The following is a 56,956-nucleotide window of genomic DNA, read 5'->3' as shown; positions in this document are numbered from 1 at the left end:
GTAGGCCAGCGTGAGTGCTTCTCTCTGGGCGTCGGGAAGCGTCGCCAGTGCATCGACGACGCGCCGCCCTTCGATCTTGAGTTCTACTTTCTCAGAGACGTCGTCATATGCGACGTCCACATCCCGGAAGCCCACGCGCACATCTCGATCGACACTCGACTGCGACGACCGCACGCGGTCGACAGCCCGTCGGTGAGCGATCGTGAGAACCCACGATCTTCCTTGACCTTTGTTCGGAGTGAAGCGCGCGGCGGATTGCCAGATCTCCAGGAACACCTCCTGGAGCACCTCTTCGCTCTGCGACCGGTCGACGAGCACCCGCAGGATGAGACCGAACGCACGAGCAGACAGTGTGTCGTAGAGCTCGGCGAAGGCGTTCCGGTCACCCGAGGCGACCTTCTGCAGCAATTCTCCGACGTGGTCGACGTGGTCCGCCCCGTCATCGGGGAGAGAGAAGCCGTCGATCACCATGAATCCCAGCATGCCGTACGAGAAGACTCTCTCCCTTCCCCGTGCGCGCGTGGCGCGCATGAGGTACAGAACCGTGATCGGCCGCCCCCGCGGTGGGCGTCCCGGCGACGCCGAACGGCATCCGGAGAACATTCCGAAGAATATTTACAAGCCTCTGACCAGGCTTTTCCTTCGTCACAGCGTGCGGATCCGCCGCTATCTCGCGACGACTCGCAATCCGAACGGCGCGGTGTCCCGAAGACCCTGTGTACGCCGCAACACGGCGAACCACCCCCCGCACCGGGGTGTCCTAAACGGGTCGCAGCCGCGGTCCGAACGATTTCGGAGGAATGTCATGCTCATCAAGAAGAAGCCTGTCGTCGCCGGTCTCGCCCTCGTTCTGGGTTCGGCCTTCGCTCTCACCGCATGTTCGGGTGGCACCACCTCGGGTGGCTCCATGACCGAGGAGTCCTCGGCTCCCTCGATGGCCGCGTCGCCCTCGGCGTCGTCCAACATGATGGACCCGGCCGCCAACCTCGTCGGCCCCGGCTGCGCCGACTACGCCGCCGCCGTCCCCTCGGGTGCCGGCTCGGTCGAGGGAATGTCCGCTGACCCGGTCGCCGTCGCCGCCTCGAACAACCCGCTGCTGACCACGCTCACCGCGGCCGTCAGCGGCCAGCTCAACCCCAACGTGGACCTGGTCGACACCCTCAACGGTGGCGAGTTCACCGTCTTCGCTCCGGTCGACGACGCGTTCGCGAAGATCGACCCCGCCACGATCGAGACGCTGAAGACCGACACCGACCTGCTCACCAAGATCCTCACGTACCACGTGATCCCCGGCCAGCTGACCCCGGACCAGATCGACGGCGCGCAGGCCACGGTCGAGGGCCAGGAAGTCACCGTCTCGGGTTCGGGCGACGCGATCAAGGTCAACGACGCCAACGTCATCTGCGGAGGCGTCCAGACCGCCAACGCCACCGTGTACCTCATCGACTCGGTGCTGATGCCCCCGATGTGATCCTCGGAGCGTGATCATCACGCATCCGACCGATCGATGAACGATCGGATCTGACGGCGACGGCCGGACCCCAGGCGAGGGGGTCCGGCCGTCGCTCTTTGGTGCACCCCACCTACATCCCGCGCCCCGGCGGCTGCACGACCCATCCCGCACGGGCCGGTAGGCTGGATGCCACGGGCCTCTAGCTCAGTCGGTAGAGCATCGGACTTTTAATCCGCGGGTCGTGGGTTCGAGCCCCACGGGGCCCACCACGTCAACGCATAAGCGCGCCGTCCTCCACACGAACGGCGCCCGCCTCGTGCGCATCGCACCGCGATACCCTGGAACCCGGCGCAGCCGCCCGGTGCGGGCACCGCCCCACGCTATGAACACCTCCTCACACTCCGCCCTCCAGCACGACGCCCCAGTGCTCGTCATCGGCGACGGTCGCATGGGCCGTGCACTCGCCGCCGCCCTCACTGAAGCAGGCGTGCATGTCGTCGGCCCAGCGGGCCGCGGCGAGAACGGCGCGGATGCCGGCATCGTGCTTCTCGCGGTACCGGATGCCGCGATCGCCGACGCCGCGCGGGCCATCGCTCCGGGCCGCCTCGTCGGGCACCTCTCGGGCGCGCTCGACCTTTCGGTTCTCGCACCGCATGAGGCGTTCGGCATCCATCCGCTCATGACGGTCACGGGCGCCGACGCCTCCTTCGCGGGGGTGACGGCGGCCCTCGCCGGCACGACCCCGCACGCCTATGCCGTCGCCGAAGCGCTCGCGGACGTGCTCGGGATGACCGGCGTCACGGTCCGCGACGACGACCGGGCGGCGTACCACGCGGCCGCCTCGATCGCCGCGAACTTCCTCGTCACGTTGGAAGGTATGGCCGAAGACCTGGCCGCGACCGCGGGCGTCGACCGCGACGCTCTCGTTCCGCTCGTGCGCGCCGCCGTCGAGAACTGGGCCGAGCGCGGGGCGGCATCCGCTCTCACCGGCCCCGTCTCGCGCGGCGACACGGCGACCGTCGCACGCCAGCGCGCGGCCATCGCCGAACGACTCCCCGACCGCCTGGCGCTGTTCGACGCCCTCGTCGACGCCACACACGACCTCGCCGCGACGCAGCGTGCGGACCTGGGGGCCTCATGATGCCCCGGATCGTGCGGACGGCCGCCGAACTGCGCGACGTGCTCACCCCGCGCCGCGCCGACGGCGTCGGGTTCGTGCCGACGATGGGCGCTCTCCACGAGGGGCACCTCTCCCTCCTGCGCGCGGCGCGAAACGACAACGGCACGGTCGTCCTGTCGATCTTCGTCAACCCCACGCAGTTCGGCGAGTCCGCCGACCTCGACGCCTACCCGCGCACCGAGGCCGCCGACGTCGCCCTCGCCGCCGAAGCGGGCGTCGATGTCGTCTTCGCTCCGTCGGTGTCCGAGATGTATCCGACGGGGTTCGCCACGACGGTGACGGTCGGCGGCGCGATCACCGGCACACTCGAGGGTGCGGAGCGCGGGCGCTCGCACTTCGACGGCGTCGCCACGGTCGTCGCGAAGCTGCTGCTCGCGGTCCAGCCCGACCGCGCCTACTTCGGAGCGAAGGACGCCCAGCAGGTCGTCGTCGTCCGCCGCATGGTGGCCGATCTCGGCATCCCGGTCGAGATCGTCACGCGACCCATGTCCCGCGACGCGGACGGTCTCGCGCGCTCCAGCCGCAACACGCGCCTCTCCCCCGCCGACCGTGCGCTCGCGACCGCGATCCCACGCGGACTCAGGGCAGCTCAGGATGCCTTCGCCCGTGGCATCCGGGATCCCCGGATACTGAGGGATGCTGTGCGCAACGAACTCACCGCGGCAGGCCTCGACCCCGAGTACGTCGAGATCGTGGATGCCGACAGCCTCGAGCCGATCACGGAGATCGAGCGGCGCGCGCTGCTCGCGCTCGCGGTGCGCGTGGGGCAGGTGCGCCTCATCGACAACGTGGCGCTGGTGCCCGGGGTCGACGATCGCATCGTCCTGAGCCCGGCCGAGAGGAGCCACGCATGACGGGTCCGAAGGTCACGCTGCGGCGGCTCGGCGAGCTCGCCGACGCCGGAACGCCGATCGTCATGGTCACGGCCTACGACTTCGTGTCGGGGCGCGTCGCCGAACGCGCGGGCGTCGACATGGTGTTGGTCGGCGACTCCGGCGCCCAGGTGGTGCTCGGCCTGCCCGACACGACCTCGGTGACGCTCGACGAGATGCTGATGCTCGCCAAGGCCGTCCGCCGGGCGGTGCACACCCCGCTCATCGTGTGCGACCTGCCGTTCGGTACCACCGAGCTGAGCGACGCGCAGGCGATCGCGACGTCGGTGCGGTTCGTGCAGGAAGCCGGCGCCGACGCGGTCAAGCTCGAGGGCGCGAATCCCGCACGGCTCTCGCGACTGCGGGCGATCGTCGACGCCGGCATCCCCGTCGTCGGCCACGTCGGCCTCACTCCGCAGACGGCGACGGCCCTCGGCGGCCTCCGCGCGCAGGGCCGCACGGCCGACGACGCGATCCGAGTGGCGCGCGACGCGATGGCCGTTCAGGATGCCGGAGCGTTCGCGGTCGTCATCGAAGCCGTTCCCGCCGACGTGGTGGAGGAGATCCGGCGGGCCCTTCGCATCCCGGTCATCGGTATCGGCGCGGGCGCGGCGGACGGGCAGGTGCTCGTGCAGCACGACCTCCTCGGGATCACCGAGGGACGGGTGCCCGTGTTCGTGAAGCGCTACGCCACCGTCGGCGACGCAATGGTCGAGGCCGTCGAGGCGTACGCGCGCGACGTGCGTGAGGGCGAGTTCCCCGCGGCCGAGCACGTGTACCCGGCGCCGGCCGAGGTCGCGGTGGCGGTGCGCGAGTTCGTGGCGGGGCAGAGCCGCTAGCTCAGCTCCCGCTCTTCGCCCAGCCCCCGGGCACCGCGATGTTGAACATCCAGGACACACCCCACGGATCGACGACTTCGCCGTACAGATCGCCCCACACCTGCTTCTCGAGGGCCTGGACGACCTCGGACCCACGCTCGACGAAGCGGTCGTAGAAGCCCGTCACGCGGTCGACCTCGTCGCTCATGAATGCCGCCTGGATGCGGTTCCTCCCCCATCCCTCGGCTGGTTCTCCGAAGGCATCCGCCCCCATCACCGTGAATCCCTCGGCGCGGAGCTCCGAGTGCATCACCGCGTCCGCGGGCTGGTCGGCCATTCCGAAGTCGGCGAAGGTCGAGATCGTCAGCTCGCCACCGAAGACGGACTGATAGAAGGTCATCGCCTCGCGGGCGTGACCGGCGAACGACACATAAGCGACGAGCGAGGTGGGCATCACGGCATCCTTCGACGAGAGCGACTGTTCACGCTCACCGTAGACCCCGCCGCCCGCCGGCAGAAGAGGAGGATCCGCTCGGCGCTGGGATCGCAGAGCCCCGCGGAGGACTTCATGAGCGTCCGGCCGGACTGCTGACGTCGTCCCCGCCCCACCGGCATCCCCAGCGGTGGCACAGGGCCGGGCGGTACCCGGCCTAAACTCCCAGGCGTGATGACATGGACCACCGTGCAACTCGTGGCGACGATCATCGTGGGCGCCTCGTTCCTCGTCAGCGGAATCCTGAAGCTTCGCGAGACGGACGGCACCCGGGCGACGCTCTCGGCCCTCCGTCTGCCGTCGTTCCTTCAGCGCGAGTGGATCGCCCGGTCCTATCCGGTCGCCGAGATCGTCCTCGGGGCTGCCCTGCTCGCGCTTCCCGCGCCCCTGTGGTGGGCGGTGGCGGTGGCCGCCCTCGTCCTTATGGTCGTGCTGACGCTCCTCGTCGTCCGTGTCGTGCGATCCGGCGAGGATGTCGCGTGCAACTGCTTCGGCTCCACCCAGCGGATCAGCGGCCGAACCGTGCTCCGCAACGTCGTCCTCACGGTTCTCACGGTGCTCATGGTGGTTTCCGAACCACTCACAGCATCCCCGGTCGCGGAGGCGCTGCGCACCCGTCCGGATGTGCTGTTCGCCGTCGCGCTCGCGGTGGTGACGTCGGCCGCCGTGACGGTCGTGATCACGATGGGTCCTCCGCGACCGCGCGATGTCGACACCTACGAGGACCGGCCGCTCGTCGTCCCGGACGTGACCGTGCGGGACGGCTCCGGCTCGCGCGTGCCGCTTCTCGCGCTCACGGCGGAGAGCGCCGTGCTGTTGATCCACATCAAGTCCGGGTGCAGCCCGTGCGCGACGGTCATCGAGGCCTTCTCCGACGGGGCACTCATCGGCGAGCGCGTGCGCGTGCGTCTGCTCGAGCGTACCCCCGCGGCCGGCGCTCCCCTCGGTCCGGGACGGCTGTGGGACGACGGCGGAGAAGCCGCGCGGGTCTTGGCGATGGCGTCCACACCGTCGGCCCTTCTGCTCGCCGCCGACGGCACGATCCCGGCCGACCCCGTGCGCGGGAGCGAAGCGATCTTCGAGCTCGTCCAGGCCATCGAAGAGGCCGTCGCCGCACTCCGGCCTCGCGGTCTCGGCGATGTCGACCTATGAACTAATCATCGTGTAGACATTCCCCCCACCCGATCCCCCGTCTCCCTAGCGTCTCGTTACCGGCCGACCTCGGCCGCTGGAGACGCATCCCTGGGGGACAACATGGTGAACGAATCGTCCGGCCTCGACCGCCGCACAGTACTGAAGGGCGCCGCGTGGTCGGCACCGGTCCTTGCGATGGCGGTGGCCTCACCGATGGCTTCCGCGTCCGGACCGACATGCCCCCCGTGTCTCACCGCGGGTGTGCTCGGCGGCATCACGACGCAGGCCGTGGTCGTCGGGAACAAGGGCTCGCTGGCCTTCGTCGGCGCTCTCGGATTGGACTCCCGCGGCTGTGACGTCACGCTGTTCCGGCCGCTGTACACGGTGCTCCCGACCGAAGCGACCCTGACGATGAGCGACAACAGCACCCACACCGCGACGGGACTCACCGCCGGCGTCGGCACGTTCGGGCAGCTCGGCGCGCTTCCGGGGACCCTGTTGTTCAACAACATCAACTTCGGGAGCGGCACCTACGTGCTCAACAGCAACCCGGTGCGCCCGACGTCCCTCACCGTGAAGGCCAACGTCGTCCTCATCGGACTTCCGTCGCTGATCGAGATCACGTGCCCGGTGACGCTGACGTACAACTTCAGCGTCTGGGGTGTCGGCGTCGTCACGCCGTCGTTCCTGGGTGGTGCCGGAACGATCAACTTCACGGGGACCGCTACCGCGGCCTGAGTCCGGGGGCCCAGCGGGCACAGGCGGTACTTCGCGTCATCCAATTCGCGCCACAAAGAGGCGCAGGTTGTGCCAAAACGAACATCGGAGACGCACGGGCGCGAAGATTCTCGACACCGGCGAATGCCCCTCGCGCCGACTCGAAGAGTCACGGAGCAGGGGCATTCGCCGTCTATTTCACGTTCCGGGGGCGATGATGAATCTGACGACACGGGAATGCACGACGCGGACGCAGAAGCGACACAATGCGATGAATGGGCGGGGCGGCGAGCTCCCGATTGAACGGGCGTCCGCCGCGGACTGCCGACACGGCGTGCTGGCACCGGCCACCATCGGGTGACCGTGCGTACCCGCACGCATCGCGGTCAGGCGGCCATCCACCCGTCATCGATGAGCCGCGCCCGCAACTCGTCCCGGTTGGCGGCGCCGAGCGCACGGCGCGCGCGCTGCAAGTTCGTCCGGACCGACGTCACCGGCACGCCGAGCGACCGGGCGATCCACTCCGACGACGGCGCGCCGTGTCCCGCGAACAGACAGGCAACCTGCAGCTGTCGGTCCGAGAGGTGGACGTCGCGCAGCCCCGGCGGTCCGGCGAGCCGTCCGGCGTCGTCGGCGCGGACCCCTGCGACCACCGCCAGCAGATCGTCGAGGTCATCGGAGCGGGTGAGAACGGCGGCGGCCCCCGTGTCGATCAGACGCGCACGGTGGACCGGTGCCGGGTCGTCCGCGACGACGACCGGGCGAGCACCGGCAGCCCGTAGCGCGCGCACCTTCAAGACCGTCGGGACGTGGTCGACGAGTTCGGCACGGACGGCGACCACGTGCGCCACCGAATCGATGCGCGCGGCATACTCCGCCCAGGACGGCGCGATCTCACGCAGTTCGATCGACGCACGTCCGAAAGCGACCGCCGCTCGCAGAGCGGGTCCCAGCGCGAGGAGATCGTCGATCACGTCGACGCTCGGTGCTTCTCCCACTTCTGCAGACACCACGGCGCGAGCGTAACAGCGATGTCACGCCTCGACCGTTCCCCCGACGCGACCGTGTGGGCAGCCACCTCGAGCCGCATGGCGGGTTCGCTCATGGCGGAGTACCTGTCCGCCAGCCTGCGGCGCACGGTCGTCACCGGCCCGCCCGAAGAGCTCCGCTCGGCTCGCGTGACCGTGCTGCTGTCCGCGGTGGAGGAGCCGAGCACGCTGCCTCGCGTCTTGCGTTCGCTCACGGCCGGCCGCTCTCGCGTCATCCTGAGCTACGACGGGACTTCCCGTGCCGGCGAGATCCTCGACACGGCGGAGCGCTTCGGCGTCTGGTCCGTGTTCGACGCTCGCGAGGACGTGCGCGGGTTGGTCGACCTCATCCGGCGCGGCCTGTCGACGGCACCCTCCTCGCGACACGCGTCGTCATCCGCTCTCTCCCATTGGCGTCTCCCCGCCCCCACGGACAGGCACGGGCTGACACCGCGAGAGCGCGACGTCATCCGCCTGCTGTGCGCGGAGGAGCCCCTCGACACCGCCCGCGCCGCCCGAAAACTCGGGATCAGCGTCCACACGATCAACGTCCACCTCGGCAACGTGCGACGGAAACTCGAAGGCCGCTACACCGGGAACAGGCGGGCGCTGCGGGACGCATTGATCGACGTCGGGTGGTTGGAGTGCTGACGAGCGGTCCATACCCATCCATCCGCTACAGCACCCAAGGAAACGGGAAGTGCTTTGCAAGCCAAGAATGTCCGGTCACGTACTGTCGAAGCAGGTGACGACATGCTGGATCGAGCGAAACAGACCTTCTACACGGACGACATCGCCATCCGCCGACTGGATGGCGGTGCCCCACACCCGAGCCACCTGACGATCCGTCACACCGAGGTCTACCGGTTGAGGTCAGTACAGTCCGCGTCGGTCACCCACCTCGAACCGCGCCTGGGCGACGTGTTCCTCCTCGGCTCGCTCGCGCATCGGATGGAGATCCGGGCCCGAGGCGAGCACGTCACGATCGACCCCAAAGAGCTCGTCATCGTCCGTGATCCCGACGTCGTGATCTCCGCTGAAATCCCCACCGACCTCGTGCTGGCGGTCTCCCAGTCGACGGTCATCCGCGGCATGGGCCTCATCCCCGATGTCGGCCCGGTCCTCACCCGGATTCCAGTGAACCGAATGCTCGCCGCTCCGCTCAACAGCGCTCTCATCCAAGCGTTCGACCTCGTCGATGCCGGCAGCGGCGCTCTGGATGCGAGAGTCATCGACTTCCTCCACCTCATGTCGCGGGGATTGATCCAGTTGCCGCACGACACACAGACGTCGGAAGGCGCGGGGGTGTCGGTGGCCGGTCGCGCGCGCACGCTGATCGCCGCCGCTCACACCTCCCCCGCGACCACCCCCACCACGATCGCCGATGCCCTCGGCGTGCCGCTGAGAACCCTGCAACGTGCGTTCGCCGCACAGGGGACCTCGGTGGCCCGCGAACTGCGGGCGGCGCGCGGCCGCACCGCGCACGCGTTGCTCACCGCCGGTTCCACCGCGGGACACAGCGCTCCCCTCGTCGCGCGCAACTCCGGATTCGGCAGTACCGCCAGCATGCGACGTGCGCTGAAGGAGCTCGCCGCGTCGACCGGTGAGGATGACGAACCACTCTCGCCCGGCACCGACTGACGCGCGACGGGATCCGTTCGCCCACTCGCTCCGAATATCCTCCGAGGGCGTACCACGTGCGTCGTCGATGACGAGAGGGATGCCATGACCACCGACACCGAGACCCGCACCGACGAGTCCTCCACCGTGCGTCGCCCGCACGGCTGGCTCTGGGCATCCCTGGCCGGCCTGGTGTCGGCCGCGGCCCTGCTGGCGGTCGCCGAGCTGTTCGCGGTCCTCGTCGCGCGGTCGGCGAGTCCGGTGCTCGCGGTCGGATCCGTCATCGTCGACATCGTGCCGCGACCGCTCAAGGAACTCGCGATCACCGTCTTCGGCGAATCGGACAAGATCGCCCTCCTCGTCGGCGTCGGCCTCGGAGCCGCGGTCGCGGCCGCGATCGCCGGCGTGCTGGAGTACCGGTTCCGCTTCGTCGGTGCGGTCATCCTCGGCATCGGCGGGGTCCTGGCCACCGCGGCGATCGTGACCCGCGCCGGAGCCGGCGCGCTCGCCTGGCTCCCCCCGGTGCTCGGCACCGTCGCGGGCGTCGTCCTGCTCCTGACCCTGGCCCGCCGTCTGCGCCGTTGGGTGGCCGCCGCTGCCGCCGACGAGACCACCGCGGCGGGCGTGAACCGGCGTGGGTTCTTCCTCGTGTCCGGCATCGCCGCCGCCACCGCGGTCGTCGTCGGCGTCGGCGCACGCGTCGTCAATGCCGCGACCGCCTCGGTCGCCGCTGCCCGAGATGCTCTGCGCCTCCCCACCGCGCGGACCACCGTCACCATTCCCGACGGTGCCTCGCTCGAGGTGCCCGGCCTCGCTCCGATCATCACGCCCAACGCCGACTTCTACCGCGTCGACACCGCCCTCACCGTCCCCAACGTCGACCCCTCGACGTGGCGGCTGAGCATCGACGGCATGGTCGACCAGCCGATCGAGCTGTCGTTCGACGACCTCGTCAACATGGGTCTCGACGAGTACGGCGTCACCCTCACCTGCGTCTCGAACGAGGTGGGCGGCGGTCTCGTCGGCAACGCCATCTGGACCGGCATCCCCATCCGCGACGTGCTGCGCATGGCCGCTCCGCAGGCCGATGCCGACATGGTGCTGTCCGAGAGCGTCGACGGGTACACGGCATCCACTCCCCTCTCGGCGCTCACCGACGACGGACTGGATGCCATCTTCGCGGTGGCCATGAACGGGGAACCGCTGCCATTCGAGCACGGCTTCCCGGTGCGCATGGTCGTCCCGGGGCTGTACGGCTACGTCTCGGCGACCAAATGGGTCACGAAGTTGACCGTTACGCGTTTCGATCAGGACGAGGCGTACTGGACCCCGCGCGGCTACTCGGCCGAGGCGCCGATCAAGATGTCCTCGCGCGTGGACACTCCCAAGATCGGTACGCCCGTCTCGGCGGGCCGCGTCCCGATCGCGGGAATGGCGTGGGCTCAGCCCGTGGGGATCGAGCGCGTCGAAGTGAGCATCGACGACGGCGACTGGCAGTCGGCGACGCTGTCGACGCCGATCAACGACCAGTCGTGGGTGCAGTGGATGGTGGACTGGGACGCGCAGCCGGGCTCGCACTACATCACGGTCCGTGCCGTCGACAAGCAGGGCAACGTGCAGATCCAGGAGCAGGCAGCGATCGCCCCGAACGGCAGCAGTGGCTGGCAGCGCACTCTCGTAACCGTCCGTTGAGGAGCGGGCATGTGCGCGGTGAACGCCCTCTGTCAAGCTCTGTTTCCGGCAACTGGGAGCAGACATGATCGACTCATGCCTTCAGCAAGCATCCCGATGCGCACCGGCACGCCCGAATGAGCGTCGTCCGGGACGACACGTCGTCGCCGACAGCCGATGAGTCCCTTGCCGACCACGCCCGACCGATCGCGAGCATGCGCCGCGTCCTGCCGCCGGATTGGGATGGGCAGGTCGATCAGTTCGCGATCGTGAAGCTCGACGGGGGCGGCGTCGTGCGCGGGTGGAACCTCGGTGCCGAGCTCATCAAGGGCTACACCGAGGACGAGATCGTGGGTCAGCACTTCTCCCGGTTCTATCGCGCGGAGGACCAGCGCCGCGGACTGCCCGATCAGCTGCTCGCCGCTGCCCAACGCGACGGGCACGTCGAGGACACGGGGTGGCGCGTCCGCAAGGACGGCGGCGAGTTCTGGGCCCGCGTGACGATCTCAGCCATCCGCAGCGACTCCGGTCAAGTACTCGGTTTCGTCAAGATCGTGCGCGACCTCACGAGCGAGAAGCAGGCCGCCGACGAGCAGGCCGCACTGCAGCGCACGTTCGCGCACGACCTGCTCTCGCCGGTGACCGCGCTGCGCGGATACATCGATCTGCTCGCCGACGAGCTCCCCGCCGATCACCGCCTCATCCGGCTGGCCGAAGAGGCCGGCGATCACCTGGTCGCCATGGCGCAAGCGCTCCTGACCGAGTCGAACTCCCCGGTCGAGCGCGGCCGCCGAGGCGTGACGCTCGACCTCGTCGTCCGCGGTGCGGTCGCGCTCGTCCTCCCGGGCGATGCCCCGGATCGCGCCGTCTACGGACGGATGGATGCCGTACCCGTGGTGGGCGACGTGCTCGGACTCCGTCGTGCAGTGGCGAACGTTCTCGAGAACGCGGCGAAGTACTCCGACGATGTCATCCGCATCCAGGTGTACGAGACCGACGAGGGCGCGACCGTGTCGGTGAGCGACCGGGGGCGCGGCATCCATCCGGACGACCTGGGGGCGGTGCTCGACGAGGGCAAGCGCGGGCGTCTCGCCGACCCGAGGGACGGCGGCAGCGGCATCGGACTGGCCAGTGTCCGCCAGATCGTGCAGAACCACGGCGGTACCGTGCGGATCTCCAGCGAACTCGGCGTCGGCACGACCGTGACGCTGACGATCCCCCGTGGCGACGGCGAGGTCAGTTGGACCGAGTGAGACGGGCTCCGGCCGCTTCGATCTCGACGAGCGCCGCGGCGCTGGAGTCCGGGTGGACCCCGGCGACCAGGTCGGTGAGCACGCGCACCGTGCGGCCAGACCCGAGCGCGTCGAGCGCCGACGCCCGGACGCAATAGTCGGTGGCGATGCCGACCACGTCGATGTCACGGATGCCGTGTTCGTCGAGGATGTCGTCGGCGGTGAGGCCGTCGTCGGTCACACCCTCGAACAGCGAATACGCGGGCTTTCCCTGCCCCTTCTTGAGGTGATGCGTGACGCGCCGGGTGTCGAAGACCTCGTCGTAGTCGGCACCGTACGTGCCGCCCACGCAGTGGACGGGCCACGTGTCGACGAAGTCCGGGTCGGTCGAGAAATGTCCGCCGTTGTCGTCGTCGCCGTGGTGCCAGTCGCGCGAGGCGACCACCACGGCGTAGTCGTCGGCGTGCGCATCGAGGTAGCGCGAGATGCGCTCGGCGACCTCGTCGCCGCCGACCACACCGAGCGCCCCGCGCTCGGTGAAGTCGTTCTGAACGTCGACGATGAACAGTGCCCGGCTCATGAGTCGAGCCTACGCGCGGCCGCGGGCCGGGCGGCATCCCTTCTCCACAGCTTCGACGGCCACCAGATCGCCGGCCCGATGTCGTACGCCAGCGCGGGCACGAGGAGGGAGCGGACCACGAAGGTGTCCAGCAGCACGCCGAAGGCGACGATGAACGCGATCTGGGCGAGGAAGAGGATCGGGATGACGCCGAGCGCGGCGAAGGTGGCCGCCAGGACCAACCCCGCCGACGTGATCACGCCGCCGGTCGCGACGAGTCCGCGCAGGATGCCCGACCTCGTGCCGTGGGCGAGGGACTCCTCGCGCACGCGCGACATGAGGAAGATGTTGTAGTCGACCCCGAGCGCGACGAGGAAGACGAACCCGTAGAGCGGCACGGACGGATCGGCGCCGGGGAAGTCGAAGACGCCGTCGAACACGAGCGCGCTCACGCCCAGCGCGGCACCGAACGAGACGATCACCGTGCCGATGAGCAGAAGCGGTGCCACGACCGATCGCAGGAGCGCCATCAGGATCAGCAGGATCACGACGAGCACGATCGGGATGATGAGCGTCCGGTCGCGGATCGAGGTGTCGATCGAATCGATGTCGGTGGCCGTGACCCCGCCCACCAGGGCCGTCCCCGCACCGACCCGGTCGGCGAGGTCGGTGCGGAGCTGACGCACGGCGTCGTCGGCCGCCGCGGAATCGGCGGTCGCGGAGAGTGTGGCCGCGAGCATGACCTGACCGTCCGACACGGTCGGTGCGGGGGCCGGCGTTCCGGGCGGGCCGAACGCGGCCGTCTGCAGCGATCCGTCGGCGGCGGTGACGGGCGCTTGGCCCCCGGGTGCGTCCGAGGCCAGCACGGCGACCGACTCGATACCGGATGCCGCGTCGAGCACCGCGACGGCGTCGGCCGCGGACCCCTCATCGACCAGCACGTAGACCGGGCTCCCCGAACCGCCGGGGAAGTGCTCGGCGAGTACCTGCTGGCCGTCGCGGGCCTCGGAGGCCCCGAGCACGAGATCGCTGGAGGGGACGCCGTCGGCGCGGAGCTGCGTGAGGCCCGCGCACGCGGCGAGCAGTACGACCGTGCACACGATCCAGACCGGCCGCGCGCGACGGGCGACGAGTCGCGCCTGCCGCGGCCACAGGCCCTTCACCGGCTGCGTGAGGTCGTCGGGCAGGGCACCGGCGCCGGGCTTCGGGAAGAACGGCCAGAACGCCGCGCGCCCGACCAGGGCGAGCAGCGCGGGCAAGAAGGTGAGGGCCGACAGAACCGCGAACGCGATGCCGATCGAGGCGATGGGTCCCAGCGCGCGGTTGTTCGCCAGGTCGGACAGCAACAGGCAAAGCAGCCCGGCGATCACGGTGCCGCCCGAGGCGAGGATCGGCTCCACCGCTCCGCGCCACGCCGTGACCGTGGCATCCCACCGTCGACGGCCCTCGCCGATCGCCTCGCGGAAACGCGCGGTGTAGAGAAGGGCGTAGTCGGTCGCGGCGCCGATGACCAGGATGAACAGGATGCCCTGCACCTGGCCGTTGAGCACCACGATCTGGGCGTAGGCCAGCCACCACACCGTCAGCAGCGCGACGCACAGCGCGAACACCGAGGTCAGCAGAACGAGGATCGGCAGCAGCGGCGAGCGGTAGACGACGATGAGGATGACGAACACCGCCGCCAGCGCGACGATGAGCAGAAGCCCGTCGATGCCGAGGAAGCCCTTGACCAGGTCGGCGGTGAAGCCTGCCGGTCCCGTGACCCAGGCGTCGACACCGGCGGGGGCATCGGCGGAGACGAGCTCGCGCACCTTCTCGACGACTTCGCGCACCTCGCCGGACGCGTCGATCGGCACGAAGATCTGCACCGCCTGGCCGTCGTCCGAGACCACGGGCGGGCTCGTCTCACCGCGGATGCCGTCGAGCGCGGCGATGTCGGCGGTGAGTGCCTGCAGGCCGGTGAGCTGCGTCTCGGAGAGCGCGGATCCGTCCGCCGCCTGGGCCACCACGATCGCGGGGATCGCGTCGGCGCCGACGAAGTCGGGGAGCCGTTCGCTCACCCGGGTAGCATCCGCCGACTGCGGGAGGAACGACGACTGGTCGTTGGTGGCGACCTGGTCGACCTTGCCGAAGTACGGTCCGCCGATCGACCCGCCCACGACCCAGATCAGCACGAGCAGGCTCGGGATGCCGATGCGGAGCCACCGCGACACCGGGGGCGAGGGGCGCGTCGCGCCGCGTCGAGAGTGCATCGTGGAGCGGGACACGGGTTCATCGGGCATATCGCTAGATTATCTAGCAATATGCCGGTTGCGCTACCTCAGCCTCGCGCGAACAAGAGCACGATCGACACGGCGAACGCCACGACCCCGAGACCGAGCACGCCGGTCGCCAGCAGAGCGACGAAGCGCACGAGAGGCGACGATCGCGTGAGGCGCATGCGATGCAGCGAGCCCCGCCGATAGAAGACGTCGGTCATGTCAGCGGTACCGACGCGTTCGTCGTCGTGGGGCGAGAGCGGAGCCTCGTTGACTCCCCCGTCCTCGTCGAACCACCGCACGGCGCGATGATCCCCGAGGTCTTCGACGACCGCGCGCACGGGCAGCCACGTGCCGTCGGCGACGTAGAGCAGCAGCGCCACGATCGCGAGCAGTGTGCCCGCGCCGAGGCCCACCCACGTGAAGAGTTCGATGACGACATCGACGACGTTCGACACGGGGGCTCCTGCGGGCGGGGCGGTGATCTCCGCGCCGAGGCGCGACGGGTGGTCCCCCAGCCTACCGGGCGGGCGGGCGCGGACCCGGCGCGATCACTGCGGGCGAGTGTGGCGCCGCGACGGCGCGGTGCCGCGGGAAACGCGAAAGGCCCGGGAGGACCCGGGCCTTTCGTTGTGCTGGAGCCGCCTAAGGGAATCGAACCCTTGACCTATTCATTACGAGTGAATCGCTCTGCCGTCTGAGCTAAGGCGGCGCGCTCCGCTGACGCGTGCACGATCAACGATCTTACATGCTCGGCGGGTCGCCTGACGAATCGGGGCCGGCGCTCAGTAGTCCCCGGTGGCGGAGCGGTCAGCGAGGATGTCGCGGCTGGACGACAGGCCCAGGCGGGTCGCGCCCGCGGCGATCATCTCTTCGGCCGCGGCACGGGTGCGGATGCCGCCGGATGCCTTGACCTCGGCGCGGTCGCCGACGGTGCGCTTCATCAGCGCGACGGCATGGACGCTCGCCCCGCCGGCGGGGTGGAAACCGGTGGAGGTCTTGACGAAGTCGGCACCGGCGGCGACGGCGGCCTCGCACACGGCGACGATCGCGTCGTCGGAGAGTGCTGCCGACTCGATGATGACCTTGAGCACGGTCGGAGCAGGGACCGCGGTGCGCACCGCGCGGATCTCGGCCTCGACGACTTCGTAACGGCCCTCGACGGCGGCACCGATGTCGATGACCATGTCGATCTCGTGGGCACCCTGCGCGACCGACAGGGCTGCTTCGGCGGCCTTGACCTCGGCGTGATGCTTGCCGCTGGGGAATCCGCACACGACGGCGATCTTGAGCCCCGCGGGCACCTCGACCGGGAGGAACGAGGGCGACAGGCACACGCTGTAAGTGCCCAGCTCGGCGGCGTCGGCGATGGTGCGCTCGACGTCGGCGCGAGTGGCCTCGGGCTTGAGCAGCGTGTGGTCGATGTAGGGGGCCAGATCGGCGGTGGTCATGGGTGCTCCTTCGGGCGGGGACGACGACAAGCCTACGTTCCGGGGACGCCGCAGTGCTCGGGGGTCGTCGGGCGACGCGAGCGGATGCGGCGACCGTGGCGCGGCGCGGAGAGGGTCAGCCGCAGCGCAATCCGTTCTCGGGGACGACGCCGTCGACGAGGTAGGCGTCCACGGCATCCGTGACGCACGCGTTGCCCTTGTTGTACCCGAGGTGTCCCTCGCCGACGTTGGTGACGAGGACGCCCTGTGCGAGCTGGGACGCGAGGCTCTGCGCTCCGTCGTACGGGGTCGCGGGGTCGCCGGTCGTTCCGACCACCACGATCGGCGGGGAGCCGGGCGCGGTGATCGGCTCGCGCGTGCCGGTGGGCGGAGCTGGCCAGGCGGCGCAGGGATCTCCTCCCCCGGCCCAGTAGGGGGCGACCACGGGGGCTTCGGCGTCGAGTTTCTGCTGCAACGCCGCGACGTCGGCATCCGTCCCCGCGTCGGGGTAGTCCATGCAGTTGTAGGCGACGAACGCCTCCATGGTGTTGCCGTCGTAACGATCGCCCGTGCGCCCGTTGTAGAAGTCGGCGAGCTGGAAGGCGACATCGGCGCTGCCGTCACGCACACCCGAGAGCGCCGAGCGCAAGTAAGGCCAACTGTCTTCGCTGTACAGCGCGGCGGTGATCGCCGTCATGAGCGAGTCGCCGCCGAGCCGCCGCCCGTCGGTGGCGGTGAGGGGACGCGCGTCGACGCGAGCCAGCATGGCCGCAAGGTCGGACATCGCGTCGTCGACGCTGCCGGCGAAAGCACATTCGTCGGTGCGGAGGCAGTCGGCCATGAACGCGCGGAGCGACTGTTCGAACCCGACCGCCTGCCGCAGCGAGGTGTCGGTACCCGAGACGCTGGGGTCGATCCCGCCGTCGAGCACCATGCGGCCGACGCGTTCGGGGAACAGCCCCGCGTAGGTCGCCCCGAGGAACGTGCCGTAGGAGTACCCGAGGTAGTTCAGCTTGGGGTCACCGAGCACCGCCCTGAGTACGTCCATGTCGCGAGCGGCGTTGTCGGTGGTGATGAAGGGCAGGATGCCGTCGCTGCGCTGCTGGCATGCCTGGGCGAAATCGGCGGCGCGCTTGTCGAGCGCGGCCTGTCGTTCGTCGCTCCCGCGGGCGCCCGGCGGGATATCGTACAGGTAGGCGTCGAGCTGCGGGGGGTCGTAACACGTCACGGCGGTGGACTCGCCGACTCCGCGCGGGTCGAAGCCGATGACGTCGTAGGCCTGGGCGAGTCTGTCGTCGACGAGGACCGACAACGCCTGCTTCATGAGTGAGACGCCCGCGGCGCCGGGACCGCCCGGGTTGGTGAGCAGCGACCCGATCGGTTCGCCCGAGGTCGCGCGGTGCCGCACGACGGCGAGGGCGAGTTCGCCCGCCCCCGGGTCGGCGTAGTCGCGGGGAACGGTGACGGTGGTGCAGTCGAGCCCGGTGCCGCACTCCTCCCAGTCGAGGGTCTGCCCGTAGTAGGCCAGCAGCTCGGCGGGGACGCCGTCGGTCTGGGGGGCGAGCGAGGCCCCACCGCCGGGAGCCATGGGCGGGATCTGGGCGTAGAGGCATCCGGACAGGGCGACGGCGAGCGCCGCCGCACCGGCCACCGCGGTGAGGAGCCGTCGACGCAGGCTCACGGCGCCGATCCGTTCGCCACGGTGATGAGCAGACTCTCGAGCGCCAGCACCGGGGCGGCGTTCTGTTCGAGGTTGCGGCGGGTGTCGGTGATCCGGTCGAGCACCCCGAGGGTGCGGGCCGGAGTCCATTCGGCGGCGAGCGAGCGCAGGTCGTCGATCCTCTCGGCGTTGACGAGGTCGCCCTCGCGTTCGTACTGCAGCATGACGACGTCGCGGAACAGTGACTGCAGGTCGGTGAGGACGCGGTCGATGCCGTCGCGGAGGCTGCGGGTGGCGCGGCGCTTCTGGTCGTCCTCGAGCGCGTTCAGCTGACCGCGCACGCTGGGGGGCACGGTCGCGCCTTCGGCGATGCCGAGGGTGCGCAGCAGCGAGCGGCGCTCTTCTTCGTCGCGGGTGGCGGTGAGGGCTTTGGCGTCGTCGGTGGCGAGGCGCACGATGTGACCGGCGACGTCGACCGCGTCGCTGATGCCGCGCACCGCCAGGACGGCGGAGAGCGTCTCGGCGCGGCGGGCGCGGGCGTCGTCGTCGGTGGCCAGGCGCTGGGCCATGCCGATGTGCCGCTGCGCGTGGCGCGCGGACTCTTCGGCGATGTCGGCGGCGACGCCGGTGCGGTCGACGATGAGCGAGGCCACGTCGGTGACCGAGGGCTCGCGGAGACGCAGGACCCGCACGCGCGAGCGGATCGTGGGCAGCAGATCGGCGTCGCTGGGGGCGCACAGCACCCACACCGTCTGCTCGGGCGGCTCTTCGAGGGCCTTGAGCAGCACGTTGGACGTGCGCTCGGCCATGCGGTCGGCATCTTCGACGACGATCACGCGGTGGCGGCCGAGCGACGGCGCGAAGGAGGCGCGCTCGACGAGCCGGCGCGCTTCGTCGATGCGGATCACGACCTGCTCGGTGCGCAGGGCGGTGAGATCGGGGTGGGTGCGGGCCAGCACCTGGCGTTGCGCAGCCTCGTCGCCGGGATCGGCGATGAGAGCTGCCGCGAAGGCGTACGCGAGCGTCGAGCGCCCCGATCCGGGAGGACCGGTGATGAGCCACGCGTGCGCGAGGGCGGCCGGGTCGGACGCCGCGGCACGGAGGGTCTCGACGGCGGCGGCCTGCCCCCACACGGCGTCCCACGGGAAGGGCGCGGCGTCGGTGCGAGAGGGCGAGTCCACGGCGGCCGGCATGGGTTCCACCCTAATCGGGGCCACCGACACCGCCGCTGTCGATCGGCTGGGCGTCCAGGAGCGAGCTGTCAGGAGAGACGGGATGCCACAGCCGCGCGCACCCGTTCGGCGAGGACGGGCGCGGGCTCGGTGGCATCCAGGACGAGGAAACGCTCGGGTTCGGCCGCGGCGAGGGCGAGGAACGCGGCGCGGACGCGCTCGTGGAACTCGGCCTTCTCGGCTTCGAGACGGTCGAACGGCTTGTCGGCGGCGTCCAGGCGGGTGCGCGCGGCGGCGGGATCCAGGTCGAGCAACACGGTGAGGTCGGGAAGCAGTCCGCCCGTGGCCCACAGCGACAGTTCGCGGATGTCGTCGGCGTCGAGGACGCGTCCGGCCCCCTGGTACGCCACCGACGAGTCGAGGTAGCGGTCCTGGATGACGACGTCGCCGCGGGCGATCGCGGGCTGCACGACGGTTTCGACGTGGTGGGCGCGGTCGGCGGCGTAGAGCAGGGCTTCGGCGCGCGGGGCGATGTGTCCGCGGTGGTGGAGCACGATGTCGCGGATGCGGACTCCGACGTCGGTTCCGCCGGGTTCGCGCGTGCGGACGATGCCGCGCCCCTGGTCGCGGAGCCACTGCTCGAGGAGCACGGCCTGGGTCGTCTTCCCCGCGCCGTCGCCGCCTTCGAACGTCAGGAACAGACCCGGTCCCCCGGCCGCCGCCGCCCGCGGGGCGTGCGGCGGGCGGGAGGGTTCGGTCGTCACGACTTCTTCGCCGGGGCCTTGCGCGTCGTCGTCGTCTTCTTCGCCGCGGTGCGCTTGGGTGCCGGACCCTTCGCACGCTTGTCGGCGATGAGCTCGACGGCCCGCTCGAACGTGATCGCCATCGCGTCCTCGCCGCGCGGGACAGTGGCGTTGGTCTCGCCGTCGGTGACGTACGGACCGAAGCGGCCGTCCTTGAGCTTGAGGGGCTTGCCGCTGACGGGGTCGGCGTCGAACTCCTTCAGCGCGCTCGAGGCGCGACGGGCACCGTACTTCGGCTCGGCGTACTTGGCGAGGGCCTCTTCGAGCGTGATGTCGAAGATCTGCTGCTCGGCGTCGAGCGACCGCGAGTCGGTGCCCTTCTTCAGGTACGGACCGAAGCGGCCGTTCTGCGCGGTGATCTCGGCACCGGACTCGGGGTCTGTCCCGACGACGCGCGGCAGCGAGAGCAGTTGCAGGGCGGTGTCGAGGTCGATCGTGTCGACCGACATCGAGTGGAAGAGCGACGCGGTGCGCGGCTTGGGCGCGGCCTCTTTCTTGGCGCCGCGCTTCTTGGGCGCCTCGACGACCTCGCCGGTGGCCTGGTCGACGTCTTCGGGCTCTTCGGCGTCGACCTCTTGCACGTACGGGCCGAAGCGGCCGTCCTTGACGACGACGAGCTTGCCGTTCTCGGGGTTCTCCCCCAGCACGCGGTCACCCGCGACGGGCGCCTCGATCAGCTCTTGCGCCTTCTCGGGGGTGAGCTCATCGGGGGCGAGGTCTTCGGGGATGTTGACGATGCGCGGCTTGGCGTCTTCAGCGGCGCCGGGCTCGGCGACCTCGAGGTACGGGCCGTACTTTCCGAAGCGCAGCGTGGCGGTGTCGGTGATGCGAGTCGAGTTGAGCTCGCGCGCGTCGATCTCGCCGAGGTTCTCGACGATGTGGCGGAGACCCACCTGCTTGTCGGAACCGAAGTAGAAGGCCTTGAGCCACTCGGTGCGGCGCTGCTCGCCGCGGGCGATGGCGTCGAGGTCGTCTTCGAGAGCCGCGGTGAAGTCGTAGTCCACGAGGTCGGCGAAGTGCTGTTCGAGCAGACGCACGACGCTGAAGGCGAGCCAGCTGGGCACGAGGGCCTGACCGCGCTTCGTGACGTAGCCGCGGTCGAGGATCACGCCGATGATGCTGGCGAAGGTCGACGGGCGGCCGATGCCCTTCTCTTCGAGCGCCTTGACCAGGCTCGCCTCGGTGTAGCGGGGCTTCGGCGAGGTGCTGTGGCCCTTGGGCTCGACGTCGCTGATGGCGAGTTCGTCGCCGACGGCGACGGCCGGGAGCGACTGGTCGGCGTCGTCGTCGTTACGCTTCTCGTCGTTGCCTTCTTCGTACGCCTCGAGGAAGCCCTTGAAGGTGTAGACGGTGCCCGACGCGGTGAACTCGGCCTGCTTCTCGCCCGCCTGGACGGCGAGGGTGACGGTCGTCGTCTCGTACTTGGCATCCGACATCTGGCTGGCGACGGTGCGCTTCCAGATGAGGTCGTAGAGCTTCTGCTCGTCGCGGTCGAGCGACGAGGCGAGCGACGCGGGCGTGCGGAAGTGCTCACCCGAGGGGCGGATGGCCTCGTGCGCCTCTTGCGCATTCTTGGACTTGCTCTTGTAGACGCGGGGGTTGGCGGGCACGGCCTTGTCGCCGTAGAGCGCCACCGCCTGCTCGCGCGCGGCCTTGACGGCCTGCGTCGAGAGCGCGGTGGAGTCGGTACGCATATAGGTGATGAAGCCCTTCTCGTAGAGACGCTGCGCGACGCCCATGGCGTGCTTGGCGCTCATCGAGAGCTTGCGTCCGGCCTCCTGCTGGAGCGTGGAGGTGGTGAAGGGTGCGCGGGGGCTGCGGGTGCCGGGCTTGGACTCGACCTTGGCGACGGTGGCCTTGGCCGCAGCGACGATGTCGGCGGCGAGCGCGCGAGCCTCGGCCTCGTCGAGCACGACGACGGCCTTCTTGAGCTTTCCGTTGTCGTCGTAGTCGCCACCGCGGGCGAGCGGGGCGCCGTCGAGGCGGTTGAGCCGCGTGGTGAACGAGGAGCCGGACTTGGATGCCCGGGCCTCGACGTCCCAGTACGAGGCCGAGACGAACGCCATGCGCTCGCGCTCGCGCTCGACGACCATACGGGTGGCGGCGGACTGCACGCGGCCGGCGCTGAGCGCGGTGCCCTCGCGGCCGGAGCCGACCTTTCGCCAGAGCACGGGCGATACGTCCCACCCGTAGAGGCGGTCGAGGACGCGGCGGGTCTCCTGGGCATCGACGAGGGACTCGTCGAGGTCGCGCGTGTGGTTGACGGCATCCTGGATGGCGTCCTTGGTGATCTCGTGGAATACCATGCGGCGCACGGGCACCTTGGGCTTGAGGACTTCGCGCAGGTGCCACGCGATGGCTTCGCCTTCGCGGTCACCATCAGTGGCGAGTAGGACTTCGTCGGCGGACTTCAGGGCTCGCTTGAGCTCGGCGACCGTCTTGGTCTTGCGGTCGTTGACGACGTAGTACGGGTCGAAGTCGTTCTCGACGTCGATGGAGTACTTGCCGTATGCCGCCTTCTTGTCGGCGGGGATCTCCTTCTTGGAGGCGAGGTCGCGGATGTGCCCGACCGAGCTGAGCACTTCGTAACCGTCGCCGAGGTATCCCTGGATCGACTTCATCTTCGTCGGGGACTCGACGATGACGAGCTTCTTGCCGTTAGCCACTGGGGTCCTTTCTTCGTTGCACACCATACACACGCCTTCCTGGTCGGGATCCGGGAGGTCGTACGCGGTCGAGACATCGGGTGGTCCGGCCCGCGAGCGTGCAGCGAACGGAATTCCACCGTACGCGGTGCCGACGCTCACCGTGGCGACCAGGCCGCGCACATCGCATTCGTTCAGCTCGACACCGCCCGCGGTCGCCACCGTCGCGGCCGCTTCGCACGGCACCCCGGGCACGGCTCCGCTGACGGTGTCGGCGGCGGCGAGGGCGGCGGCATCCGCGATCCCCGCCAAGCGCTGGGACTGGGCTGCGGCCCCGGCGACGGCGGCCAACCCCAGGGCGACGATCGCCACGGCCGAGACCACCCCGACCGCCGACACGGTTCCCGGCATCACCCGCCCCCATCGAGGGAGCACGAGCGTGCGGTGAGCGGGGCGAGCGGGAGAGGGACCGGAGCCGCGGCCGAGGCCACGACACACACGAGGCGGTCTCTTCGTTCGACGGCGACCGCTGCGCCGAGACCCTCGACCACCGCACGGGCGCGGTCGTCATCGCCGCGTCCGAACAGGCGCGCCGACTCGGCGGCGGCGTGCTGCAAGCGCACCGCCGTCGCCCCCGCGGCGAGCGCCCCGCAACCGAGGGCCAGCACGAGGACGATCGCCGGGAGGGCCACGGCGAACTCCGCCGTGACCGCTCCCCGGTCGTCGAGAAGGGCCCGTTTCACTGCACCGTGAGGGCGCGGCGGACGAGGTCGGTCAGGATGCCGCGCACCTCGTCGCTGCGCATGATGACCACCAGGAGCCCGGCGAAGGCGACAGCCGCCATCGTCGCGATGGCGTACTCGGCGGTGGCGGCGCCGCGATCGTCGAGAAACAGGGCCGTCGCGCGACGCGAAGTCAGCGCCGGCAGCGCGGGGATCGGGAGAGGGGGTCGGCTGGATCGGAGCGGGAGGGGGAACATCGATACCTCTTTCTCTGTGGGGGGCGAGGGCGGTGGGCACGGGTCGGGAAAGGCGCGTCCGGTCAGAACGGCACGGTGGTGGTCCGGACGATGCCGAGGACGGCGGGAACGACGGCAAGGAGGACGAACGCAGGGAGTGTGCACACGCCGAGCGGCACGAGAAGGCGTGTCGACAGCCGCGCCGCGCTCTCGCGCCCTCGAGTACGGGCCCGCTGCCGCGCGAGCCACGCCTCGCCGCGGAGCAGTTCGACGGCGGGGGCTCCCGCGCGGACGGAGAGGCCGAGAACCGCGTCGATCGCGGCTTCCGAGCCGGCATCGCGCTCGCGGCTCCCCGCCGCCACGATCGCACGCGCGCGTTCGATCGACGCGCCGGAGGACAACGCGACGGCGAGGAGCTCGGCATCCCATCCCGGGATCGCCTCGGGTGGCGCGGCGCGGCGCGCGAGCCGCCCGGCCCACGCGTGCGACAGGCCGACGAGCACGAGGCCCGCGACCACGCAGAATCCGCCCACTGGCTCACGCAGCACGCGGAGGGGATCCAGGCCGAGGGCATATCCGAGCGGCAGCCCCAGGAGCGGAAGCCAGGTCAGGAGTCGGGCCGTGGCGGCGGGTTCGGCGAGGGCGACACGGACTTCGGCCTTCACCTCGGTCGCATCCCGCAGGGCCGCGACCGCGGAGCGGAGTGTGTCGGCGAGCGGTGCGCCCACCTCCACCGCGACTGCCCACACCGCCGCGATCTCGGGCCACGTCGCCCCACCCGCGTGCAGAACGACGGCCACGTCACCGCCCGTCTCGGCCGCGAGCGCCGCTCGAGTGAGCAGCGGCTCTCCGTCCCGGGCGACGTGCCGCCACGCGACTCCGGCGGTGACCCCCGCCGAGAGGAGGACGGCGAGTCTCATGGAGGTCTCGATCACTTCGGCGTCGGCGGTGGAACGGGGTCGCGCCCTCATGGGAGCTGCTCCACGTCGATCGCGAGCCGGTCGCCACGCAGGATCGGGCGACCGATCCCGGCGACCTGGCGGCGGCCATGGATGCGCTCGACGTGCACGATGGCGTGGAGCGCGCTCACCGCCTGGCGCGCAAGGGTCGTGGCGTCCATCCCGGCCAGCGCCCCCAACGCCTCCAGACGGGCCGGAACCTCGGCGAGCCCGCGCGCGTGCAGGGTTCCGGCCCCACCGTCGTGGCCGGTGTTCAGCGCGAGGAGGAGTTCGCGGATCTCGGGCCCCCGACATTCCCCGAGCACGAGCCGATCCGGTCGCATGCGCAGGGCTTCGCGCACGAGACGCCCCAGATCGATTCCGCCGGCACCCTCGAGATTGGCTTGTCGCGCCTCGAGAGCGACATGGTGGGGGTGCTGCGGACGCAGCTCGGCCACCTCTTCGATCGTGACGATGCGCTGCGAGAGAGGAACACGGGAGAGCAGCGCAGAGAGAAGGGTTGTCTTGCCCGAGCCGGTCGCGCCCGTGAGGAGCAGGTTCGACCGCGCGTCGACGAGTTCGTCCAGTCGACGGCGGATCGAGCCCGGGAACATCCCCGCACGCTGCAGCTCATCGAGGTCGGGCGCGTCCCACCGCGGCACGCGGATCGAGATGGCGGTCCCGCGTGCGGCGATCGGCGCGAGCGCTGCGTGCACCCGCACCCCCCGTTCCAGCCGCACGTCCACGCACGGTGAGGCGTCGTCGAGGTGGCGACCGCCGAGCGCGATGAGCCGCACGGCGAGGCGCCGTACCTCGCCCTCGCCGGCACGCCAACCCACCACACGTTCCGCGCCTTCGCCGCGGTCGACGAAGAGCCCGTCCTCGCCGTTGACGAACAGATCGGTGACGTCGGGATCGTCGAGAAAGGGGCGCAGGAAGGCGAGCGCGAGGTCCGCCGACGCGAAGGGAATCGCCGCGGGCACCGCATGCCGCGGAGTCGGGGATGTCGGCAACGAGAACAGGCGGGAGGAGGTCACGTCGAAGACGGTACGAAAGTCGTCGACTGCGGCGCGGCGCCGAAACGCGAATCCGTGGACCGTCCCGCAGATCGAGGCCCTGGGGAGAAGGAGCGATCGACGTCGATCGCCTCTCTGTCCGGACGTGGCGGCCCGCCGGAGAAAAAGAAGAGGCGGCATCCCGTCAATGGGGGGCGAGGGATGCCGCCACGCGCCGGGGAAAAATTGGGGGGCTCCCCCCGACGCGCTGCCGGAACGAAGTCCAAGCGGAAACCAGCGTACGACCCGAAAGACGCCACACCAACTCGAACCGCTCGATAGGCGAGCGATATATCAGGTGTTTCGCTCGAGGCGGATCCCAACTATCGGAGGTGGCCGGGCCTCGCGGGCCCGGATAGCGTGACCGTGGCGCGAGGACGCGCCGTGCCTCGACCGCGAAGGAGCGCCAGATGAGCAGCCAGATCGATCATCTTCTCAACGAGACCCGCCGTTTCGCCCCGTCGGCGGAGTTCGCCGCGAACGCCGTCGCAGACGCGAGTCTGTACGAGCGTGCGGCCGCCGATCGCGAGGGGTTCTGGGCCGATCAAGCCCGCGAACTGCACTGGCACACGCCCTTCACCCAGGTGCTCGACTGGTCGAACCCGCCGTTCGCCGAGTGGTTCGCCGACGGCGAGCTGAACGTCGCCTACAACTGCCTCGACCGCCACGTCGAGGCCGGCAACGGCGACCGCATCGCCCTGCGCTGGGAGGGCGAGCCCGGCGACCAGCGCAACGTCACGTACGCCGAGCTCACCGACGAGGTGAAGCGCCTCGCCAACGTGCTGCAGGACCTCGGCATCGAGCGCGGCGACCGCGTCGCGATCTACCTACCGATGATCCCCGAGGCGATCGCCTCGATGCTTGCCGTCGCCCGCATCGGTGCCGTGCATTCCGTCGTGTTCGGCGGATTCTCGGCCGACAGCCTGCGCTCCCGCATCGACGACGCCGGCGCCAAGCTCGTCATCACCGCCGACGGCGGGTGGCGCAAGGGCAAGGTCTCTCCCCTCAAGCCCGCGGTCGACCAAGCCCTGGCGGACCGCAACGGGTCCGGCATCCAAGAGACCGTCGAGCACGTGCTCGTGGTCAAGCGCGGCGAGAACGACGTCGAGTGGAGCGACGATCGCGACATCTGGTACCACGACGTCGTGCCGCAGGCGTCGGGTGAGCACGAGGCCGAGGCGTTCCCCGCCGAGAACCCGCTGTTCATCCTGTACACCTCGGGCACCACGGGAAAGCCGAAGGGCATCCTGCACACCTCGGGCGGATACCTCACGCAGGCGGCGTTCACCAACCGGGTCGTCCACGACGTCCACCCCGAGACCGACGTGTACTGGTGCACCGCCGACATCGGCTGGATCACCGGCCACACCTACGTCACGTACGGCCCGCTCGCCAACGGTGCGACGCAGCTCCTTTACGAAGGAACCCCCGACACCCCGCACCCGGGCCGGTGGTGGGAGCTCATCCAGAACCACGGCGTGACCGTCTTCTACACCGCGCCCACCGCGATCCGCTCGTTCATGAAGATCGGTCGCGACGTGCCGCAGAGCTTCGACCTGTCGTCGCTGCGTCTGCTCGGATCGGTCGGCGAACCCATCAACCCCGAGGCATGGATCTGGTACCGCGACATCATCGGCGGCGACCGCGCCCCGATCGTCGACACATGGTGGCAGACCGAGACCGGCGGCATCATGATCTCGGCGCTCCCCGGCGTCACCGAGACCAAGCCCGGCTCCGCGCAAGTGCCGCTCCCCGGCATCTCGATCGACGTCGTCGACGATGCCGGCGAGCACGTCGGTCACGGCAACGGCGGACTGCTCGTCGTCACCGAACCCTGGCCGTCGATGCTGCGCGGCATCTGGGGCGATCCCGACCGTTTCGTCGAGACGTACTGGCAGAAGTTCGCCGACCAGGGCTACTACTTCGCCGGTGACGGCGCCCGCCTCGACGACGACGGTGACGTCTGGCTGCTCGGCCGCGTCGACGACGTCATGAACGTCTCTGGCCACCGCCTCTCCACCGCCGAGATCGAATCGGCTCTCGTCGGACACGAGGGCGTCGCCGAGGCCGCAGTGGTCGGAGCGTCGGACGAGACCACCGGCCAGGCGGTCGTGGCCTTCGTCATCATCAAGAGCCGCTACCTGAAGAAGAACGGCGTCGACGGCCTCGGCGACGAACTGCGCAAGTGGGTCGGCGAGCAGATCGGCCCGATCGCCCGCCCCCGCGACGTCTACATCGTGGGCGAACTGCCCAAGACGCGGTCGGGCAAGATCATGCGCCGCCTCCTGCGCGACGTTGCCGAGGGCCGCGAGGTCGGCGACACGACGACGCTCGCGGATACCGCCGTGATGAGCGTCATCAGCGCCCAGGTGAAGTGAGGCGCGCCAGTGGCGGATGCCGACCACATCGGCATCCGCCGCTCTCCGGCGCACGCTAGCCTGGGGCAACCCCCGGAGGAACGAGACGATCATGACCAAGTCCACGCCCGCCCGCCCCGCCGTTCTTCGCACGATCGCCGTCGCCACGGTCATCGCAGGTCTCGTCGTCGGGACCCCGGCGATCGCGCAGGCCGCCTCGGCGACGCCGTCTCCCGCCGCGTCGACCGCCTCAACCTCCGTCGCACAGCCCGAGGTCGAGGCGACGGATGACGAGGACGCGACGCTCCTCCCTTCCGCGACGAGGATCTTCGAGCTTGCCGTCGGAAACGGCACCGTGTCCGGCACGCTGCGGCTGCTGAGTGACATCTCCCCCGAGTGGTACCCCGGACCATTCGCCGACGTCGACTCCGTCGAGGTCACGGTCGTGTCCGCCGACGGCGAGACCACACGCACGGACACCCTCGGCAAGGTCGGCCCGTTCTCGTTCAGCGGCTTGCCGTCGGGTCTCTACAGCGTGACCGCGACGACGATCGCCGCCTCCGGCTCATCCACCACCGGAGAAACCGCGTCGGCCGTCGTGCCGACCGCGCCCATCCCCGCGAGTGTGAGCCTCTTCACGTACACGGACACGTTCGCGATCGTTCAGGTGAGCGGCGGTGCGGTGCTCCCGGAGAATCTCCCCAGCGGCACGATGACCGGAGAGATCGATTACGACTTCACCCTCACCGGGGGCGACGAGACGTGGACCCAGACGGGCTCGATAGTCGCCAGCGGCGCTGGCGGCAAGTCGAGCTATCGGTTCTCCGAGCTCACCCCGGCGACCACCTACCAGCTTGTCGTGACCGTGACGAACGCGGTGGGCACGAGCGAACCGACCTTCCTGTCCTTCACGACGGAAGCCGGCCCGCGGGAGCCCCGCGCACCGGGCGAGGGGCAACTCACCGACGACACACGGAACAACCTCAGCCTCCTCGCCGTCCCTCAACCCGGCGGACTCGCCGCGATCCAGGTTCCTGCGGCCCCCATCAAAATGCAGGCCTGGCTGTACCCCGGTGCCGTCCCGCTCGGTGAGGTCTCCTCCGACGAGGCCGCTCGGGTGTGGGTCAGGCTCCCTGCCGATCTCGCCCCGGGGCAGTACCGGCTCGCGATCACGGGTCCCGCCCCGGCCGACGGTCTCATCGGCTGGGTGGATCTGCCCGTCGAGGCCGCGGCGGGCACGGACCCGGTGCCTACGGCGACGCCGACTCCGACGTCCACGCCGACGGTCTCCGGAGCGTCCTCGCTCGCGCAAAGCGGCACCGAGACGCCCGTCGGCGCTCTCGTGGTCGGTGGCCTTCTGGCATCCGCGGGTGTCGCGATCCTCGGACTCCGCCGACGCCGCGCCTGATCACAACGCGGCGCGCGCCGGCGCCGCGCCTGACCACGACACGGCGCGCGCCGGCGCCCCCTGTCGACCGCGGATCAGCCCGCCGCCGACCAGATCGCGGCGAGCGCGCCGTGCAACTCCTCTATCGTCACGTCGGACTCCTGGGCGAGTTCGACCAGGTCGCGCAGGCGCACCACCACCGGGCCGGGCAAGGGCGACGCCCCCTCCGCGACGCGCGTGCCGCCGCCCGTCCGTGTCTCGACGAGGCCATCCTTCTCGAGCTGCTTGAACGCCCGGGCCGCCGTTCCCGGGGCGACGCCGAAGTCCGCCGCAGTCTGACGCACCGTGGGCAGCCGCTCCCCGCGTCCGAGATAGCCCCCGGCGATGAGCCCGCGCAGCCGCTCGTAGATGGCGGAGGACGTGGCGCCCCCGTCCGGAGGGGTCATCACGTCGACACCCCCGCGCGCAGCGGCATCGCCTCCGGCCGCACGACCGCCGTCGCCCCTGCGGCGACGGACAGCAGGACGACGTTGCCCGCGAGCAGGAGCGCCCATCCCACCCACCGGAGAAACGGGGCGAAGACCGAATAGCCGGGTGTCCAGGAGAACTCCCCCACCCCGGGGATGCCGACGCCGCCCGAACTGGAACCGACCGCCCCCACGATGAAGAGCGCGCCCCCGAGCGCGAGCGCGACCGCACCGGCGCTGACGGCGAGGACGGAGTCGGCCGCGACACGTCGTTCGCGGCGTTCCCGCGCGACCGTGCTCGGGCCGAGGAAGGCCGGCGCGGCGATCCGGGAGAGCAGGATCACGGTCACCGCCACCAGTGCGGCGAGCCCCACGAGCACCGGGATGCCGAACGTCCAGCCGTAGAACGTCGCCCATCCCGCGTCTCCGAAGTCCACCCGGACGAATCGGCCCCGCTCATCGGGAAGGGAGACGCCGCCGCACACGAGCGTCACCACGATCAGGACGAGGGTGATCGCCGTCCCCGTCCACAGCAGCCCGCGGCTGGGGAATGTCCACCACGCCCGCCGGACGCCGACCATCGTCGGAGTTCCCGTCCGCCGCACACCGCGCCCGCGCAGGAGGGTGGCGACGCCGAGGCCCCCTGCTGCGACGGCGACAGGGAGCGCGAACGTCCACCATGCGTCCTCGAGGCCCACGGAGGCGATGCCCCGGACCACGAGGTCGACGCCCCACGCCACGACGACGGCCGCCGCCGCGAGGCGGAGAACCGGCGCGACGCTCCGCCCCTGAGCGCGCGCCAGGTGCCGTGTCCGCCGAGAGAGAAGCAGGATGCCGACCACCGCCGCAACCGCGACCACGGCGGTCCCGATCGGTTCAGCGAACGCCCACGTCGAGCGTTCGAGCACTTTGTCCCACATCGGCGAACTCCCCCACTTGGATCGGAAACATAGAACAAGTTTGTACCACACAAGTGAAACAAGTGAGGGTGCGAGATCGCACGTCCAGCCGCGAACGAGCACCCGTTGTATACCGAAACGCCACTCCTGCGCGATCTCTGTCGCGAACATCACTCTTGTGTATACACTGAGGAGAGCGACGGGGAGGAGGGATGCCATGCGCGCCAGTGACCGCGCCTACTCCGCGCTCCTCGAAGAGATCCAGACCGGAGCCCTCGCCCCCGGCACCGTCCTCGGCGAGGTCGAGCAGTCCGCCCGCCTCGGCGTGAGTCGCACTCCCCTGCGCACCGCCCTCGCCCGTCTCGTCGCCGACGGACTCGTCGCCCAGGCCTCACCGCGCGTCACGGTCGTCACGCACGTCGACGGCGACGACATCCGCGCACTCTTCGTCGTGCGGCGCGCGCTCGAAGAGACCGCGGCGCGGCTTGCTGCCGCGTCGGAACGCGCGCCCGAGTTCGCTGCTCTCGCCCAGGCCTTCGGCACGGCACGCCTCGACGGAGAGGCGGCCCGCGATGCCTACTACGGCCTCATCGCCGGCTTCGACGCCGCGCTCGACGAGGCCGCCGCGAACGAGTACCTCACCTCGGCGCTCCGCACCGTCCGCACCCACCTCGTGCGCGTCCGCCGCCTCGCCCGCTATCAGCCCGAACGGCTGGCCGCCTCGGTGTCGGAGCACCGGCTCATCGCCGCGGCGATCGCCGCCGGCGACGCCGACCTCGCCGCTCACGCGACCCACGTCCACCTGCACAACGCACTGACGAGCATCCTCGAGTCCCTCGACGACGCCGCCCCCGCCCGAAAGGTCCCCGCATGACGATCACCCACCACCTCCGTGTCCACCGCAGCGACGAGAACCTCGCGCGCGAGGGGCAGCTGGCGTGGGCTCTCGCGCGCCTCGCGGTCGACCCCGTGGGCGTCGACGACGACGTGGTCGACATGATCATCAACCGCGTCATCGACAACGCCGCCGTCGCCGCTGCCTCGCTCACCCGCCGGCCGGTGAGCGCCGCACGCCAGCAGGCGCTCGACCACGCCGTCTCGATCGGCGGCGTCGGATCCACCGTCTTCGGCTGCACGCTGGAGCGCCGCTCCAGCCCCGAGTGGGCCGCCTGGGCCAACGGCGTCGCGGTCCGCGAGCTCGACTACCACGACACCTTCCTCGCCGCGGAATACTCGCACCCGGGCGACAACATCCCGCCGGTGGTCGCGGTCGCCCAGCACACCGGACGCGACGGCGCGGCGGTCGTCCGCGCCCTCGCGACGGCCTACGAGGTGCAGATCGACCTCGTCCGCGCGATCTCGCTGCACACGCACAAGATCGACCACGTCGCGCACCTCGGCCCCTCCGCCGCCGCGGGCATCGGCACCCTGCTCGACCTCGACCAGGAGACGATCTACCAGGCGATCGGCCAGGCCCTGCACACCACCACCGCCACGCGTCAGTCCCGCAAGGGCGAGATCTCGACGTGGAAGGCGCACGCCCCCGCCTTCGCCGGGAAGATGGCGGTCGAGGCCGTCGACCGTGCGATGCGCGGCGAGACCAGCCCCTCCCCCATTTACGAAGGGGAGGACGGGGTCATCGCCTGGATGCTGGGCGGACCGGATGCCACCTACGACGTGCCGCTGCCCGCCGAGGGCGAGTCCAAGCGCGCCATCCTCGACAGCTACACCAAGGAGCACTCGGCCGAGTACCAGGCGCAAGCGTGGATCGACCTCGCCCGGCGCCTCGGCACGGAGCGTCCCGAGCTTCGCGACCCCGCGAACGTGGCATCCGTCGTGCTGCACACCAGCCACCACACCCACTACGTGATCGGTTCGGGATCGGGCGACCCGCAGAAGTACGACCCCACCGCCTCACGCGAGACGCTCGACCACTCGATCCCCTACATCTTCGCCGTGGCCCTGCAGGACGGCGCGTGGCACCACGTCGACTCGTACACCCCCGAGCGTGCGGGCCGTGAGGACACCGTCGCCCTGTGGCACAAGATCACGACGGCCGAGGATGCCGAGTGGACGCGCCGCTACCACTCCGAGGATCCGAACGAGAAGGCCTTCGGCGGCCGCGTGGTCATCACTCTCACCGACGGCACGGTGGTCGAGGACGAGATCGCCGTCGCCGACGCCCACCCGCTCGGCGCCCGGCCCTTCGCGCGCGAGGACTACGTGCGCAAATTCCGGCTACTGGCCGAGCCGGTGCTCGCCCCCGAAGAGATCGAGCGCTTCCTCGACCTCGCGCAGCGCCTGCCCGAGCTCACCCCCGACGAGGTGCTGCAGCTCTCGATCGTCGCGAAGCCGGGCGTCCTGGCACTCGCGCCGGCTCCGAAGGGTCTGTTCTGATGCGCCGGTCCGGACCCGCGACGTGCATAACTCCTGACATTCGTGCGCTCGGCGACGCTGGGCCCGCGCGTTTCCGCGGTGCCCGGCCCAGCGCGGCACCGTTCTTCAGGAGTTGTGCACATCGGACGGAGGAGAGCTGATGCTGTACTCCCAGACCACCCCGGCGCAGAAGCGTCGCGCGCTGCGCGAGAAGCTGGCATCCGGAGAGCTCGTCCGGATGCCAGGGGCCTTCAACCCCCTCTCCGCACGGCTCATCGAGCGGAAAGGCTTCGACGGCGTCTACATCTCGGGCGCGGTGATCTCGGCCGACCTCGGCCTGCCCGACATCGGCCTCACGACGCTGACGGAGGTCGCCGGCCGCGGTCAGCAGATCGCGCGGATGACGGAACTCCCGGCGATCATCGACGCCGACACCGGCTTCGGTGAACCGATGAACGTCGCCCGCACGATCCAGACGCTCGAAGACGCCGGGCTCGCGGGCACCCACATCGAGGACCAGGTCAACCCGAAGCGCTGCGGACACCTGGACGGCAAGAGCGTCGTGGATGCCGACACCGCGATCAAGCGCATCCGCGCGGCCGTGGACGCCCGCCGCGACCCGGACTTCCTCGTCATCGCGCGCACCGACGTGCGTGCCGTGGAGGGCCTGGATGCCGCGATCGACCGCGCGAAGGCCCTCGTCGACGCCGGCGCGGACGCGGTGTTCCCCGAGGCGATGCGCGACCTCGGCGAGTTCGCCGCGATGCGCGCCGCGATCGACGTGCCGATCCTGGCCAACATGACCGAGTTCGGGAAGTCCGACCTCTTCTCCACCGACCAGCTGCGCGACGTCGGGGTGAACATGGTCATCTGGCCGGTGTCCCTGCTGCGCCTCGCGATGGGGGCCGCCGGACGCGGCCTCGACGCGCTGGCATCCGAAGGACACTTGCGCGAGAAACTCGGCGAGATGCAGCACCGCGCCGACCTGTACGACCTCATCGATTACGAGCAGTATTCGCGGTTCGACGCGAACGTGTTCGATTTCACCGTCACGAAGGAGTGAGCATGACCGACGTCGAGATCAAGAAGGGTTTGGCCGGGGTGACGGTGGACTCCACCGCCGTCAGCAAAGTTAACCCCGAGACCAACAGCCTGCTGTACCGCGGCTACCCCGTGCAGGAGCTCGCCGCGACGCAGTCGTTCGAAGACGTCGCCCTGCTGCTGTGGAACGGCGATCTGCCCACGGCCGACGAATCCCGCGCCTTCGCGGAGTTCGAGCGCGCGCACCGCGCCCTCGACCCGGCCGTGCGGACCGCGATCGACCTGCTGCCGCTCGACTCCCACCCGATGGATGTCGTCCGCACCGCCGTCTCGGTGCTCGGCGCGTCGGCACCGGCGGCCGAGGTGGCCGACAGCTCCGCGGCATCCGACCTCGCCAAAGCGAAACTGCTGTTCGCCAAGATCCCCGCGATGGTCGCCTACGATCAGCGCCGCCGCCGCGGGCACGAGCTCGTGGAGCCCCGCGCCGATCTGGACTACTCGCGCAACTTCTTGTGGATGACGTTCGGCGAAGAGCCGGACGAGGTGGTCGCCCGGGCGTTCACGGTGTCGATGATCCTGTACGCCGAGCACTCGTTCAACGCGTCGACCTTCACGGCGCGCGTCATCACCTCGACCACCGCCGACCTGTACTCGGCCGTCGTCGGCGCCATCGGTGCGCTCAAGGGTGCCCTCCACGGCGGCGCCAACGAGGCCGTGATGCACGTTTTCGACGAGATCGGCACGGCCGAGAACGTCAGGCCCTGGCTGGACGACGCGCTCGCGGCGAAGCGCAAGATCATGGGCTTCGGGCACCGCGTGTACAAGAAGGGCGACTCGCGCGTCCCGACCATGAAGGCCGCGCTCGACACGCTCGTCGACCACTACGACGCCCGAGACCTGGCTGAGCTGTACGACGCGCTCGAGAGCGAGTTCGTCGGACGCAAGGGCATCTACCCCAACCTCGACTACCCCTCGGGACCGGCCTACCACCTCATCGGGTTCGACACCCTCACCTTCACGCCGCTGTTCGTCGCCGCGCGGGTGACCGGGTGGACGGCGCACGTCATGGAGCAAGCAGCATCCAATGCCCTCATCCGGCCGCTGTCGGCGTACACCGGCGTCGACGAGCGGCACATCGACGGCTACGTGGCGACGGAATCGGAGCGGGAGGCAGCCGTCCGCGACGAAGAGGCGCAGTGACCTCGCCGCCCCGACCGGGGGCGAGCGAGAAGGCCCCGCACCCGGGGCCGTGACGCAGATCCCGCGACGCGGCGGGATCGGACGAGGAGAGATCGATGAAGATCGTGGTCCTGGTGAAAGACGTGCCCGACACGTGGGGCGAGCGCACGCTCGACCTCGAGACGGGGTTGGCACGGCGTGACGCGAGCGAGCACGTGCTCGACGAGATCGATGAGCGCGCCCTCGAGGTCGCGCTGACCTTCGCCGACACGCATCCGGATGCCGAGGTCGTCGCGGTCTCGATGGCACCGGAGTCCGCTCTCCCGACGCTGCGCAAGGCTCTCGCGATGGGGGCGCACTCCGCGGTGCACGTCGTCGACGAGGGGCTGCACGGCGCTGACCTGTCGCTCACCGCGGAGGTTCTGGCCGCGACCCTCGCTCGCACGGGGTTCGACCTCGTCATCACGGGCAACCTGTCGACCGACGGCGCGAGCGGAGTCCTCCCCGCGATGCTCGCGGAGCACCTGCGGGTCGCGCACGCGACGTCCCTGTCGACGGTCGAGATCGAGGATGCCGCCGTGTCGGGGACGCGCACGACCGAAACGGCCACCGCGCGGGTGTCGGCGCCCCTCCCCGCCGTCATCTCGATCACCGAGGCGCTCCCCGACGGCCGCTTCCCCACGTTCAAGGGCATCCTCGCGGCCAAGAAGAAGCGGTTCGAGACACTCACCCTCGCCGACCTGGGGATCGATGCCGACCCCGCCCGGACTCCGTGGTCGATCATGACGGCGGTCACGGCACGCCCTGCTCGTGCGGCCGGGACCACGATCGTCGACGAGGGCGACGCCGGCGAGAGACTCGCGGCGTTCCTGCTCGAGAACCGACTGGCGTGAGGGGCGATCGTGACCGAGGACATCCTGGTTCTGCTCGAGACGACCCCGTCGGGGAGCCTGACGACATCGGCCGCCGGTCTCCTCGGCGCCGCCCGCGCGATCGGCACCGCCGTCGCACTGGTCGTCGGGGACGACGACGGTGTCGCGTGCGGTGAGGCGATCGCCGCGGGAGCCGAGCGCGTGCTCCTCGCGCGCCCCGACCGCACCCGGCTGACCGTGCCGGTCGTCGACGCCCTCGATGCCGCGTTCGCGCGGGTGTCCCCCGCGGCCGTGCTCCTCTCGCATTCGGTCGACGGGCGCGACGCCGCCGGACGCTTCGCCGCACGACGCCGTCTCCCGGTGGCCGTGGATGCCGTCGGCGTGGAGCGCGACGAGCGGGGCGTGCTCGCGCGGCACTCGGCGTATGGCGGCGGGTACGACGTGACCTCGGCCTCCACGTTCGGACCGCTCGTCGTCACGGTGCGCACGGGCGCCATCGACGCCCGCGCCACCGCGGTGGACGGTGCGGCCGTCGAGACCCTCGAGGTTCTGCCGTCGGGCGTCCCCGCCGCGACGGTCGACCACGTCGAGCCTCTCGTCGCATCCTCGACCCGCCCCGAGTTGCGCGGCGCTGCCGCCGTCGTGTCGGGCGGGCGCGGCCTGGGTTCGGTGGAGGGCTTCGCCCTCGTCGAGCACCTCGCCGACGCCCTCGGGGCCGCCGTCGGCGCCTCCCGTGCGGCGGTGGATGCCGGGTACGTTCCCGCCGTGGCGCAGGTCGGGCAGACCGGGGTGTCGGTGTCGCCACGCCTGTATGTCGCTCTCGGCATCAGCGGGGCGATCCAGCACCGCGCGGGAATGCAGACCGCGCAGACGATCATCGCCGTCAACAAGGACCCCGAAGCGCCGATCTTCGCCATCGCGGACCTCGGCATCGTGGGCGACGTGTTCACGGTGATCCCGCAAGCCCTCGCCGCGCTCGAGGCGAAGAGATCGTGACCGCCACCGTGCGCCGCGGCTTGCCACGCGTGCCCGGCGGCGAGCCGTGGCCCGCCGCGGAGGACGGTGCGCCGACGGCTGCCGCCCCCGCGCCAGCGCCCGAGCCGGCCGCGGCCCCCGCTCCGCGGGTCGATCCTCCGGGAGCGACCGTCCCCGAGGTGGCGGTGCCGGCGGCGGTGGGCGCCGCCAGCACCGCCGGACTCGCCCTCCGGCGCGGCCTGCCCCGCACCCCCGGCGGCGAACCCTGGCCTCCCGCCGCGATCCGGCCGACGGATCGCGAGCCCGCGGCATCCGGCGCCCGCGGCGGCGAGCCCGCGGCATCCGGTCTGCTCGAGGTGGAGCTCCCGGCGGCCATCGGGCCGCGCCCACCCCTGCGCGTGCACACGTCGGTCGTCCCGACCGCGGCATCAGCACGGTGGAGCGCCTTGCGCGCCGAACGGATCGGACGCGAGCGCAGGCCAGAGCCGGAGGTCGCCGCCTCGAGCCGGCGCGCCGCCGTCGCGCTCGTCGGCGGAGCCGCCGTCGCCGTCGCCGCCGGCATGACGGTGCTGTTCACGCGCTGGCTCGTGAGCACTCCGGCGGTCGCGCAGTTCCTCACCGCCTACCCGGGCGAGTACCCGCTCCCCGAGACCGCGCCGATCGGCCTGCCGGCGTGGCTCGGGTGGCAGCACTTCCTCAACGCGTTCTTCCTCGTGCTGATCGTGCGCTCCGGGCTGCAGGTGCGGCACCAGAAACGCCCCTCGGCCTTCTGGTCGCCGCGCCGCGATCCGAAGCGCAAGATCAGCCTCACCCTGTGGTTCCACCAGGCGCTCGACGTGCTCTGGATCGCCAACGGTGCGATCTTCGTGGTGCTGCTGTTCCTCACGGGGCAGTGGATGCGGATCGTCCCGAGCTCGTGGGAGGTGTTCCCGAACGCGGTGAGCGCCGCCCTGCAGTACGTGTCGCTCGACTGGCCGACCGAGAACGGGTGGCTCAACTACAACGCGCTGCAGCAACTCGCGTATTTCGCGATCACCTTCGTCGCGGCGCCGCTGGCGATCGTGTCCGGCGTCCGGATGTCGGGCGTCTGGCCGCGCGACGCCGCCCGTCTGAACCGCGCCTACCCCCTCGAGTGGGCGCGCGCCGTTCACTACCCGGTGATGCTGTTCTTCGTCGCGTTCACCATCGTCCACGTCGGACTCGTGCTCGCCACGGGCGCGCGACGGAACCTCACCCACATGTACGCCGCCCAGGACGGCGACGGGTGGCTCGGGGTCGTTCTCTTCGCGGCATCCCTCGCGGTGATCGCGGGGGCGTGGATCGCCGCGCGACCGCTCGTGCTCGCGCCGATCGCGCGCCTGTTCGGCAGCGTGGCGACGCGGTGATCCGTCGCGACGCGGTGATCAGGAGACGGTGAAGACGACCTCGACCTCGACGGGGCTGTCGAGCGGCAGCACGGGCACGCCGACGGCGGAGCGCGCGTGCGCGCCGGCTTCGCCGAAGACCTCGCCGAGGAACTCGCTCGCCCCGTTGATCACACCGGGCTGTCCGGTGAACTCGGGAACGGATGCCACGAACCCGGTGATCTTCAGAACGCCGGTGATCGCGTCGACACCGCCCACGAGGGCGGCGGCGGCCGCGAGGGCATTGAGCGCGCACTGACGCGCCAGGTCTTTGGCATCCGCCGGGGACACCAGGCCCTCGGCCTCGCCCACCTTTCCGGTCGCGGGGAGCGCGCCCTTCACCATCGGGAGCTGACCCGAGGTGTAGACGAGGTCGCCGTGACGCTTCGCGGGGATGTAGGACGCCACGGGCGGAACGACGCCCGGGACCTCGACGCCGAGCGCGGCCAGGCGCTCCGAGACGCTCACTGCTGGCCCTCGAACTGGCGCGCGGCCGTCGCGGCGGCACCGAGGCCCGCGTTGGCCTCGCCGCCGCCGACGGGACGCTTGAAGTACGCCACGAGGCCGCCCTCGGGGCCGGTGACGACCTGGACGAGCTCCCACCCCTGCTTGCCCCAGTTGTTGAGGATCGCGGCGGTGTTGTGGATCAGCAGCGGCGTGGTGAGGTATTCCCACGTGGTCATCGGGGCTCCCGGCGGGTCGGCTCGGCGGTCGAGCGAGAGGGTGGACGCGTACGCGCGCGAGCGCACGCCTTTCGAGGCATCGCCCAGCAACGTCGCTTAGCATCAAGCCTATGCCTGAGAACAAACGTACGGCCAGCGGAGCCCTCGGGGGCATCGTCGGCCTCGTCGGCCTGAGCGCGGCCGCCGGCGTCCTCGTGACCGCAGCGGTGACCCCGGCGATCGCCGTTTCGGGTCTGGCAGCGTCCAGCGCGATCACGATCTTCGACAACATGCCGAGCTACCTGCAGCCCGACCAGTTGATGCTGCCGACGACGCTCAAGGCCGGCGACGAGGTGCTCGCGACGTTCTACGACCAGAACCGTTCGCCGGTGACGTTCGACCAGGTCAACCCCGTCATGTACGACGCGATCCTGTCGTCGGAAGACCCGCGCTACTACCAGCACGGCGGCGTCGACCTCATCGGAACCACTCGCGCATTGCTCAGCAACGCCGCGGGCGGCGAGACCCAGGGCGGATCCTCGATCAGCCAGCAGTACGTGAAGAACGTGCTCGTCCAGCGCTGCGAGCGCGACGCGCGCGCGACCGAGGCCGTCGAGGCCACCGACACGACTCCGGCGATTCCGGCGCAGACGCGCGACGAGGCGTTGCAGGCGTGCGCGCTCGAGGCCATCCAGGCCGACGGCGTCGAGGGCTACCAGCGCAAGCTGCAGGAGATGCGGTACGCGGTCCAGCTCGAGAAGCAGTACACGAAGGACCAGATCCTCCTCGGCTATCTCAACATCGCCAACTTCGGCGGGGTGACCTACGGCATCGACGCCGCGGCCAAGCGGTACTTCAACGTCTCGGCCGCCGACCTCAACGTCGGTCAGGCCGCGATCCTCGCCGGAATGGTGCAGAACCCGAACCGCTTCCGCATCGACCGCCCCGACGGGTCGATCTTCGACAACGACGGCACGGCCTACAACAAGCAGCCCGACGGATCCATCGACGACGTCGACCAGAGCACGATCCAGGCGCTGTACACGCTCCGCGACAACGGCGAGATCACGCAGGAGCAGCTCGTCGCCGCCGCCGACGGATACAGCGAGACCAAGGGCCGTCAGCTCTACGTGCTCAGCCGCATGGAAGCCGACGGCAAGATCACCCATGAGCAGTACGTGCAGTTCGCGATCGAGCCGATCACGCCGAACCTGACCTCGACCGAGCAGGGCTGCGGCACCTCGCGCGCCCCGTACTTCTGCCAGTACGTCGTCTCGACGATCCTTAACGACCCCGCCTTCGGAGCAGAGGTCGACGACCGCGTGCGCGCCCTCCGCCAGGACGGCCTGACCATCCAGACGACGCTGGATTGGCGCATGCAGGATGCCGCGCAGAACACGATCAACGAGAACACGCCGCAGAGCCTCGACGGCATGAAGTTCGGCGCCACGGCGGTGAACATGGAGGCCAAGACCGGCCGCATCCTCGCCATCGCGCAGAACACCAAGTTCACGCAGGATCCCGAGCAGTCCGACCCGTCGTACAACTCGATCATCTTTGCCGGAGACTCCACCAACGGCGGATCGATCGGGTTCAACGCCGGATCGACCTTCAAGCTGTTCACGCTGGTCGATTGGCTCGAGAAGGGGCATTCGCTCAACGAGCAGCTCAACGGCCGTCTGCAGCCGGTGCCCAACATGAAGAACTCGTGCCAGGGCGACTGGATCAATCAGGGCAACGTCCGCATCAACAACTTCGCCAACAACCAGGGCTACTACGGGACGCCGATGCGGTTCACCCGCGACTCGCTCAACACGGGCTACCTCGCCATGGCCGCCCAGCTCGACCTGTGCGACATCGCCAAGGTGGTCAAGAAGCTCGGCGTCACCAGCGGTGACGGCAAAGAGATCCTGATGGCCAACGCCAACGAGGTCATCGGCAGCGACAACGTCTCTCCGATCGCGATGGCCGGAGCCTTCGCCTCGGTCGCCAACGGCGGCAGCCACTGCCAGCCGAAGGTCATCGACAAGGTGACGGATGCCGACGGCGCCGAGCGCCCGATCCCGGACCGGAAGTGCGAGACGGTTCTGACCCCCGAGGTCGCGGCGACCGCCGCGTACGCGCTCCAGGGCGTCATGACCGGCGGCGGCACCGGTCAGTCCGCGAACCCGTTCGACGGCACTCCCGTGATGGGCAAGACCGGTACTCACGAGGGTCACGAGACCTGGATGATCGAGTCCTCGACCAACACCACCACGGCCGTGTGGGTGGGCAACTGGAACGGCACCGTGGACCTCTTCGGCCGTTACTCCAACGGCCTCCAGCTGAGCGACATGCGCTACGTGCTGGCCCGCGACATCCAGGGTGCCGCGAACGAGTTCTACGGCGGAGACCGGTTCCCCGATCCCGCGTCGAATCTTCTCCGCACCGTGCAGAAGGACGTGCCGAACGTCGTCGGCCGCAGCCTCGACGATGCACGCTCCACCCTTCAGGGAGCCGGCTTCCAGGTGACGGTCGGCGACCCCGTGGACGCCGAGTTCGGCGGCGACCGCGTCGCGGAGCAGAACCCGAGCGGTTCGGCCCCGGCAGGCTCGACCATCACGATCCGGCCGGGCAACGGCCAAGGCGGGACCGTGCCCGACGTCGCCGGGCAGAGCGTCCCCGCCGCGAGGGCGGCGTTGCAATCGGCCGGCTACGGGAACGTCTCGATCGGCTCTTGCAAGAAGGAGGGCTCGGCGCCCGCCGAAGGCCAGGTGACGGGGACGAACCCCGCGGCCAACAGCTCCGCCAACAAGAACACCGGCATCGCGCTGGAGATCGTCGCGAAGGAATGCCCGTGACGGGTCCGCTCGTGAAGGCCGCCCTCGCACCCCTCGGGGTCGCGGGGGCGGCCGCTGTCGGGGCCGCCGTGTGGGGCATGGGCGTCGAGCGCTACCTGTTCACCGTGCGGTACCACGCGCTCCGCGTCCTCCCCAAGGGTGCGGACGCCGTGCGCGTGCTCCACGTCTCTGACGCCCACATGGCGCCGTGGCAGCACCGGAAGCAGGAGTGGATGGCGCGCCTCGTCGAGCTCTCCCCCGATCTCGTGGTGAACACGGGCGACAACCTCGGTCACCGCGACGGGCTCACCGGCATCCGCACCGCCTTCGCTCCGCTCCGGGGTGTTCCGGGGCTCGTCGTACACGGCTCCAACGACTACCAGGAGCCGTCGCCGCGCAACCCGCTGCGGTACTTCCTCGGACCGTCGGGCACCCTCCCGGCGCACAAGCACCTCGACGTCGACGCGCTCGACCGGTTCTTCACCGACGACCTCGGCTGGAGCATCCTCGACGACACCGCGGTGTCCCTCGAGGTGAAGGGCGTGCGCCTCACGGCGTTCGGGGTGAACGACGCGCACCGCAACTGGGACAAGCCCGAGCTCATCCCTCCGGTGCTCTCGACCTTGGATGCCGCCGACGTGACGCTCGGCGTGATGCACGCGCCGTACCGCCGGACGCTCGACCGCTTCGTCGAGCTGGGTGCCGACGTGCTGCTGGCCGGTCACACGCACGGCGGCCAGGTCCGCGTGCCGTTCAGCCGCAAGGCCCTCGTGTCGAACTGCGATCTGCCGCTCGACCAGGCACGCGGACTGAGCGAGTGGACCCACGACGGCCGCACCGTTCCCCTGAATGTCAGCGCCGGGCTCGGGCATTCCATCTACGCGCCCGTGCGGTTCGCGTGCCGGCCCGAGGCCACGCTGCTGACGCTGCTGCCGCGCTGACCGCTTCTCCCCCGCGCACCAAAGGGCCGATCCGTCCACGGATCGGCCCTTTCGGTCGTCGTGGGGCGGGCCTGACGTCGGAGGATCGAGTCTCCTCGAACGAAGGGACACCCGATGCACCATCCTCCTCCGCGCCGGCGCCGCCGTGCGACCTCGACCGCGCTCGCGCTGATCATCGCCGCCGCCGCCGCCCTCGCCGCTCCGGCGCTCCTGACCGCCCCGGCCCACGCCGCAGACCGGGGCACCGGTTTCGGCACGTGGGCGCCGCTGTCGTCCACCGGCTGGCACGGCTCGATGCGCGTCGGCGACGTGCACACCTACTGCATCCACCCCGGGCTGCCGGTGGCGACGGGACCGACGACAGACCGCGGCGTCCAGACCGAGTCCACCGGGCTGTCGCCCCAGCAGCTCGTGTCGATCAACCACCTCGTGACGACGTACGGGCAGACCGATGATCCGGTGCAGGCCGCGAGCGTCGGCTGGGCGGTGAAGTCGATCGTGGACCGCGACACGACGCTGCACTCGTGGGGGTACGAGGGCGACTCCCTGCGCGCGGCGATCGACCACATCATGCGCCGCGCGAGTCCTGAGAACAGTGCGGCGATCCAGGACCGCGCCGAGCAGTACCTCGCCGAGGCTGCGACGATCCGTGTTCCCCGCGTGGGCGGGACGCTGACGCTCACGACCGACACCGACGACCCCACTCGCGGCACCGTCACGGCAGACGTCGACCCCGACGCCACCGGAGGTCTGCACCTCGACGGCGCCGTGTTCGCCGACACGGGCGCCGCCGACCGCTCCGGGGTGGTCGCGGGCACGGCGTATCCCATCCTCGCGTCTCCCCCCGCCGGTACCGACGCGCGCCCCTACACCGTGCGGGCCCGCGGCGCCTTCACGGTGCGCGCGGCCGCCGTACGCCTGTTCTCGACGCCGGGGCAGCAGGAGTCGGCCGGACCGGCCGAGCCGCAACGCTTCGACCTGACGGCCGAGGATGCCACACCCCGGCCGGTGCAGTTCTCTCCCCGCATCCGCACGCTCGCTCACCTCGATGACGGACGCTTCGTCGACGAGGTGACGTTCTCACCGGGCGAGGGCCTGTGGCCACGGCACGCCGACGGATCGCTCGTCTCGTTGCGGGCCCGCGCCGACATCTACCGCACGGGTGCGTTCCCGGCCGAGGCGGCCGAGATCCCCGCGGGGCTGACCCCGGTAGCCCATCTCGAGCTGACGACCGATCCCGCCATCGGGCCGGGCACCTACACCACGGCGACCACGGAGCCGCTCCCCGGCCCCGGCGTCTACACCGCCGTCTGGCGCATCGAGCGCACCGACCAGGACCCCGCTACCGTCGCGCATCTGCCGACGCGGTACTCCTGGATCGAACGGTTCGCCACGCCCGCGCAGACTGAGCAGCTCGTCACCCCTCCGCCGCCGTCCTCGCCGACGCCCGCCCCCACCCCCACCGCGACGATCGTCCCGCCGCCGGCCCCGGCTCCCCCGGCCGCCGCTGCTCTCGCGTCGACCGGCGTCCCGGGCGGGGGCCTGCCCGCCGCCGGTGGTCTGGCGGCCTCCGCGATCGCGGCCGGGATCGTCCTGGCCGTCGTCGCACGGCGTCGCGCGGCCGCGACCTCCTGACCCGGCCCCGCCGGGCGGGCGGGCGTGGTGAACATCCACGACGCGCCCGCCCGGCGGCCCGGTTCGAAGCACGGGCGCGGACGGGGTAGACTAGTCGGGTTGGCCACGGGGTGTGGCGCAGCTTGGTAGCGCGCGTCGTTCGGGACGACGAGGCCGCAGGTTCAAATCCTGTCACCCCGACCGCAGAGAGGCTCCCCCCTTCGGGGGGAGCCTCTCGTGTACCGAGATACCGACTTCACCCGCCTCAGGAGCACCGTGTCCGATACCTCGCCCCGCCTCGTCGCCTTCGACCTCGACGACACCCTCGCCCCGTCGAAGACCGCGATCGACCCGCGCATGGGTGACCTGCTGCTCGCTCTCGCCGAGCGCGTCGAGGTCGCGATCATCTCGGGCGGTCAGCTCCAGCAGTTCAAGACCCAGGTCGTCGAGCGCCTCCCCGCGGCCTCGACGGATCTGGTCTCGCACCTGCACCTGATGCCGACGTGCGGAACGCAGTACTACCGCCTCAGCGACGACGGCATCCAGACGGTGTACGCGCACGCCCTCACCGACGACGAGAAGTCGCGCGCCCTCGCGGCGGTCCGCGAAGAGGCCGAGCGCCTGGGTCTGTGGGAGGCCGAGCCGTGGGGCGAGATCCTCGAGGACCGCGGCTCGCAGATCACCTTCTCGGCCCTCGGCCAGAGCGCGCCGCTCGAAGCCAAGATGGCGTGGGACCCGACCGGCGAGAAGAAGAACAGCCTGCGCGAGGCCGTCGCCGCGCGCATCCCCGACCTCGAGGTGCGCTCGGGCGGATCGACTTCGGTCGACATCACCCACCGCGGCATCGACAAGGCCTACGGCATGCGCAAGCTCGCCGAAGCCACCGGGATCGACCTCGACGACATGCTCTTCGTCGGCGACCGCCTCGACCCCGACGGCAACGACTACCCCGTGCTCGCGATGGGCGTCGAGTGCCACGCGGTGCACGGCTGGGAAGACACCGCGGACTACCTGGACGCCCTCATCCCCACGCTACCGACGCGCGCCTGACGCCACCGGACACGGCGCCCGCTCAGAGGATCTTGCCGATGGGCTCGCGCTTCTCGGCCTGGAATCTGTCTTCGGTGCGCCCGTACGCCCAATAGCCCGACAGCGACACCTGGGAGCGTTCCAGCCCCCAGGCGGTGAAGAACACCTCGCGCAAGGCCTTCATCGCCTCGCGCTCCCCGTGAGCGAACACGTGCCCCCGCCCGGCCGGAACCGACCACGCCGCAACAGCGTCCCCGAGCACGCGCGACGTGCCCGCGTGGATGCCGTCCCCCCGGTGCAGCCACACGACCTCGACGCCCGCGGGCGCCGTCACCGGCAGCTCGTCGGACGGTCCGCCGACCTCGATGAACGCCGCACCGCGGGCATCGGGCCCGAGCGCTTCGAGAGCCGCCGAGATCGCCGGCAGAGCAGATTCGTCACCGGCGAGCAGATGCCAATCCGCCTCGGGATCGGGCGCGTAGCCGCCACCCGGCGACGAGACGACCAGACGCTCCCCGGGCTGTGCGCGAGCCGCCCAGGGTCCCGCGAGTCCCTCGTCGCCATGGACGACGAAGTCGATCGCGATCTCGTCGCCCGAGACCTCGCGAACGGTGTACGTGCGGGTCACCGGCAGATCCTCGGGCGCGAGGGTCTCGCGCAGCACCGCAAGGTCGTAGGGCGGCTCCAGGCTCAGCTCCGGCTTGACGAACGTGATCTTCACGTAGCGGTCGGTGTGCGGGCTCTCGCGGAACGCCGACAGGTCGGCGCCTCGCGCGCGCACCCGCACGAGGTGGGGCGAAAGCCGCTCCGCGGAGACGACCTCGAGCACATGCTGCGGCCGTGGGGGACGCACCGGACGTTCGCTCACGCGGCGTGCACCCCCGCGTCATCGCGCACACCCAGCACGGCGGCGACGTCGGCGGAGTAGCCGGTGATGTGCGCGCGGATGCGATCGCGGGCCGCGACGGCATCGCCGTCGCTGATCGCCTCGACGATCGCCCGGTGCTCGTCGCGCAATCGCGCGGACATCGCCCCCCAATCGTCCAGGAGCGCCGCACCGGATCGCGTGTACGACTCGATCGAACTGCGCAGACCCGCCATCATCGCCGAGACCACCGCGTTGCCGGTCGCCTCGGCAAGGGCCTGATGGAAGCGCGCGTCGAGAGCGAGGAACTCGTCGCGCCCGAGATCGCTGGCGTCCATGGCATCCAGGATGCTGTGGATCTCGGCCAAGTCGGCGTCGCGCGCGGCCAGGGTCTCGGCCACGTCGCACTCCAGCACGATGCGGGTGCGGACGACGTCGTCGAGCGGGAATCCACTGGCGGCGACCTGCAGCCGCAGGAAGGCGGCAAGCCCGCCCCGTGGCGTCGTGACGATCATCGCTCCCGACGAGGGACCCGATCCCGTGGCCGTGCGCACCACGCCGAGCACCTCGAGCACCCGGATCGCCTCGCGGACGCTCGATCGGCCCACACCCAGCTGGGCGGCGAGTTCGCGCTCGGGCGTCAGCCGGTCACCCGGCAGGAGCCGCCCGTCGCGGAGATCGCCCTCGACGCGTTCCAGCACCACTTGCCAGGCGCGCAGTTCGGAGTCCGGCATGGCATTCCTTCGTTCGACGACACGCCACCCCGTGTGGCCTGACCACACAAGCCTACGCGCGGAGGATCACGCCTCGGCCCGGGTTGCGTAACCGGCGGGGTTGGTGGTCTGCCAGTTCCAGTAATCGCGGCACGCGTCGTCGATCGTGAGACGCGTGCGCCAACCGAGCACCTCGGCGGCCTTGGTCGGGTCGCAGTACGTGGCGGCGACGTCTCCGGGACGCCGGTCGAGGATCTTCTTCGGCAGCTCGTGGCCGACGGCCTTCTCGAACGACGCGACGAGTTGCAGGACACTGACCGGCTGCCCGGTTCCGAGATTGAACACCTGGTGCCCGGGCTGGGCCTGCTCGAGGGCGACGACGTGCCCCTCGGCGAGGTCGACCACGTGGATGTAGTCGCGGAGGCCCGTACCGTCGGGGGTGTCGTAGTCGTCGCCGAAGATGCCCACTTCGTCGAGGGTCCCGATCGCCACCCGCGAGACGTACGGCATGAGGTTGTTCGGGATGCCGGCGGGATCCTCGCCGATGAGGCCGGACGGGTGCGCGCCCACGGGGTTGAAGTAGCGCAGCACGGTGACGTTGAGATCGGGGTTCACCCGCGCCACGTCGGCGAGCACGACCTCGTTCATGCGCTTGGACTTGCTGTAGGCGTTGGAGAGGTCGACGCTCGTTGTCGACTCCTCGGTGAACGGCAGATCGGCGGGGTCCGAGTAGACGGTACCGGTGCTGGAGAAGACGAACGATCGGATGCCGCGCGCGATGCCGACTCGCAGGAGCGCGAACGTCGTGTCGAGGTTGTTCGAGTAATAGTCCAGCGGCTTCTGGGTGGACTCCCCCACCGCCTTGAAGGCGGCGAGGTGGACGATCGCGTCGATCGGTCCGTGCTCGTCGAAGACCGCGGTCACCACGTCGTCATCGGCCGCGTCGCCCACGACCAGGGGAGCCTGCTTGCCCGTGATCCGTTCGACGCGCTCAGCGGCGACGGCGTGCGTGCCCGAGAGATCGTCGAGCAGGACCACGTCGTGTCCGGCGTCCAGCAGAGCGACGGCCGTGTGGGTTCCGATGTAACCGGCACCGCCGGCCAGGAGTACGCGCATGCCTCCAGGGTATCGGTCGGCACGGGCGCGACCGGACGACACCGAGGGGCGTCGAGACGCGCCTCAGCGCCCGTCGAGCCGCCCGCCCGACTCGCGCAGGTAGCACGCGGCGCACATCGACTCATACGTCACTTCGCCGGCGATCTGCTCCTCGTCGATCGCGACCTGGTCGCCGTCGAACACGAAGCGACCCCCGACCAGCCGCGCGTTGAAGACCGCCTTGCGACCGCAGCGGCAGATGGTCTTCAGCTCTTCGAGGCTGTGCGCGATCTCCATCAGACGCGCCGAACCCGGGAAGGCCTCGGTACGGAAATCGGTGCGGATGCCGTACGCCAGCACCGGGATGCCATCGAGCACCGCGACCCGCAGGAGGTCGTCGACCTGTGCGGGGGTGAAGAACTGCGCCTCGTCGACCAGGAGACACGCGACGGGGGCGTGACCGGCGGCAGCGTGGAACACTTCGCGCAGGTCGTCGCCGGGGCCGACGAGGAAGTCCACCGGGCGGGTGACGCCGAGACGGCTCTCGATCTGATCGGCACCCTTCGTGTCGATCTCGGGTTTGGCCAGCAGCACGCGCTGGCCGCGCTCCTCGTAGTTGTACGCCGCTTGCAGCAGTGCCGTCGATTTTCCGGAGTTCATCGCTCCGTAGCGGAAGTACAGCTTCGCCATGAGCGGGTCAGGCGTTGATCGCGAGCGCCTGGGCCGTGGCATCCAGCTCGGCGCGCGCCGCCTCGGGACGCGTGTTGAGCGTCTCGCCGTAGCTGGGGATGAGCTGGCGCAGACGCGGCTCCCACTCGGGCATGCGCTCGGGGAAGCATGTCTTGATCAGGCCCAGCATGATCGAGACGGCCGTCGAGGCACCCGGCGAAGCTCCCAGGAGCCCGGCGATGGAGTGGTCGGCGGCGGTGACGACCTCGGTGCCGAACTGCAGCACGCCGCCCTTGTCCTTGTCGCGCTTCATCACCTGGGCGCGCTGACCGGCGTCAAGCAGCTCCCAGTCCTCGGCCTGGGCCGTCGGCATGAACTCGCGAAGGCTCTCGACCTTCTGGGAGTGGCCCTTGAGCAGCTCGCCGACGAGGTACTTCAGCAGGCCCGGGTTGTCGACGGCGACCTTGAGCATCGGCAGGATGTTGTGCGGTCGCACCTGGGTGACGATGTCGAGCATCGAGCCGTTCTTGAGGAACTTCGGGCTGAAGGTGGCGAACGGGCCGAACAGGAGCGAGGTCTCGCCGTCGACGACGCGGGTGTCCAGGTGCGGGACCGACATCGGGGGCGCGCCCACCGAGGCCTGCGAGTACACCTTCGCGCGGTGCTGGGCGACGAGGGCGGGGTTGGAGGTCTTGAGCCACTGCCCGCCGATCGGGAAGACGCCGTACCCCTTGATCTCGTCGATACCGGAGCGCTGCAGCAGCTTCAGCGCCCAGCCGCCGGCGCCGACGAAGACGAACTTCGCGGTGATCGTTCCGGGGGTGTGGCCGATCGTGTGGCGGTACGAGACGTCCCAGCGGCCGTCCTTGCGCTTCTTGAGCTTCTTGACCTCGTGGTTGGTGACGACCTCGACACCCTTCTCGCGCAGCCCCGCGAAGAGCTGCCGGGTGAGCGCACCGAAGTCGACGTCGGTTCCCGCGGGAACGCGCGTGGCCGCGAACGGCTCGCCCTTGCGCCGCTTCTGCATGAGCAGCGGCGCCCACTGGTTGATGACGCGGGAGTCCTCGCTGTACTCGATACCCGCGAACAGGGGCTGCTGCTTGAGCACCTCGTACCGCTTGCGCAGGTACGCGACATCTTTCTCGCCCCGCACGAAGGTCATGTGCGGGGTGGGGTTGATGAACGTCGACGGCTCGTCGAGAACACCCTCGGAGACCAGCGTCGCCCAGAACTGCCGGCTCTGCTGGAACTGCTCGTTGATCGTGACCGCCTTGGCCGGGTCGAGCGGACCATCGGCGTTGTTCGGCATGTAGTTGAGCTCGCAGAGGGCCGCGTGACCGGTGCCCGCGTTGTTCCAGGCGTTCGAGCTCTCCTGTGCGACGTCGCTCAGCCGCTCCAGCACCGCGATCTTCAGATCGGGCTGAAGGTCCTTCAGCATGGTGCCGAGGGTGGCGGACATGATTCCGCCTCCGATGAGGAGAACGTCGACGTTTTCTGTCACCCGTCGATTCTAGGCGTCGGGCGAAGGTGTCTCGACATCGAGAGATCGGTCGCTTCGATGTCGAGACAACCGCGGGGTTCGCGGCATCCGGATGCCAGGGCTCAGGCGCGCGTCGAGAGCTTCTGCGCGACGAGCTCGGCGATCTGCACGGCGTTGAGCGCGGCCCCCTTGCGGAGGTTGTCGTTGCTGATGAACAGCACGAGTCCCTTGCCCTCGGGAGCCGACTGGTCGGCGCGGATGCGGCCGACGTAGCTGGGGTCGGTCCCGGCGGCCTGGAGAGGCGTGGGCACCTCTTCGAGGCGGACGCCGGGGGCGTCGGCGAGGAGCTCACGGGCACGCTCGGGCGTGAGGTCGCGGGCGAACTCGGCGTTGATGCTGAGGGAGTGACCGGTGAAGACGGGGACGCGTACGCACGTTCCCGCGACCCGGAGGTCGGGAAGCTCGAGGATCTTGCGGCTCTCGTTGCGGAGCTTCTTCTCTTCGTCGGTCTCGTTCATGCCGTCGTCGACGAGGTTGCCGGCGAACGGGATGACGTCGAACGCGATGGGGGCCACGTACTTCTCGGGCTGCGGGAAGTCCAGGGCCGAACCGTCGCGGACGAGACGCTCGACGCCGCCCTGCGCGAGGACGCCCTCGACCTGGCCGAGGAGCTCTTGCGCGCCGGCCAGGCCCGAGCCGGAGACGGCCTGGTACGTGCTGACGATGAGACGCTCGAGGCCCGCCTCGGCATCCAGCACCTTCAGGACCGGCATGGCCGCCATCGTCGTGCAGTTCGGGTTGGCGACGATGCCCTTCACGGCCTCGTCGATCGCGTGCGGGTTGACCTCGCTGACCACGAGCGGGACCTCGGGGTCCATGCGCCACGCGCTGGAGTTGTCGATCACCAGGGCGCCGGCCTCGGCGAACCGCGGTGCGTGGGCGCGGGACCCCGTCGCACCGGCGGAGAACAGCGCCACCTCGACGCCGGCCGGGTCGGCCGTGGCGACGTCTTCGACGATGATCGAGTGCCCGCCGAAATCGATGGAGCTTCCCGCCGATCGCGCGGTGGCGAACAGACGCAGCTCACGAATCGGGAACGACCGCTCCGCGAGGATCTCGAGCATGACGGTGCCGACCTGACCGGTGGCGCCGACGACGGCGAGAGAGATTCCGGAATCGGAGATGCGGGTCATGCGAAGTCCTCGGGATTCGTGGGTGAAATCCAGATTCTAGCGGGCCGGGACACGCCGACCGGATCACGTCCGGAACCGTGACCTATGCCAGCGCGGCCGCCCCGAAGGACACCCCGAACTGCACGCACCACAGGTCGACGCTCCGGAACACCGAGAGGTCGACGTCGGCGGGGATCTCATAGAGCTGATCGCCGAGGTTGCCCTTGATCGGGCCGAGGTCGATGTGGTCGTACCCGCCGGCGGTGAACCACCCGTCGGTGCCCTCGACGACGGGCCCGGCGCTGAGCCAGACGTGGACGTCGGGGCCGTTCGAGGTCTCGAGTCCGACGAGGGCCAACTGACGCGACCCGTCGGGGTTCTCGATCACCCGGGCCGTCCCGGTCGTCTCGTGCTCATGGCTGATGAAGGTGCCGGCCAGGAGATCCACCGGACCCGCGGGCGGGGCGGGGCCGACCGGCTCGACGGTCTCCTCGGCCGGGGAGACGGGTGCCGGCGATGACGCCGCGGCCGAGGAGACGACGGCGGCGGGGATCTCGTCCTGCACGCGCACGTCGACGAAGAGGAGCCACGGCTGGAAGATCAGGCCGAGCACGACGGCGACGGCGAGCACCGCCCCCGCACCGATCCCCCACCACCACCGTGATCGACGGACTTTTCCCGTGCGTGCCACCTCGCGCTCCTTCCGGTGCGCGAAAGTTAGCGGGCGCACCTGCGGGAGCGCTGAAAACCTCGGGTCAGCGGCCGGTGCCGGCGTGCACCGTCGCTTCGATCTCGCTGTCGAGACCGTACGCGGTGTGCACGAGACGCGCGGCCTCGGCGAGGTCGACGCCGCGGACGACGACCGAGATGCGGATCTCGGAGGTCGAGATCATCTCGATGTTCACGCCCGCGAGGCTCAGCGCCTCGAACAGCGTGGCCGAGACACCGGAGTGCGTGCGCATACCGGCGCCGACGACCGAGAGCTTGCCGATCTGATCGTCGTGCACGAGGCTCTCGAACCCGACCTCGCTCTGATCGGCGGCGAGCGCCTTCAGCGCCATCGCGGCATCCGTCTTGGGCAACGTGAACGAGATGTCGGTGCGACCGGTCGCGGCAGCCGAGACGTTCTGCACGATCATGTCGACGTTGGCGCCGGACTTGGCGACGATCTTGAAGATCTCGGCGGCCTTGCCCGGGACGTCGGGCACGCCGATGACGGTGATCTTGGCCTGGCTGAGGTCGGTGGCGACGCCGGCGACGATGGGCTCTTCCATGGTGGCTCCCTCGGGGACGAGCGGGGACTTCTTCGAGGCGTCGAGCACCCACGTGCCCTCGCCCGAGCTGAACGTGGACCGGGCGTGGATGAGGACGCCGTGACGGCGGGCGTACTCGACGGCGCGGATGTAGAGCACCTTCGCGCCGTTGGCGGCGAGCTCGAGCATCTCTTCGCTGCCGACGCGGTCGAGCTTGCGGGCCAACGGCACGACGCGGGGGTCGGCGGTGAAGATGCCGTCGACGTCGCTGTAGATCTCGCACACGTCGGCGTTCAGCGCCGCGGCGAGCGCGACAGCGGTGGTGTCGGAGCCGCCACGGCCGAGCGTGGTGATGTCGCGGGTGTCGCGATTGAAGCCCTGGAAGCCGGCGACGATGACGATCGCGCCCTCGTCGAGGGCTTCGCGCAGGCGCACGGGCGTGACGTCGACGATGCGCGCGGCGCCGTGCGTGGCATCCGTGATCATTCCCGCCTGGCTGCCGGTGAACGAGCGCGCCTCGAAGCCCATCGAGTGGATCGCCATGGCCAGGAGCGCCATCGAGATGCGCTCGCCGCTGGAGAGGAGCATGTCGAGCTCGCGCGGGGCCGGGATCGGGGCGACTTGCCCGGCGAGGTCGAGCAGTTCGTCGGTCGTGTCGCCCATGGCGCTGACGGCGACGACCACCTCGTTGCCCGCGCGCCGCGTGTCGACGATGCGCTTGGCGACGCGCTTGATGCTCTCGGCGTCGGCGACGGAAGAGCCGCCGTACTTCTGGACGATCAGCGCCATAAGAGGAACTCCCGGAGGGGACGGGCGTCGGGATGCCACGACGGGGCGCTCGGATGCCGCACCCGAGGGTTCATCTTAGAGGCGACCGCATGCCGCCGCCGCCATGCGGGGAGCGGGCAGGGGCACGCGGATAGGATCGGGGCGTTCCGTCCCCCCGTCTGCCGAGAGCGATCCGGATGTCCCCCACCCCCGCTCGATGGCTGTCGTCGCTGCGGCGTCTCGTCCACAGCGAAGAGGCCCTCGCCCCCGAGACACAGCTCCTCACCGTCATCGACGGTGCCCTGGCCACCCGCATCCTGGATCTGGCCATCCGCATCGGCGAGACGATGCTCGTCGTGGGCGCGCCCGCGAGCGACGTCACCTGGACCATCGTCCGGGTGTGTCGGGCCTACGGCCTGCATCCCGTCCACGTCGACGTCACGTACAACTCGATCACGATCGCGCACAGCCTGCCCGGCGCCGCCCACCCGACGACGCTCCTGCGGGTCGTGCGGGGGTCGGTTCCCGATCACGCGAAGCTCCAGCGGCTCCAAGCACTGGTGACCGACATCGCCGAGGGCCTCGACCTGGATGCCGCGACCTCCCGGTGCCGCGCGATCCGGCGACTGCCCTTCCGATACCGCCCGTCCGCGGTGATCGTCGCGCAGGCGACGCTGGCAGTGGGGGTCGCGATCATGTTCGGCGCGAACTGGCTCGCGCTCGTGCTGTCGTTCGTGGCCGCCGCTCTGGCCGCCCTGACGCAGCACCTGCTGGCGCGGGCGAGCGTGCCGTACTTCTTCGCGCAGATCGCCGGCGGCTTCGTCCTCACGGTCGTCGCGGCCCTCTCGCCGCTGCTGCGCTACACGGGGCTGGACGCGGCCGAGACGATCCGGCCGTCCGTGATCGTGGCATCCGGGATCGTGCTCATGCTCGCGGGTCTCACCGTCGTGGGCGCGGCACAGGATGCCATCGACGGCTTCGCCCTCACCGCCACCGGGCGCATCCTCGAGCTCACGACGCAGACGCTGGGCGTCGTGCTCGGGATCCTCGCGGGGCTGGAGACCGTGCGCGTGCTGGGCCTCGGGATGTCGCCGCCCTCCATGGCGCTGCCCCTCGGCCCGCTGCCGCTGCAGTTCACCGGCGCCGCGGTCATCGCGATCGCGGTGGCCATCTACAACGGCGCGGGCGCCCGCATCGTGCTCGTGAGCGCCGCGCTCAGCCTGATCGCCTGGCTCGGCTACGTCGCCGCGACGTCGATCGGATTCGAGGTGGCCGCGGCCAGCGGTGTCGGGGCGTTCGTCGGGAGCTTCGTCGGCATCGTCGTGGCCTACCGCCTGCACGTGCCGTCGGTCGCCGTCACCACCGCCGCGATCCTGCCGATGGTGCCCGGCGCCCCGGTCTTCCGCGGTCTCCTCGGGATCGTGGAGTCCGGCGAGGATCCCGCCGTGCTGATGACCGGAGTCACGACTCTCGTGGGCGCGGCGACCATCGGCATCGCCCTTGCCGTCGGCGCCTCGCTCGGCATCTATCTCGGCCAGCCGGTGCGCGCGACCCTGTCGAGCGTCGTGCGGTCGCGATCGCGGTCACGGCGCTAGAGCGACCGCGCCCACAGCCCTCATCGCGCGATCAACGTGAGCGTCAGGGTCGAGCGGTAGGAGCCGACGGGGGTGTCCTTCGGGACGCGCAGGGTCAGAGCGGTATCGAGGGTCGCCCCCGCAAGCGCCGTGGAGGTTCCCGGCTCACCCGTGGCCAGGACCGCGGGATACACCGCGGATCCGGCCTCCTGCGCGCCGGTCAGCACGACGCCGGCGGGGAGGGCGACCTGTTCGGGTGCGTAGCCCAGCGCGCTGGACGCGAACGTCGCCGCGGGGTCGGCGACGGCGACGAAGTCGGCGACGGAGATCTGCAGGATCCAGCCCGAGAGCGTCTCACGGTCGTCGGTGATGGTGAAGCGACCCAGCGCGCGGGCGGCGGAGGTCGCTTCGCGCCGCAGGTCGCCGAAGGCCACCGCCGTCGAGACCGGAGCCGAGAGCTGGAACAGACCGGATGCCGTGACCGTGGCCATCATGTCGCCCTCCGCCCGGTGCGGGAAGCCGGCGGGCGGAATCGTCACCTTGTTCCAGGCGACCACAGTGCCATCACTCTGTGCGAGGTAGAGCGGCACCACGGCGCCCGGAGCGACCGTGGCCGGCAGGTCAATGACGGCTGCGCCCGTGGCATCCAGAGTCTTCTGTCCGAGCGTCGCCGTCGGCGAGAACGTCCCCGCCCGCAGCGTCGCTCCACCCCAGGACGACCCCGCGTTCACCCGTACCCGGGGGCCGCCGTCCACGAGCTCGACCGTGAGGGTGCGGCGCGCCTCGGTGAGATCCGCGAGAGCGACCACACCGGCGCGCTTGTCGGAGGCCGGCGGCATCGGCGCGGTGCGCAGGAGGACGTTGTCGGAGACGGTGTCGCCGGGGCCGAACGTCGGGTTGGCGCAGCCTGCGAGATCGACGGGCCCGGGCGCGCCGGGGATGTCGGCGACCCGAGCGGCGGCGTCCTGCACGAGAGGCAACGGCAACGCCGCGTAGCCGAGGCCCGGCGCACGTTGCTGACCCGCGCAGAGCGCGTGGGAGAGGAATCTCGCGAGCGCGCGCCCCTTGTCAGCCGTGAAGATCCGATTCGTCTGCGTCGGCACGATCATGGAGGACGTGGAGGAGATCGGGTAGGCACGAGGGTCGGTGTTGCCGCTCACGCCCGTCAGGTCGAGCGAGCCATCCGCGTGCGCCTGTGCGCCCAGCAGAGCGATGGAGACCGCCTCCGGAGTCGGGGCCACGTAGTAGCCCGCCTCGTTGAGGACCTTGGCGACGGGGAAGCCCACCCCCAGCGCGTACGAGTACTCGACGTACGTGATCGCCCCCTCGCCGTAGCTCTGGCTCACGTATCCCGCGACGCCGAGCGAGCCGTTCTGCCCCTTGAACGAGGAGTTGATCTGCGGGAACTGCGACAGCATGCCCCGCGTCCAGATGTTCGGGAATCGCGTCGACATCCACTGTGTGAGCTGCGCGCTGGTTCCCGAACCATCCGACCGATACACCGGGGTGATCGGGCGGTCGGGCATCGCGAGCGCCGGGTTGTCGGCCTGGATCGCGGGGTCGTCCCAGTTCGAGATCTGGCCCGAGAAGATCTTCGCGATGACCTCGCCCGACAAGCGCAGGTTGGTGACCCGCTTGCCGCCGATCTTG

General features: G+C 70.4%; 52 protein-coding genes and 3 tRNA genes (1 of these 55 cut by a window edge). 26 read left to right on the top strand and 29 right to left on the bottom strand.

Going from position 1 to position 56,956, the window contains the following annotated elements; translation table 11 throughout:
• Positions 1 to 483: the 5' portion of an ECF RNA polymerase sigma factor SigK gene (gene sigK, locus AC3E6M_RS05595; RefSeq protein ID WP_490529630.1), read on the bottom strand. Its footprint begins 120 nt before the window's first position; only the first 483 of its 603 coding nucleotides appear in the window; it begins with the start codon at positions 481 to 483; its stop codon lies off the left edge, out of view.
• Positions 484 to 805: 322 nt separating this feature from the next.
• Here sigK and AC3E6M_RS05590 point away from each other — a divergent pair, with 322 nt between their 5' ends.
• The 5 genes from AC3E6M_RS05590 to panB all read left to right on the top strand — a co-directional run bounded on the left by AC3E6M_RS05590 (position 806) and on the right by panB (position 4,344).
• Positions 806 to 1,471, top strand: a complete 666-nt coding sequence (locus AC3E6M_RS05590) for a fasciclin domain-containing protein (protein ID WP_138172724.1) — start codon at positions 806 to 808, stop codon at positions 1,469 to 1,471.
• A gap of 175 nt (positions 1,472 to 1,646) precedes the next feature.
• A tRNA-Lys gene (locus tag AC3E6M_RS05585) sits at positions 1,647 to 1,722 on the top strand.
• A gap of 113 nt (positions 1,723 to 1,835) precedes the next feature.
• Entirely contained in the window at positions 1,836 to 2,594 is a 759-nt protein-coding gene (locus AC3E6M_RS05580; RefSeq protein WP_490529296.1) for a DUF2520 domain-containing protein, read from the top strand.
• A complete protein-coding gene (panC, locus tag AC3E6M_RS05575) occupies positions 2,591 to 3,487 on the top strand; it encodes a pantoate--beta-alanine ligase (RefSeq protein ID WP_490529295.1) in 897 nt (298 codons plus the stop codon). The genes AC3E6M_RS05580 and panC overlap by 4 nt, the downstream gene beginning before the upstream one ends.
• Positions 3,484 to 4,344: a 3-methyl-2-oxobutanoate hydroxymethyltransferase gene (gene panB, locus AC3E6M_RS05570; RefSeq protein WP_490529294.1), complete on the top strand. Its 861-nt coding sequence runs from the start codon at positions 3,484 to 3,486 to the stop codon at positions 4,342 to 4,344. The genes panC and panB overlap by 4 nt, the downstream gene beginning before the upstream one ends.
• A 1-nt stretch (position 4,345) precedes the next feature.
• Here the strand turns inward: panB and AC3E6M_RS05565 are convergent, their stop codons facing one another.
• Positions 4,346 to 4,777, bottom strand: a complete 432-nt coding sequence (locus tag AC3E6M_RS05565) for a VOC family protein (protein WP_138176339.1) — start codon at positions 4,775 to 4,777, stop codon at positions 4,346 to 4,348.
• A gap of 213 nt (positions 4,778 to 4,990) precedes the next feature.
• Between AC3E6M_RS05565 and AC3E6M_RS05560 the strand changes: the two genes are divergently transcribed.
• Together AC3E6M_RS05560 and AC3E6M_RS05555 are read left to right on the top strand one after the other, a co-directional pair.
• Positions 4,991 to 5,968: a MauE/DoxX family redox-associated membrane protein gene (locus tag AC3E6M_RS05560; protein WP_490529629.1), complete on the top strand. Its 978-nt coding sequence runs from the start codon at positions 4,991 to 4,993 to the stop codon at positions 5,966 to 5,968.
• Between the two features lie 102 nt (positions 5,969 to 6,070).
• Positions 6,071 to 6,688, top strand: a complete 618-nt coding sequence (locus tag AC3E6M_RS05555) for a hypothetical protein (protein ID WP_138176343.1) — start codon at positions 6,071 to 6,073, stop codon at positions 6,686 to 6,688.
• A 365-nt stretch (positions 6,689 to 7,053) separates the two neighbouring features.
• Here AC3E6M_RS05555 and AC3E6M_RS05550 read toward each other — a convergent pair whose 3' ends face one another.
• The gene (locus AC3E6M_RS05550; RefSeq protein ID WP_490529293.1) at positions 7,054 to 7,680 is read right to left on the bottom strand and encodes a helix-turn-helix domain-containing protein; all 627 of its coding nucleotides are present in this window, start codon (positions 7,678 to 7,680) and stop codon (positions 7,054 to 7,056) included.
• Between the two features lie 18 nt (positions 7,681 to 7,698).
• On the opposite strand from AC3E6M_RS05550, the gene AC3E6M_RS05545 reads away from it, so the two are divergent.
• The 4 genes from AC3E6M_RS05545 to AC3E6M_RS05530 all read left to right on the top strand — a co-directional run bounded on the left by AC3E6M_RS05545 (position 7,699) and on the right by AC3E6M_RS05530 (position 12,239).
• On the top strand, positions 7,699 to 8,346 hold the full coding sequence (locus tag AC3E6M_RS05545) for a helix-turn-helix transcriptional regulator (protein ID WP_490529292.1): 648 nt from the start codon (positions 7,699 to 7,701) through the stop codon (positions 8,344 to 8,346).
• Positions 8,347 to 8,448: 102 nt separating this feature from the next.
• A complete protein-coding gene (locus tag AC3E6M_RS05540; RefSeq protein ID WP_138176349.1) occupies positions 8,449 to 9,336 on the top strand; it encodes a helix-turn-helix domain-containing protein in 888 nt (295 codons plus the stop codon).
• A gap of 84 nt (positions 9,337 to 9,420) precedes the next feature.
• A complete protein-coding gene (locus AC3E6M_RS05535; RefSeq protein ID WP_490529291.1) occupies positions 9,421 to 11,007 on the top strand; it encodes a molybdopterin-dependent oxidoreductase in 1,587 nt (528 codons plus the stop codon).
• 116 nt (positions 11,008 to 11,123) lie between these two features.
• Positions 11,124 to 12,239, top strand: a complete 1,116-nt coding sequence (locus AC3E6M_RS05530) for a sensor histidine kinase (protein WP_490529290.1) — start codon at positions 11,124 to 11,126, stop codon at positions 12,237 to 12,239.
• Here the strand turns inward: AC3E6M_RS05530 and AC3E6M_RS05525 are convergent.
• The 13 genes from AC3E6M_RS05525 to AC3E6M_RS05465 form a co-directional block, all read right to left on the bottom strand.
• A complete protein-coding gene (locus AC3E6M_RS05525; RefSeq protein WP_138176353.1) occupies positions 12,223 to 12,798 on the bottom strand; it encodes an isochorismatase family protein in 576 nt (191 codons plus the stop codon). The two genes, AC3E6M_RS05530 and AC3E6M_RS05525, sit on opposite strands and share 17 nt — an antisense overlap.
• Positions 12,795 to 15,059: an MMPL family transporter gene (locus tag AC3E6M_RS05520; RefSeq protein WP_490529288.1), complete on the bottom strand. Its 2,265-nt coding sequence runs from the start codon at positions 15,057 to 15,059 to the stop codon at positions 12,795 to 12,797. The genes AC3E6M_RS05525 and AC3E6M_RS05520 overlap by 4 nt, the downstream gene beginning before the upstream one ends.
• Positions 15,060 to 15,097: 38 nt before the next feature.
• Entirely contained in the window at positions 15,098 to 15,493 is a 396-nt protein-coding gene (locus AC3E6M_RS05515; protein ID WP_138176355.1) for a hypothetical protein, read from the bottom strand.
• Between the two features lie 178 nt (positions 15,494 to 15,671).
• Positions 15,672 to 15,747, bottom strand: a tRNA-Thr gene (locus AC3E6M_RS05510).
• Positions 15,748 to 15,820: 73 nt separating this feature from the next.
• Positions 15,821 to 16,486 (bottom strand): deoxyribose-phosphate aldolase, encoded by a 666-nt coding sequence (gene deoC / locus AC3E6M_RS05505; RefSeq protein WP_230009945.1) that lies wholly within the window; start codon positions 16,484 to 16,486, stop codon positions 15,821 to 15,823.
• 115 nt (positions 16,487 to 16,601) lie between these two features.
• Positions 16,602 to 18,146, bottom strand: coding sequence for an alpha/beta hydrolase (locus tag AC3E6M_RS05500; protein ID WP_490529287.1), 1,545 nt, complete (start codon positions 18,144 to 18,146; stop codon positions 16,602 to 16,604).
• Complete coding sequence (locus tag AC3E6M_RS05495; protein WP_490529286.1) at positions 18,143 to 19,318, bottom strand: DNA polymerase III subunit delta'; 1,176 nt, start codon at positions 19,316 to 19,318, stop codon at positions 18,143 to 18,145. The genes AC3E6M_RS05500 and AC3E6M_RS05495 overlap by 4 nt, the downstream gene beginning before the upstream one ends.
• Positions 19,319 to 19,386: 68 nt before the next feature.
• A complete protein-coding gene (tmk, locus tag AC3E6M_RS05490; protein WP_138177948.1) occupies positions 19,387 to 20,061 on the bottom strand; it encodes a dTMP kinase in 675 nt (224 codons plus the stop codon).
• Positions 20,058 to 23,156, bottom strand: a complete 3,099-nt coding sequence (topA, locus tag AC3E6M_RS05485) for a type I DNA topoisomerase (protein ID WP_490529285.1) — start codon at positions 23,154 to 23,156, stop codon at positions 20,058 to 20,060. Before topA ends, tmk begins: the two co-directional genes overlap by 4 nt.
• Positions 23,156 to 23,488, bottom strand: a complete 333-nt coding sequence (locus AC3E6M_RS05480) for a TadE family type IV pilus minor pilin (RefSeq protein WP_171024394.1) — start codon at positions 23,486 to 23,488, stop codon at positions 23,156 to 23,158. Before AC3E6M_RS05480 ends, topA begins: the two co-directional genes overlap by 1 nt.
• Positions 23,485 to 23,724 (bottom strand): DUF4244 domain-containing protein, encoded by a 240-nt coding sequence (locus tag AC3E6M_RS05475; RefSeq protein ID WP_394529718.1) that lies wholly within the window; start codon positions 23,722 to 23,724, stop codon positions 23,485 to 23,487. The genes AC3E6M_RS05480 and AC3E6M_RS05475 overlap by 4 nt, the downstream gene beginning before the upstream one ends.
• Positions 23,725 to 23,786: 62 nt before the next feature.
• On the bottom strand, positions 23,787 to 24,674 hold the full coding sequence (locus AC3E6M_RS05470; protein WP_490529284.1) for a type II secretion system F family protein: 888 nt from the start codon (positions 24,672 to 24,674) through the stop codon (positions 23,787 to 23,789).
• A complete protein-coding gene (locus AC3E6M_RS05465; RefSeq protein ID WP_490529283.1) occupies positions 24,671 to 25,678 on the bottom strand; it encodes a TadA family conjugal transfer-associated ATPase in 1,008 nt (335 codons plus the stop codon). The genes AC3E6M_RS05470 and AC3E6M_RS05465 overlap by 4 nt, the downstream gene beginning before the upstream one ends.
• Positions 25,679 to 26,106: 428 nt before the next feature.
• Between AC3E6M_RS05465 and acs the strand changes: the two genes are divergently transcribed.
• Positions 26,107 to 28,074, top strand: coding sequence for an acetate--CoA ligase (gene acs / locus AC3E6M_RS05460; RefSeq protein ID WP_490529282.1), 1,968 nt, complete (start codon positions 26,107 to 26,109; stop codon positions 28,072 to 28,074).
• Between the two features lie 91 nt (positions 28,075 to 28,165).
• Entirely contained in the window at positions 28,166 to 29,461 is a 1,296-nt protein-coding gene (locus tag AC3E6M_RS05455; RefSeq protein WP_490529281.1) for a fibronectin type III domain-containing protein, read from the top strand.
• A gap of 74 nt (positions 29,462 to 29,535) precedes the next feature.
• On the opposite strand, the gene AC3E6M_RS05450 is transcribed toward AC3E6M_RS05455, so the two are convergent.
• Together AC3E6M_RS05450 and AC3E6M_RS05445 are read right to left on the bottom strand one after the other, a co-directional pair.
• Positions 29,536 to 29,886: a GntR family transcriptional regulator gene (locus tag AC3E6M_RS05450; RefSeq protein ID WP_138176458.1), complete on the bottom strand. Its 351-nt coding sequence runs from the start codon at positions 29,884 to 29,886 to the stop codon at positions 29,536 to 29,538.
• Entirely contained in the window at positions 29,886 to 30,827 is a 942-nt protein-coding gene (locus tag AC3E6M_RS05445) for a hypothetical protein (protein WP_490529280.1), read from the bottom strand. The genes AC3E6M_RS05450 and AC3E6M_RS05445 overlap by 1 nt, the downstream gene beginning before the upstream one ends.
• A gap of 196 nt (positions 30,828 to 31,023) precedes the next feature.
• Between AC3E6M_RS05445 and AC3E6M_RS05440 the strand changes: the two genes are divergently transcribed.
• The 7 genes from AC3E6M_RS05440 to AC3E6M_RS05410 all read left to right on the top strand — a co-directional run bounded on the left by AC3E6M_RS05440 (position 31,024) and on the right by AC3E6M_RS05410 (position 38,634).
• Positions 31,024 to 31,680, top strand: a complete 657-nt coding sequence (locus AC3E6M_RS05440) for a GntR family transcriptional regulator (RefSeq protein WP_490529279.1) — start codon at positions 31,024 to 31,026, stop codon at positions 31,678 to 31,680.
• Complete coding sequence (locus tag AC3E6M_RS05435; RefSeq protein ID WP_138176444.1) at positions 31,677 to 33,203, top strand: MmgE/PrpD family protein; 1,527 nt, start codon at positions 31,677 to 31,679, stop codon at positions 33,201 to 33,203. Before AC3E6M_RS05440 ends, AC3E6M_RS05435 begins: the two co-directional genes overlap by 4 nt.
• Before the next feature lie 139 nt (positions 33,204 to 33,342).
• A complete protein-coding gene (gene prpB, locus AC3E6M_RS05430; RefSeq protein WP_138176442.1) occupies positions 33,343 to 34,245 on the top strand; it encodes a methylisocitrate lyase in 903 nt (300 codons plus the stop codon).
• Between the two features lie 2 nt (positions 34,246 to 34,247).
• Complete coding sequence (locus tag AC3E6M_RS05425; protein ID WP_490529277.1) at positions 34,248 to 35,423, top strand: bifunctional 2-methylcitrate synthase/citrate synthase; 1,176 nt, start codon at positions 34,248 to 34,250, stop codon at positions 35,421 to 35,423.
• 95 nt (positions 35,424 to 35,518) lie between these two features.
• A complete protein-coding gene (locus AC3E6M_RS05420) occupies positions 35,519 to 36,295 on the top strand; it encodes an electron transfer flavoprotein subunit beta/FixA family protein (protein WP_490529276.1) in 777 nt (258 codons plus the stop codon).
• Between the two features lie 6 nt (positions 36,296 to 36,301).
• Positions 36,302 to 37,270 (top strand): electron transfer flavoprotein subunit alpha/FixB family protein, encoded by a 969-nt coding sequence (locus AC3E6M_RS05415; RefSeq protein ID WP_490529628.1) that lies wholly within the window; start codon positions 36,302 to 36,304, stop codon positions 37,268 to 37,270.
• On the top strand, positions 37,267 to 38,634 hold the full coding sequence (locus AC3E6M_RS05410) for a cytochrome b/b6 domain-containing protein (protein ID WP_490529275.1): 1,368 nt from the start codon (positions 37,267 to 37,269) through the stop codon (positions 38,632 to 38,634). Before AC3E6M_RS05415 ends, AC3E6M_RS05410 begins: the two co-directional genes overlap by 4 nt.
• 18 nt (positions 38,635 to 38,652) lie before the next feature.
• Here AC3E6M_RS05410 and AC3E6M_RS05405 read toward each other — a convergent pair whose 3' ends face one another.
• Positions 38,653 to 39,120, bottom strand: a complete 468-nt coding sequence (locus tag AC3E6M_RS05405) for a RidA family protein (protein ID WP_138176434.1) — start codon at positions 39,118 to 39,120, stop codon at positions 38,653 to 38,655.
• The gene (gene sp36 / locus AC3E6M_RS05400) at positions 39,117 to 39,335 is read right to left on the bottom strand and encodes a Sp36 family protein (protein ID WP_026095616.1); all 219 of its coding nucleotides are present in this window, start codon (positions 39,333 to 39,335) and stop codon (positions 39,117 to 39,119) included. Before sp36 ends, AC3E6M_RS05405 begins: the two co-directional genes overlap by 4 nt.
• Before the next feature lie 110 nt (positions 39,336 to 39,445).
• On the opposite strand from sp36, the gene AC3E6M_RS05395 reads away from it, so the two are divergent.
• The 5 genes from AC3E6M_RS05395 (at position 39,446) to AC3E6M_RS05375 (ending at position 45,738) form a co-directional block, all read left to right on the top strand.
• Positions 39,446 to 42,154 (top strand): transglycosylase domain-containing protein, encoded by a 2,709-nt coding sequence (locus AC3E6M_RS05395; protein ID WP_490529274.1) that lies wholly within the window; start codon positions 39,446 to 39,448, stop codon positions 42,152 to 42,154.
• On the top strand, positions 42,151 to 43,074 hold the full coding sequence (locus tag AC3E6M_RS05390; protein WP_490529273.1) for a metallophosphoesterase: 924 nt from the start codon (positions 42,151 to 42,153) through the stop codon (positions 43,072 to 43,074). The genes AC3E6M_RS05395 and AC3E6M_RS05390 overlap by 4 nt, the downstream gene beginning before the upstream one ends.
• Before the next feature lie 114 nt (positions 43,075 to 43,188).
• Complete coding sequence (locus AC3E6M_RS05385; protein WP_490529272.1) at positions 43,189 to 44,709, top strand: hypothetical protein; 1,521 nt, start codon at positions 43,189 to 43,191, stop codon at positions 44,707 to 44,709.
• Between the two features lie 106 nt (positions 44,710 to 44,815).
• A tRNA-Pro gene (locus tag AC3E6M_RS05380) sits at positions 44,816 to 44,889 on the top strand.
• Between the two features lie 75 nt (positions 44,890 to 44,964).
• Entirely contained in the window at positions 44,965 to 45,738 is a 774-nt protein-coding gene (locus tag AC3E6M_RS05375) for an HAD-IIB family hydrolase (RefSeq protein WP_490529270.1), read from the top strand.
• Positions 45,739 to 45,760: 22 nt separating this feature from the next.
• On the opposite strand, the gene AC3E6M_RS05370 is transcribed toward AC3E6M_RS05375, so the two are convergent.
• From AC3E6M_RS05370 to AC3E6M_RS05335, 8 genes are all read right to left on the bottom strand, one after another.
• On the bottom strand, positions 45,761 to 46,585 hold the full coding sequence (locus AC3E6M_RS05370) for a siderophore-interacting protein (protein WP_490529269.1): 825 nt from the start codon (positions 46,583 to 46,585) through the stop codon (positions 45,761 to 45,763).
• The gene (locus tag AC3E6M_RS05365) at positions 46,582 to 47,316 is read right to left on the bottom strand and encodes a FadR/GntR family transcriptional regulator (protein ID WP_490529268.1); all 735 of its coding nucleotides are present in this window, start codon (positions 47,314 to 47,316) and stop codon (positions 46,582 to 46,584) included. Before AC3E6M_RS05365 ends, AC3E6M_RS05370 begins: the two co-directional genes overlap by 4 nt.
• Positions 47,317 to 47,382: 66 nt before the next feature.
• A complete protein-coding gene (galE, locus tag AC3E6M_RS05360; RefSeq protein ID WP_138175998.1) occupies positions 47,383 to 48,411 on the bottom strand; it encodes a UDP-glucose 4-epimerase GalE in 1,029 nt (342 codons plus the stop codon).
• A gap of 63 nt (positions 48,412 to 48,474) precedes the next feature.
• Positions 48,475 to 49,080: a thymidine kinase gene (locus AC3E6M_RS05355; RefSeq protein ID WP_138176000.1), complete on the bottom strand. Its 606-nt coding sequence runs from the start codon at positions 49,078 to 49,080 to the stop codon at positions 48,475 to 48,477.
• Between the two features lie 7 nt (positions 49,081 to 49,087).
• Complete coding sequence (locus AC3E6M_RS05350) at positions 49,088 to 50,560, bottom strand: malate:quinone oxidoreductase (RefSeq protein ID WP_138176002.1); 1,473 nt, start codon at positions 50,558 to 50,560, stop codon at positions 49,088 to 49,090.
• Between the two features lie 101 nt (positions 50,561 to 50,661).
• Positions 50,662 to 51,732: an aspartate-semialdehyde dehydrogenase gene (locus AC3E6M_RS05345; protein WP_138176004.1), complete on the bottom strand. Its 1,071-nt coding sequence runs from the start codon at positions 51,730 to 51,732 to the stop codon at positions 50,662 to 50,664.
• Between the two features lie 82 nt (positions 51,733 to 51,814).
• A complete protein-coding gene (locus AC3E6M_RS05340) occupies positions 51,815 to 52,402 on the bottom strand; it encodes a DM13 domain-containing protein (protein ID WP_171024319.1) in 588 nt (195 codons plus the stop codon).
• A 64-nt stretch (positions 52,403 to 52,466) separates the two neighbouring features.
• A complete protein-coding gene (locus AC3E6M_RS05335) occupies positions 52,467 to 53,753 on the bottom strand; it encodes an aspartate kinase (protein ID WP_138176006.1) in 1,287 nt (428 codons plus the stop codon).
• 176 nt (positions 53,754 to 53,929) lie between these two features.
• On the opposite strand from AC3E6M_RS05335, the gene AC3E6M_RS05330 reads away from it, so the two are divergent.
• The gene (locus AC3E6M_RS05330) at positions 53,930 to 55,327 is read left to right on the top strand and encodes a threonine/serine exporter family protein (RefSeq protein ID WP_490529267.1); all 1,398 of its coding nucleotides are present in this window, start codon (positions 53,930 to 53,932) and stop codon (positions 55,325 to 55,327) included.
• Between the two features lie 20 nt (positions 55,328 to 55,347).
• On the opposite strand, the gene AC3E6M_RS05325 is transcribed toward AC3E6M_RS05330, so the two are convergent.
• Positions 55,348 to 56,956 (bottom strand): substrate-binding domain-containing protein (locus AC3E6M_RS05325; protein WP_490529266.1); only part of this gene is annotated, 1,609 nt, incomplete at its 5' end.

It is taken from the genome of Microbacterium sp. SCPM-O-B-15248 (M128), assembly GCF_058214835.1.
Note: the sequence above shows the minus strand (reverse complement) of the source record. Positions and strands in the feature narration are given on the sequence as shown.

Excerpts from the sequence above, each read along its gene's own strand:
- AC3E6M_RS05590 (WP_138172724.1), top strand. The coding sequence starts at position 806 with ATGCTCATCAAGAAGAAGCCTGTCGTCGCCGGTCTCGCCCTCGTTCTG.
- AC3E6M_RS05580 (WP_490529296.1), top strand. The coding sequence starts at position 1,836 with ATGAACACCTCCTCACACTCCGCCCTCCAGCACGACGCCCCAGTGCTC.
- panC (WP_490529295.1), top strand. The coding sequence starts at position 2,591 with ATGATGCCCCGGATCGTGCGGACGGCCGCCGAACTGCGCGACGTGCTC.
- panB (WP_490529294.1), top strand. The coding sequence starts at position 3,484 with ATGACGGGTCCGAAGGTCACGCTGCGGCGGCTCGGCGAGCTCGCCGAC.
- AC3E6M_RS05565 (WP_138176339.1), bottom strand. The coding sequence starts at position 4,777 with ATGCCCACCTCGCTCGTCGCTTATGTGTCGTTCGCCGGTCACGCCCGC.
- AC3E6M_RS05560 (WP_490529629.1), top strand. The coding sequence starts at position 4,991 with ATGACATGGACCACCGTGCAACTCGTGGCGACGATCATCGTGGGCGCC.
- AC3E6M_RS05555 (WP_138176343.1), top strand. The coding sequence starts at position 6,071 with ATGGTGAACGAATCGTCCGGCCTCGACCGCCGCACAGTACTGAAGGGC.
- AC3E6M_RS05545 (WP_490529292.1), top strand. The coding sequence starts at position 7,699 with ATGTCACGCCTCGACCGTTCCCCCGACGCGACCGTGTGGGCAGCCACC.
- AC3E6M_RS05540 (WP_138176349.1), top strand. The coding sequence starts at position 8,449 with ATGCTGGATCGAGCGAAACAGACCTTCTACACGGACGACATCGCCATC.
- AC3E6M_RS05535 (WP_490529291.1), top strand. The coding sequence starts at position 9,421 with ATGACCACCGACACCGAGACCCGCACCGACGAGTCCTCCACCGTGCGT.
- AC3E6M_RS05530 (WP_490529290.1), top strand. The coding sequence starts at position 11,124 with ATGAGCGTCGTCCGGGACGACACGTCGTCGCCGACAGCCGATGAGTCC.
- AC3E6M_RS05525 (WP_138176353.1), bottom strand. The coding sequence starts at position 12,798 with ATGAGCCGGGCACTGTTCATCGTCGACGTTCAGAACGACTTCACCGAG.
- AC3E6M_RS05520 (WP_490529288.1), bottom strand. The coding sequence starts at position 15,059 with ATGCCCGATGAACCCGTGTCCCGCTCCACGATGCACTCTCGACGCGGC.
- deoC (WP_230009945.1), bottom strand. The coding sequence starts at position 16,486 with ATGACCACCGCCGATCTGGCCCCCTACATCGACCACACGCTGCTCAAG.
- AC3E6M_RS05495 (WP_490529286.1), bottom strand. The coding sequence starts at position 19,318 with ATGCCGGCCGCCGTGGACTCGCCCTCTCGCACCGACGCCGCGCCCTTC.
- topA (WP_490529285.1), bottom strand. The coding sequence starts at position 23,156 with ATGCCGGGAACCGTGTCGGCGGTCGGGGTGGTCTCGGCCGTGGCGATC.
- AC3E6M_RS05475 (WP_394529718.1), bottom strand. The coding sequence starts at position 23,724 with ATGTTCCCCCTCCCGCTCCGATCCAGCCGACCCCCTCTCCCGATCCCC.
- AC3E6M_RS05470 (WP_490529284.1), bottom strand. The coding sequence starts at position 24,674 with ATGAGGGCGCGACCCCGTTCCACCGCCGACGCCGAAGTGATCGAGACC.
- acs (WP_490529282.1), top strand. The coding sequence starts at position 26,107 with ATGAGCAGCCAGATCGATCATCTTCTCAACGAGACCCGCCGTTTCGCC.
- AC3E6M_RS05455 (WP_490529281.1), top strand. The coding sequence starts at position 28,166 with ATGACCAAGTCCACGCCCGCCCGCCCCGCCGTTCTTCGCACGATCGCC.
- AC3E6M_RS05450 (WP_138176458.1), bottom strand. The coding sequence starts at position 29,886 with ATGACCCCTCCGGACGGGGGCGCCACGTCCTCCGCCATCTACGAGCGG.
- AC3E6M_RS05445 (WP_490529280.1), bottom strand. The coding sequence starts at position 30,827 with ATGTGGGACAAAGTGCTCGAACGCTCGACGTGGGCGTTCGCTGAACCG.
- AC3E6M_RS05440 (WP_490529279.1), top strand. The coding sequence starts at position 31,024 with ATGCGCGCCAGTGACCGCGCCTACTCCGCGCTCCTCGAAGAGATCCAG.
- AC3E6M_RS05435 (WP_138176444.1), top strand. The coding sequence starts at position 31,677 with ATGACGATCACCCACCACCTCCGTGTCCACCGCAGCGACGAGAACCTC.
- prpB (WP_138176442.1), top strand. The coding sequence starts at position 33,343 with ATGCTGTACTCCCAGACCACCCCGGCGCAGAAGCGTCGCGCGCTGCGC.
- AC3E6M_RS05425 (WP_490529277.1), top strand. The coding sequence starts at position 34,248 with ATGACCGACGTCGAGATCAAGAAGGGTTTGGCCGGGGTGACGGTGGAC.
- AC3E6M_RS05420 (WP_490529276.1), top strand. The coding sequence starts at position 35,519 with ATGAAGATCGTGGTCCTGGTGAAAGACGTGCCCGACACGTGGGGCGAG.
- sp36 (WP_026095616.1), bottom strand. The coding sequence starts at position 39,335 with ATGACCACGTGGGAATACCTCACCACGCCGCTGCTGATCCACAACACC.
- AC3E6M_RS05395 (WP_490529274.1), top strand. The coding sequence starts at position 39,446 with ATGCCTGAGAACAAACGTACGGCCAGCGGAGCCCTCGGGGGCATCGTC.
- AC3E6M_RS05385 (WP_490529272.1), top strand. The coding sequence starts at position 43,189 with ATGCACCATCCTCCTCCGCGCCGGCGCCGCCGTGCGACCTCGACCGCG.
- AC3E6M_RS05365 (WP_490529268.1), bottom strand. The coding sequence starts at position 47,316 with ATGCCGGACTCCGAACTGCGCGCCTGGCAAGTGGTGCTGGAACGCGTC.
- galE (WP_138175998.1), bottom strand. The coding sequence starts at position 48,411 with ATGCGCGTACTCCTGGCCGGCGGTGCCGGTTACATCGGAACCCACACG.
- AC3E6M_RS05355 (WP_138176000.1), bottom strand. The coding sequence starts at position 49,080 with ATGGCGAAGCTGTACTTCCGCTACGGAGCGATGAACTCCGGAAAATCG.
- AC3E6M_RS05345 (WP_138176004.1), bottom strand. The coding sequence starts at position 51,732 with ATGACCCGCATCTCCGATTCCGGAATCTCTCTCGCCGTCGTCGGCGCC.
- AC3E6M_RS05335 (WP_138176006.1), bottom strand. The coding sequence starts at position 53,753 with ATGGCGCTGATCGTCCAGAAGTACGGCGGCTCTTCCGTCGCCGACGCC.
- AC3E6M_RS05330 (WP_490529267.1), top strand. The coding sequence starts at position 53,930 with ATGTCCCCCACCCCCGCTCGATGGCTGTCGTCGCTGCGGCGTCTCGTC.